General features: G+C 65.1%; 51 protein-coding genes, 1 tRNA gene and 1 pseudogene (1 of these 53 running past the window's edge). 37 read left to right on the top strand and 16 right to left on the bottom strand.

What is annotated here, in order from left to right:
• Positions 1-78: the start of an MBL fold metallo-hydrolase gene (locus tag ACFTOW_RS04570; RefSeq protein ID WP_379913531.1), read on the bottom strand. It extends 786 nt beyond the left edge of the window; 78 of the gene's 864 nt are visible here — the first part of the coding sequence; it begins with the start codon at positions 76-78; its stop codon lies beyond the left edge, outside the window.
• Positions 79-206: 128 nt separating this feature from the next.
• Here ACFTOW_RS04570 and ACFTOW_RS04565 point away from each other — a divergent pair, with 128 nt between their 5' ends.
• The 3 genes from ACFTOW_RS04565 (at position 207) to ACFTOW_RS04555 (ending at position 2,994) form a co-directional block, all read left to right on the top strand.
• Complete coding sequence (locus tag ACFTOW_RS04565; protein WP_379913530.1) at positions 207-533, top strand: TraR/DksA family transcriptional regulator; 327 nt, start codon at positions 207-209, stop codon at positions 531-533.
• A 28-nt stretch (positions 534-561) separates the two neighbouring features.
• On the top strand, positions 562-780 hold the full coding sequence (locus tag ACFTOW_RS04560; protein ID WP_379913529.1) for a hypothetical protein: 219 nt from the start codon (positions 562-564) through the stop codon (positions 778-780).
• Between the two features lie 138 nt (positions 781-918).
• A complete protein-coding gene (locus ACFTOW_RS04555; protein WP_379913528.1) occupies positions 919-2,994 on the top strand; it encodes an enoyl-CoA hydratase-related protein in 2,076 nt (691 codons plus the stop codon).
• Here ACFTOW_RS04555 and ACFTOW_RS04550 read toward each other — a convergent pair.
• Entirely contained in the window at positions 2,991-3,206 is a 216-nt protein-coding gene (locus tag ACFTOW_RS04550; RefSeq protein ID WP_379913527.1) for a hypothetical protein, read from the bottom strand. The genes ACFTOW_RS04555 and ACFTOW_RS04550 overlap by 4 nt on opposite strands.
• 165 nt (positions 3,207-3,371) lie before the next feature.
• Between ACFTOW_RS04550 and ACFTOW_RS04545 the strand changes: the two genes are divergently transcribed.
• Complete coding sequence (locus ACFTOW_RS04545; protein ID WP_379913526.1) at positions 3,372-3,641, top strand: DUF2312 domain-containing protein; 270 nt, start codon at positions 3,372-3,374, stop codon at positions 3,639-3,641.
• A gap of 6 nt (positions 3,642-3,647) precedes the next feature.
• Here ACFTOW_RS04545 and ACFTOW_RS04540 read toward each other — a convergent pair whose 3' ends face one another.
• On the bottom strand, positions 3,648-4,523 hold the full coding sequence (locus tag ACFTOW_RS04540) for a hypothetical protein (protein ID WP_379913524.1): 876 nt from the start codon (positions 4,521-4,523) through the stop codon (positions 3,648-3,650).
• A gap of 88 nt (positions 4,524-4,611) precedes the next feature.
• Here ACFTOW_RS04540 and ACFTOW_RS04535 point away from each other — a divergent pair, with 88 nt between their 5' ends.
• The 12 genes from ACFTOW_RS04535 (at position 4,612) to ACFTOW_RS04480 (ending at position 18,440) form a co-directional block, all read left to right on the top strand.
• Entirely contained in the window at positions 4,612-6,270 is a 1,659-nt protein-coding gene (locus ACFTOW_RS04535; protein ID WP_379913522.1) for an ABC transporter permease, read from the top strand.
• A 49-nt stretch (positions 6,271-6,319) separates the two neighbouring features.
• A tRNA-Thr gene (locus ACFTOW_RS04530) sits at positions 6,320-6,395 on the top strand.
• 142 nt (positions 6,396-6,537) lie between these two features.
• Positions 6,538-7,308 (top strand): MipA/OmpV family protein, encoded by a 771-nt coding sequence (locus tag ACFTOW_RS04525; protein WP_379913520.1) that lies wholly within the window; start codon positions 6,538-6,540, stop codon positions 7,306-7,308.
• A gap of 42 nt (positions 7,309-7,350) precedes the next feature.
• Positions 7,351-8,007, top strand: a complete 657-nt coding sequence (locus tag ACFTOW_RS04520; protein WP_379913518.1) for a pyroglutamyl-peptidase I — start codon at positions 7,351-7,353, stop codon at positions 8,005-8,007.
• Positions 8,008-8,286: 279 nt separating this feature from the next.
• Positions 8,287-9,942, top strand: a complete 1,656-nt coding sequence (locus ACFTOW_RS04515; protein WP_379913515.1) for a flotillin family protein — start codon at positions 8,287-8,289, stop codon at positions 9,940-9,942.
• 56 nt (positions 9,943-9,998) lie between these two features.
• Positions 9,999-11,246 carry an urea ABC transporter substrate-binding protein gene (locus ACFTOW_RS04510; RefSeq protein ID WP_379913513.1) on the top strand — a complete coding sequence of 416 codons (1,248 nt, stop codon included), beginning with the start codon at positions 9,999-10,001 and terminating at the stop codon, positions 11,244-11,246.
• Between the two features lie 128 nt (positions 11,247-11,374).
• Positions 11,375-12,235, top strand: a complete 861-nt coding sequence (locus tag ACFTOW_RS04505; protein WP_379913549.1) for a branched-chain amino acid ABC transporter permease — start codon at positions 11,375-11,377, stop codon at positions 12,233-12,235.
• Positions 12,232-13,275, top strand: a complete 1,044-nt coding sequence (locus ACFTOW_RS04500; protein ID WP_379913511.1) for a branched-chain amino acid ABC transporter permease — start codon at positions 12,232-12,234, stop codon at positions 13,273-13,275. The genes ACFTOW_RS04505 and ACFTOW_RS04500 overlap by 4 nt, the downstream gene beginning before the upstream one ends.
• The gene (locus ACFTOW_RS04495; protein WP_379913508.1) at positions 13,272-14,000 is read left to right on the top strand and encodes an ATP-binding cassette domain-containing protein; all 729 of its coding nucleotides are present in this window, start codon (positions 13,272-13,274) and stop codon (positions 13,998-14,000) included. The genes ACFTOW_RS04500 and ACFTOW_RS04495 overlap by 4 nt, the downstream gene beginning before the upstream one ends.
• Positions 13,997-16,396: an amidase gene (locus tag ACFTOW_RS04490; RefSeq protein WP_379913506.1), complete on the top strand. Its 2,400-nt coding sequence runs from the start codon at positions 13,997-13,999 to the stop codon at positions 16,394-16,396. The genes ACFTOW_RS04495 and ACFTOW_RS04490 overlap by 4 nt, the downstream gene beginning before the upstream one ends.
• Before the next feature lie 15 nt (positions 16,397-16,411).
• Positions 16,412-18,124 (top strand): AMP-binding protein, encoded by a 1,713-nt coding sequence (locus ACFTOW_RS04485; RefSeq protein WP_379913504.1) that lies wholly within the window; start codon positions 16,412-16,414, stop codon positions 18,122-18,124.
• Between the two features lie 19 nt (positions 18,125-18,143).
• Positions 18,144-18,440, top strand: coding sequence for a putative quinol monooxygenase (locus ACFTOW_RS04480; protein ID WP_379913502.1), 297 nt, complete (start codon positions 18,144-18,146; stop codon positions 18,438-18,440).
• On the opposite strand, the gene ACFTOW_RS04475 is transcribed toward ACFTOW_RS04480, so the two are convergent.
• From ACFTOW_RS04475 to ACFTOW_RS04465, 3 genes are all read right to left on the bottom strand, one after another.
• Entirely contained in the window at positions 18,441-19,202 is a 762-nt protein-coding gene (locus ACFTOW_RS04475; RefSeq protein WP_379913499.1) for an SDR family NAD(P)-dependent oxidoreductase, read from the bottom strand.
• A 4-nt stretch (positions 19,203-19,206) separates the two neighbouring features.
• A complete protein-coding gene (locus tag ACFTOW_RS04470) occupies positions 19,207-20,202 on the bottom strand; it encodes an acetamidase/formamidase family protein (protein WP_379913497.1) in 996 nt (331 codons plus the stop codon).
• 140 nt (positions 20,203-20,342) lie between these two features.
• Complete coding sequence (locus ACFTOW_RS04465) at positions 20,343-20,795, bottom strand: MarR family winged helix-turn-helix transcriptional regulator (RefSeq protein WP_379913495.1); 453 nt, start codon at positions 20,793-20,795, stop codon at positions 20,343-20,345.
• Between the two features lie 64 nt (positions 20,796-20,859).
• On the opposite strand from ACFTOW_RS04465, the gene ACFTOW_RS04460 reads away from it, so the two are divergent.
• The 3 genes from ACFTOW_RS04460 (at position 20,860) to ACFTOW_RS04450 (ending at position 22,865) form a co-directional block, all read left to right on the top strand.
• A complete protein-coding gene (locus ACFTOW_RS04460; RefSeq protein WP_379913493.1) occupies positions 20,860-21,261 on the top strand; it encodes a VOC family protein in 402 nt (133 codons plus the stop codon).
• A gap of 129 nt (positions 21,262-21,390) precedes the next feature.
• On the top strand, positions 21,391-22,104 hold the full coding sequence (locus ACFTOW_RS04455) for a DUF1428 domain-containing protein (protein ID WP_379913491.1): 714 nt from the start codon (positions 21,391-21,393) through the stop codon (positions 22,102-22,104).
• Between the two features lie 200 nt (positions 22,105-22,304).
• On the top strand, positions 22,305-22,865 hold the full coding sequence (locus ACFTOW_RS04450; protein WP_379913489.1) for a hypothetical protein: 561 nt from the start codon (positions 22,305-22,307) through the stop codon (positions 22,863-22,865).
• 14 nt (positions 22,866-22,879) lie between these two features.
• Here ACFTOW_RS04450 and ACFTOW_RS04445 read toward each other — a convergent pair whose 3' ends face one another.
• Entirely contained in the window at positions 22,880-23,878 is a 999-nt protein-coding gene (locus ACFTOW_RS04445; RefSeq protein WP_379913487.1) for a glycosyl hydrolase family 8, read from the bottom strand.
• A gap of 78 nt (positions 23,879-23,956) precedes the next feature.
• Between ACFTOW_RS04445 and ACFTOW_RS04440 the strand changes: the two genes are divergently transcribed.
• Positions 23,957-25,066 (top strand): cache domain-containing protein, encoded by a 1,110-nt coding sequence (locus tag ACFTOW_RS04440; RefSeq protein WP_379913485.1) that lies wholly within the window; start codon positions 23,957-23,959, stop codon positions 25,064-25,066.
• Here ACFTOW_RS04440 and ACFTOW_RS04435 read toward each other — a convergent pair.
• Positions 24,949-27,048 carry a glycosyltransferase gene (locus ACFTOW_RS04435; RefSeq protein ID WP_379913483.1) on the bottom strand — a complete coding sequence of 700 codons (2,100 nt, stop codon included), beginning with the start codon at positions 27,046-27,048 and terminating at the stop codon, positions 24,949-24,951. The genes ACFTOW_RS04440 and ACFTOW_RS04435 overlap by 118 nt on opposite strands.
• Positions 27,048-28,100: an HlyD family efflux transporter periplasmic adaptor subunit gene (locus tag ACFTOW_RS04430; RefSeq protein ID WP_379913481.1), complete on the bottom strand. Its 1,053-nt coding sequence runs from the start codon at positions 28,098-28,100 to the stop codon at positions 27,048-27,050. Before ACFTOW_RS04430 ends, ACFTOW_RS04435 begins: the two co-directional genes overlap by 1 nt.
• A gap of 254 nt (positions 28,101-28,354) precedes the next feature.
• On the opposite strand from ACFTOW_RS04430, the gene ACFTOW_RS04425 reads away from it, so the two are divergent.
• Both ACFTOW_RS04425 and ACFTOW_RS04420 read left to right on the top strand, forming a co-directional pair.
• Positions 28,355-28,762 carry a DoxX family protein gene (locus tag ACFTOW_RS04425; protein ID WP_379913479.1) on the top strand — a complete coding sequence of 136 codons (408 nt, stop codon included), beginning with the start codon at positions 28,355-28,357 and terminating at the stop codon, positions 28,760-28,762.
• Between the two features lie 146 nt (positions 28,763-28,908).
• Entirely contained in the window at positions 28,909-30,108 is a 1,200-nt protein-coding gene (locus ACFTOW_RS04420; protein ID WP_379913477.1) for an aminomethyltransferase family protein, read from the top strand.
• Here ACFTOW_RS04420 and ACFTOW_RS04415 read toward each other — a convergent pair.
• Positions 30,044-33,130 carry an efflux RND transporter permease subunit gene (locus ACFTOW_RS04415; RefSeq protein WP_379913475.1) on the bottom strand — a complete coding sequence of 1,029 codons (3,087 nt, stop codon included), beginning with the start codon at positions 33,128-33,130 and terminating at the stop codon, positions 30,044-30,046. The two genes, ACFTOW_RS04420 and ACFTOW_RS04415, sit on opposite strands and share 65 nt — an antisense overlap.
• The gene (locus ACFTOW_RS04410) at positions 33,127-34,248 is read right to left on the bottom strand and encodes an efflux RND transporter periplasmic adaptor subunit (protein ID WP_379913473.1); all 1,122 of its coding nucleotides are present in this window, start codon (positions 34,246-34,248) and stop codon (positions 33,127-33,129) included. The genes ACFTOW_RS04415 and ACFTOW_RS04410 overlap by 4 nt, the downstream gene beginning before the upstream one ends.
• Before the next feature lie 266 nt (positions 34,249-34,514).
• On the opposite strand from ACFTOW_RS04410, the gene ACFTOW_RS04405 reads away from it, so the two are divergent.
• The 5 genes from ACFTOW_RS04405 (at position 34,515) to ACFTOW_RS04385 (ending at position 40,057) form a co-directional block, all read left to right on the top strand.
• Positions 34,515-36,089: an ABC transporter substrate-binding protein gene (locus ACFTOW_RS04405; protein WP_379913471.1), complete on the top strand. Its 1,575-nt coding sequence runs from the start codon at positions 34,515-34,517 to the stop codon at positions 36,087-36,089.
• Positions 36,090-36,176: 87 nt separating this feature from the next.
• Positions 36,177-37,160, top strand: coding sequence for an ABC transporter permease (locus ACFTOW_RS04400; RefSeq protein WP_379913469.1), 984 nt, complete (start codon positions 36,177-36,179; stop codon positions 37,158-37,160).
• Position 37,161: 1 nt separating this feature from the next.
• On the top strand, positions 37,162-38,103 hold the full coding sequence (locus tag ACFTOW_RS04395) for an ABC transporter permease (RefSeq protein ID WP_379913466.1): 942 nt from the start codon (positions 37,162-37,164) through the stop codon (positions 38,101-38,103).
• A complete protein-coding gene (locus ACFTOW_RS04390) occupies positions 38,100-39,095 on the top strand; it encodes an ABC transporter ATP-binding protein (RefSeq protein ID WP_379913464.1) in 996 nt (331 codons plus the stop codon). Before ACFTOW_RS04395 ends, ACFTOW_RS04390 begins: the two co-directional genes overlap by 4 nt.
• Entirely contained in the window at positions 39,092-40,057 is a 966-nt protein-coding gene (locus ACFTOW_RS04385) for an ABC transporter ATP-binding protein (protein ID WP_379913462.1), read from the top strand. Before ACFTOW_RS04390 ends, ACFTOW_RS04385 begins: the two co-directional genes overlap by 4 nt.
• A 120-nt stretch (positions 40,058-40,177) precedes the next feature.
• Here ACFTOW_RS04385 and ACFTOW_RS04380 read toward each other — a convergent pair whose 3' ends face one another.
• The 3 genes from ACFTOW_RS04380 to ACFTOW_RS04370 all read right to left on the bottom strand — a co-directional run bounded on the left by ACFTOW_RS04380 (position 40,178) and on the right by ACFTOW_RS04370 (position 43,454).
• Complete coding sequence (locus ACFTOW_RS04380) at positions 40,178-41,425, bottom strand: aminotransferase class V-fold PLP-dependent enzyme (protein ID WP_379913460.1); 1,248 nt, start codon at positions 41,423-41,425, stop codon at positions 40,178-40,180.
• 137 nt (positions 41,426-41,562) lie between these two features.
• Positions 41,563-42,324 carry an RlmE family RNA methyltransferase gene (locus ACFTOW_RS04375; protein ID WP_379913458.1) on the bottom strand — a complete coding sequence of 254 codons (762 nt, stop codon included), beginning with the start codon at positions 42,322-42,324 and terminating at the stop codon, positions 41,563-41,565.
• 17 nt (positions 42,325-42,341) lie between these two features.
• Positions 42,342-43,454 carry a Ppx/GppA phosphatase family protein gene (locus ACFTOW_RS04370; protein ID WP_379913456.1) on the bottom strand — a complete coding sequence of 371 codons (1,113 nt, stop codon included), beginning with the start codon at positions 43,452-43,454 and terminating at the stop codon, positions 42,342-42,344.
• 244 nt (positions 43,455-43,698) lie between these two features.
• Between ACFTOW_RS04370 and ACFTOW_RS04365 the strand changes: the two genes are divergently transcribed.
• From ACFTOW_RS04365 to ACFTOW_RS04350, 4 genes are all read left to right on the top strand, one after another.
• Positions 43,699-43,995, top strand: coding sequence for a virulence factor (locus tag ACFTOW_RS04365; RefSeq protein ID WP_379913454.1), 297 nt, complete (start codon positions 43,699-43,701; stop codon positions 43,993-43,995).
• Between the two features lie 26 nt (positions 43,996-44,021).
• Positions 44,022-44,948 carry a methylenetetrahydrofolate reductase gene (locus tag ACFTOW_RS04360; RefSeq protein WP_379913548.1) on the top strand — a complete coding sequence of 309 codons (927 nt, stop codon included), beginning with the start codon at positions 44,022-44,024 and terminating at the stop codon, positions 44,946-44,948.
• A gap of 9 nt (positions 44,949-44,957) precedes the next feature.
• Positions 44,958-46,028 (top strand): methyltetrahydrofolate cobalamin methyltransferase, encoded by a 1,071-nt coding sequence (locus ACFTOW_RS04355; protein WP_379913452.1) that lies wholly within the window; start codon positions 44,958-44,960, stop codon positions 46,026-46,028.
• Positions 46,029-46,109: 81 nt separating this feature from the next.
• Positions 46,110-46,994: a glucokinase gene (locus tag ACFTOW_RS04350; RefSeq protein WP_379913450.1), complete on the top strand. Its 885-nt coding sequence runs from the start codon at positions 46,110-46,112 to the stop codon at positions 46,992-46,994.
• Here ACFTOW_RS04350 and ACFTOW_RS04345 read toward each other — a convergent pair.
• Positions 46,991-47,599, bottom strand: a complete 609-nt coding sequence (locus tag ACFTOW_RS04345; protein ID WP_379913448.1) for a LuxR C-terminal-related transcriptional regulator — start codon at positions 47,597-47,599, stop codon at positions 46,991-46,993. The genes ACFTOW_RS04350 and ACFTOW_RS04345 overlap by 4 nt on opposite strands.
• 143 nt (positions 47,600-47,742) lie before the next feature.
• On the opposite strand from ACFTOW_RS04345, the gene ACFTOW_RS04340 reads away from it, so the two are divergent.
• From ACFTOW_RS04340 to ugpC, 6 genes and pseudogenes are all read left to right on the top strand, one after another.
• On the top strand, positions 47,743-48,267 hold the full coding sequence (locus ACFTOW_RS04340; protein ID WP_379913446.1) for a putative pterin-binding protein: 525 nt from the start codon (positions 47,743-47,745) through the stop codon (positions 48,265-48,267).
• Between the two features lie 27 nt (positions 48,268-48,294).
• The gene (locus tag ACFTOW_RS04335) at positions 48,295-50,814 is read left to right on the top strand and encodes an ATP-binding protein (RefSeq protein WP_379913444.1); all 2,520 of its coding nucleotides are present in this window, start codon (positions 48,295-48,297) and stop codon (positions 50,812-50,814) included.
• Positions 50,815-51,124: 310 nt separating this feature from the next.
• Positions 51,125-52,423, top strand: a pseudogene (ugpB, locus tag ACFTOW_RS04330) (sn-glycerol-3-phosphate ABC transporter substrate-binding protein UgpB); the annotation flags it as partial.
• Positions 52,424-52,475: 52 nt separating this feature from the next.
• The gene (gene ugpA, locus ACFTOW_RS04325) at positions 52,476-53,363 is read left to right on the top strand and encodes a sn-glycerol-3-phosphate ABC transporter permease UgpA (RefSeq protein WP_379913442.1); all 888 of its coding nucleotides are present in this window, start codon (positions 52,476-52,478) and stop codon (positions 53,361-53,363) included.
• A 12-nt stretch (positions 53,364-53,375) separates the two neighbouring features.
• Positions 53,376-54,224 carry a sn-glycerol-3-phosphate ABC transporter permease UgpE gene (ugpE, locus tag ACFTOW_RS04320; protein ID WP_379913440.1) on the top strand — a complete coding sequence of 283 codons (849 nt, stop codon included), beginning with the start codon at positions 53,376-53,378 and terminating at the stop codon, positions 54,222-54,224.
• 2 nt (positions 54,225-54,226) lie between these two features.
• Positions 54,227-55,297 carry a sn-glycerol-3-phosphate ABC transporter ATP-binding protein UgpC gene (ugpC, locus tag ACFTOW_RS04315; protein ID WP_379913438.1) on the top strand — a complete coding sequence of 357 codons (1,071 nt, stop codon included), beginning with the start codon at positions 54,227-54,229 and terminating at the stop codon, positions 55,295-55,297.
• Between the two features lie 24 nt (positions 55,298-55,321).
• Here ugpC and ACFTOW_RS04310 read toward each other — a convergent pair whose 3' ends face one another.
• Positions 55,322-56,134, bottom strand: a complete 813-nt coding sequence (locus tag ACFTOW_RS04310) for an AbrB family transcriptional regulator (RefSeq protein ID WP_379913436.1) — start codon at positions 56,132-56,134, stop codon at positions 55,322-55,324.
• Between the last annotated feature and the right edge of the window lie 82 nt (positions 56,135-56,216).

The following is a 56,216-nucleotide window of genomic DNA, read 5'->3' as shown; positions in this document are numbered from 1 at the left end:
GCTGCCGCCGGGGTCCTTGACCACGTAGGAGATGGTGTTCGTGGCGTCGTCGAAAAAGGCGGTGACTTGTGGTATCATTGGGGCATCCTCCGTTTAGGTAGACATATACTATAAACCGAATGTGTTTCAAGAGGGCTTGACCTGAATCAAGGTTGAACGCCCGCACCCGTGCGATGATCCGTGGATCAAAAAAGGGAGGAACGCGCATGGCAACCTTGAAGGATCGTCGTCAGGTCTTGATGGCGCGACTGGGCGAACTCGACGCGCGGCTGCATGGGATCGAATCCGAACTCGACACCGAGCGGTCCAAGGATTGGGACGATGCCGCGATCGAACGCGAGGGCGACGAGGTGCTGGAGCATCTGGGGCAGGCGGGACAGGACGAGATCCGCCGCATCCGCGCGGCCCTGCAACGCATCCGCGACGGCGAATACGGGTTCTGTGGCCGGTGCGGAGAGGAGATATCGGCAGAGCGGCTGGATGTGGTGCCCGACACGCCGCTGTGTCGCAACTGCGCTGCCGCCGTCGGGTGACGGCGGTATCTGGGAGAGGAGGCAAATCATGGTGCGTGATACACGTTTGGTGCCGATGATCGAGGAACTGGAGCAGGCGGTTGCCGTGTGCTCGGACGAGATGCGCGACGAGGTTCAGGCCCGCCTGCATGTCATGATGGCCAAGTTGCGCGCCGAGGGCACGCCTGTGCCCCAGCGGCTGCGCGATCTGGACCAGATACTGACCGATGCTGCCGCCGAGGACCGTTTCGACAACATGCCGATCTGAAACCGGCATGATCTGGCAGCGATCCGCGCAACACCTTGTATAAACGTCCTTCCGCGCGGCTAGGGCTTGCGTTTCTGGCTTGGCTTTCGTCAATATGATGTCAAGGCAGCACAGGCAGCCCGCCTGCGGGAGGTGTGAGTGAGTGACAGTTCTGATTTCGTGCGGATCGACCGGCAGGGCGAATTGGCGGTCGTGTCGCTGACCAATCCTCCGGTCAACATGCTGTCAATGCCGCTGCGAGCGGCGCTGATGCGCGCGCTGGACCGCGTGGCGCAGGATGACGAGTTGCGCGTCGTTGTGCTGACGGGGCAGGGTGGGCATTTCTGCGGCGGTCTGGACCTGCGCGAGCTTTCTGCGCCTTTGGCGGCGCCCACGCCCGGCGATCTGGCCAACCGGATCGAGGGGCTGGGCAAGCCCGTGGTTGCGGCGCTGTGCGGGGCGGCGACCGGCGCGGGGCTGGAACTGGCGCTGGCGGCGACCGCCCGGGTGGCGCAGGCGGGCACGCAGATCGCGCTGGGCGATCTGTCGCTTGGTCTCACGCCGGGGGCGGGCGGGTCACAGCGCCTGCCGCGGCTGGTGGGGGCCGGTGCGGCGCTGGATCTGTTGTTGTCGGCGCGGCAACTGCCCGCCGCAACGGTGCCCGCGCTGTTTGACGCGCTGGACGTGCCGGATGCCGTGGCGGCGGCGGTCACGCTGGCCCGTGATCTGGCGGATGCCAGGCGCCTGCCCACCCGCGACCTGACCGACGGCTTTGACGATCCCATGGCCTATCAGGCCGAGATCGCCAAGCGGCGTGAGGACGTGGCCGCAAACCCCGTTCCCGCCAGCCGCGACGTGGTGGCCGCGGTCGAGGCGGCGCTGCTGCTGCCGTTCGAGGCCGGCCTGGCGCTGGAAGAGCAGGTGTTCGAGGATGCCCGCCAGTCCAAACAGTCGCGTGCGCTGATCCATATCCAGCGCGCCGAACGCCGCGCGGCCAATATCCCCGAGGCGCGCCCCGGTGCTGCGCGCCCGATCGACCGGGTCGGGATCGTGGGCGGTGGCCCCACGGCCTGTGCCATCGCGCGATTGTTCCTTGGGGCAGGCCTGCCCGTGGTGCAGTTCGAACGCACGGACGAGGCACTGGATGCCGCGCGCCAGCGCATTGCCGACATGGATGCCCGCGCGCCCGATGCCCTGACCAGATGGCAGGGCAGCAAGTCGCTGGCCGATCTGGGGCAGGCGGGGCTGATCATCGAGGCGGTGGCCGAGGTGCCCCGCACCAAGGCGCAGGTCTTTGCCGCGCTGTCGGCGGTGGCGGGGCCGGGCACCATTCTGGCCTCGCAATCGGGGTTGCTGCCCATTGATCCGATGGCGCAGGCCAGCACTGTTCCTGCCCGCGTTCTGGGGCTGCATTTTCATGCACCCATCGGCCCGGCCCGTCTGGTCGAGGTGATCCCGGGGCACCAGACCGAAGGCTGGGCCGTGGCCAGCGTGGCGCATCTGGTGCGCGGCCGGCTGGGGCGCGTGGCGCTGCGCGCGGGCACGGGGGGCGGCACGCTGGGCGAACGGATACTGGCCGCCGGGCGCGACGCAGGGCTGGCGATGCTGGCGCAGGGCGTGCCGATCGAGCGCATCGACCGCGTGATGGCGCAATGGGGCCTGCCGCAGGGTATTTTCCGCCAGATCGACATGATCGGCACGCAGGTCGTGCTGACGCGCGGACGGTTGATGGCGCGCGATGCGGATTTCGCCGCGCTGCATCTGGAGGCGCTGGACCGGCTGGTGACGGCGGGCCGCATGGGCCGGGCCGAGGGGGTGGGGTTTTATCGCTGGGGTGCGCAGGGGCGTTTGCAGGTGGATGACGGGCTTATGGAGCTGTTGTTCGACACCCTGCCGCCGCCGCTGGCCCTGTCAGAAGACGAGATCCGCCTGTGCGTGATCGCCGCCATGGCCAATGCCGGGGCGCGCATGCTGCGGGCGGATGTGGCGCTGCGCCCGTCGGACATCGATCTGGGCTGCGTGCTGGGCGTGCATTTTCCGCGCTGGCGCGGTGGTCCGATGAAGGCCGCCGATCTGGCCGGGCTGTTCGAGGTCCAGCGCGCCCTGACCCGGCTGATGCCCGAGGACGCGGCGCTGTATACCCCCGATCCGGGCTTTGCGGCGCTGGTCAGGAACGGCGAAACCTTCGATGCGCTGAACAAGGTCGGCAAGCACCGGCGCCGGATACCGGGTTAACCCAGCGAAATGCCGACCATAACCATCATCAGCCCCAGCACCGACAGCAGCAGCGCGCCCATGTTCAGAGGCACCACCTTTTGCACTGCGGCGCGCAGGTCTTCGTCGCTGAGATTGGCACGCTTGGCGCGGGCGACCCGCAGGATCGACCAGATCAGTCCCACAAGGCCCAGAACCGACACGCCCGCCCCGACCCAGACAAGGATTTCCATGCTGTGTTCCCTTTGCATGTTCGTTGCGCGCGACCTAGCGCATCGGGCGGGCGCGCGCAACAAACCCGCTGCGCGCCCACGCGCAACGCATCCCCCTTGCGGGGGCGGGGGCCGGGCGCTAGGACAGGGGCCTGAGGCATCAAGAACACGGGCAGGACAGACGCGATGATCGATGAGAACGACAAACCGGGCGACGCCACCTACCGCGTGACCGCAGATGAGCTGCGCCAGTTCATCGAGCGGTTCGAGCGGCTGGAGATGGAAAAGAAGGACATCGCCGACCAGCAGAAAGAGGTCATGGCCGAGGCAAAATCGCGGGGCTACGACACCAAGGTCCTGCGCAAGGTCATTGCCCTGCGCAAGCGTGAGCCCGATGACATCGCCGAGGAAGAGGCGGTGCTGGAGATGTACAAGACCGCCCTTGGCATGGGCTGAAGCGGATCAGGGCGAAAGCAGGGTCACGCCCTGCATCCGCCCGATGCGGAACACGTCCTCGTCATAGCTTTCGCTCAGCTCGGTGACCAGCTCATCGGTCCAGCCGGGCAGGTCAAGCTCTTCCTCGATCTCTTCCTCGATCGCGAACTTGTCCAGAAAGGCGGAAATCACCCGCCGTTTCTGGATCTCGTTCATGTTGGGATGCTCTTTGAGATAGGCGCGAAAGCGTTTCATCCCGGCCTTGGACATGATCTCGGACAGCAGGTCGAACCCGCCGACGATCTTTTCATTGTGCTCCAGCGCGGCGATTTCGCGGATCAGTTGCGCCCAGATCAGGGGCGTATCCTCGTTGCACCAGACGGTGACGGGAATCTGCGGCACATGGGCGCGGATGCGCGCGATCAGTTCCGACCAGAGCAGGTCGCGCGGGTCGGTCCCGTCGATGAAATCGGCAAAGGTGGTATCGGGGCTGGCGGCAAACACCGCAGGCAGAAACGTGGCCGGATCGCGGATGGCCAGGAACAGCTCGACCTGATCGCCGTCGAACAGGTCGCAGGTCTGGGCCAGCTTGATCTCGGCCCGGGGGTAGAACACACCCTTGCCCACGGCCAGTTTGGGCACGCAAAAGAAGTTGTCGTTGGACAGCAGCACACGCTCGGGCTGGTCCTCCTCGAGGATCGAATCCAGAAGGATGTTGCGCGCATCGGGGGCCAGGTGCCCCTGCGCCATGGCGTGCAGCGTGTCGCGGATCAGGCGGCGATAGCGCGACGGCCCCGGCACGGCGATGCCGCGTTGACGAAAATCGTCGCGGTTGCGCAAAAGGCATTTGATCAGGCGGTCCTCGTCGGTGTTATGAGCGCCTGCATGGAGGATAACCTGCATCGGGTTTTCCGGTATTGTGTGAACCTGTCAGGCGGGCAATATACGCCTTTTTCTGGACAGTTAAACCGGTTTCGGGCAAGGGGAGCGCATGACCGACACAAGCATCAACCAGACACGCGCGCGGCGCGGGCTGCCCGGTGGCGGGCTGTGGTCGCTGGGCGCGGTGGTGATCGCCGCCGTGGTGCTGGCGCCGATCCTGTCGGTGCTGGTGATTGCGCTGACCCCGTCGGAAAACATCTGGCCGCATCTGATCGCCACCACCTTGCCGCGCTACCTGACCAACACCGCCGTGCTGATGCTGTCGGTGGGGGTGTTGTCGGGCATGGTGGGCACGGGGGCGGCGTGGCTGATCTCGCGCTACCGGTTTCCGTTCTCGGGCTGGCTGGAATGGCTGTTGCTGCTGCCGCTGGCGATCCCGGCCTATGTCGGGGCCTATGCGCTGGTCGATCTGCTGGAGTATGCCGGGCCGGTGCAGACGGCGATGCGAGATGTGTTCGGCTGGCAGAACTCGCGCGATTACTGGTTTCCGGAGATCCGCTCGATGGGGGCGGCGATCATCGTCCTGACCGCGGCGCTGTATCCTTACGTCTACCTGCTGACCCGCGCGGCGCTGCGCGAACAATCGGGCGCCAGCGAGGAAGTGGCGATGAGCCTGGGCGCAGGGCCGCTGACCCGGTTCGCCCGTGTCGGTCTGCCGCTGGCCCGCCCGGCCATCGCGGCGGGCGTGGCGATCGTGATGATGGAAACGGTCAACGATTTCGGCACGGTGGATTACTTTGCCGTGCAGACCCTGACCATGGGCATCTTCAGCGTCTGGCTGGACGGCAACAACGCGGGCGGGGCGGCACAGATCGCCACCGTGGTGCTGGTGCTGGTGATAGCGCTGGTCACGCTGGAGAAATACAGCCGTCGCCGGCTGCGGTTCTTCAACATGTCGGGCCGTCACCGCCCGGTGCCGAAACAGGCCCTGCGCGGCTGGCGGGCCTGGCTGACATTCGCGCTGTGTTTCCTGCCCTTCGGCATCGGCTTTGTTCTGCCTGCCAGCGTGATCGGCCATCACGCGCTGGCCAACACAGATCGCTGGACCGATCCCGAATTGCTGCGCGCGCTGTGGAACACGGTCACCGTGGCGGGCGCCGCGGCGATCGTCACCGTTCTGGCAGGGGTGTTCATGGTCTACGGCGTGCGATTGTCCGGCCGGACCCTGCCGCGCAACCTGCAACCGCTGACCACCATCGGCTATGCCGCACCGGGCGCGGTGCTGGCGGTGGGTATCCTGATCCCGCTGGCCGTGATCGACCACACGCTGGCCGACGGGGTCGAGGCGATGACAGGCATCGACATCGGGCTGGTGCTGACGGGGTCGTCCTTTGCGCTGGTGCTGGCCTATTCGGTGCGGTTCTTTGCGATTGCGCAAGGGGCGGCCGATGCGGCGATGGGGCGGGTTTCGCCCAGCCTGCCAATGGCTGCGCGCAGCCTTGGGCGCACGCAAGGCCAGGTGCTGGGGCAGATCTATTACCCTCTGATCCGTGCCTCTGTCGGCTCGGCGCTGTTGCTGGTGTTCGTGGATTGCGTCAAGGAACTGCCTGCCACGCTGCTGCTGCGGCCCTTCAACTTCAACACGCTGGCCACGCGGGTGCATGACCAGGCCAGCCTCGAGAACCTGGGCGATGCCGCCCCGGCGGCAATGCTGGTGATCGCCGTTGGTCTTGCGGCTGTGGGCATGCTTGCGCGGGCAAACAGGTGATCATTCCCTCTTGCACGGGCCGGGTGGTTTGCGTATCCACCTGCGCAGTGCCCCTATAGCTCAGCTGGTAGAGCAACTGATTTGTAATCAGTAGGTCCGCGGTTCGAGTCCGTGTGGGGGCACCACTTCATCAAATAGCCCCTTGGGAACGCTTCAGCCTGGTGGATAACACGCACGCGTTGCGCATCGGGATCAAGTGTTCTGGTGCCGGGTCGCTTCTATGCTATGTGTCTCGATGACACTATTTGATCCTGAAAGGCCAAGTTCATGCGTTTGTCTGCCGTTTTTGCCCTGTCCGTCGCCGCGTCCCTTGGGGCGGCCTTGCCCGTGGTCGCGCAGGAGCGGTCGTTCAACTTTGCCCTGCGCGGCGGTGTCGGGGCCGGGCCTGCCTATCCCGGGTCGGACGAGATCGAGGCGATGCCCGATCTGGGCTTTACCTTCGGCAGCCTGAACTGGGGCAGTGCCAGTTTTGGCGATGGCATCGGCAACATCCCCCGCAACGGTCTGGCCTTTCGCGGTGCGTTCAAGTTCATCGGCTCGCGTGATGTGGCCGACAACCCCGAGCTTGCCGGGCTTGAGGACATTGACGCCGCGGTCGAGCTGGGTTTCGGCGTGATCTACCGCGAAACCAACTGGCAGGCCTTCGGCGACGTGCGGCAGGGGTTCGGGGGGCATGACGGCGTGACCGCCACCTTGGGGGCGGACGCGATCTTTCGGCCCACGGACCGCTGGACCCTGACTGCGGGCCCCCGGGTGAACCTGGGCAACAGCACCTATGCCAGCACCTATTTCGGCGTGAGCCCGACCGAGGCCGCCGCCTCGGCCTTCGGGGCGTTCGACGCCGATGGCGGTGCCCTGGGCGCAGGTGTCGAGTTTGGCGCGATCTACCGGATCGACGACCGCTGGGCCATCGAAGGGCTGCTGACCTACAGCAAGCTTTTGAACGATGCGGCAGACAGCCCGATCACGCAGGCCGGATCCGAGGACCAATGGGCCGTCCGCGTGGGCCTGAGCCGGGCGTTCACCCTGCGGTTCTGATCGACGGCCAGCCCGCCGGGACAACCTGTAGGGAGAGTGCGGATGATCCTTGTGACGGGGTTTCAGGGCTATGGCGGACGCAGCGACAATCCGTCCGAGCAGGTGGCGCGGGCTCTGGACGGGGACCGGATCGGCGGTGCGCTGATCCGCAGCCATGTCCTGCCCGTCGATTTTGCTGCGATGTGCCGCCGGATGCCAGCCCTGATCGACGAGCTGCGCCCAAGAATCATCATCTCGCTGGGCTTGTGGCCGGGCGAGGCGATGGTGCGGATCGAGCGGGTGGCGGCCAACTGGTCGTGGTTCGAACTGCCCGATGCCACCGGACACCGCCAGAACGGCAAGGTGATCGGGGACGGCCCGGATGGGTATCTGTCCACTCTGCCCGCCGACGCGATGCAGGCGGCGATTCGTGCGGCGGGTCTGCCCTGCCGGCAGTCGGGCAGCGCGGGCACATACCTGTGCAACGCCACATCCTACATCACGCTGCATCATTGCGCGCAGCATCATCCGGACACGATGGCGGGATTTGTGCATCTGCCCTATCTGCCCGCGCAGGTGGCAGAGTTGCTGGATCAGGTGGCGGCAGAGGGCGCGCTCGAGATGCACCAGCGCGCCGATTATGCCTCGATGAATCAGGAGGATATGATCACGGCGCTGCGGATCGGCATCGAGACAGCGTGGACGGTCGCGCAGGGCTGACTCTTGGCCGAAATTCATCTTTTGCCTGCTTTTGCAGAATTGCATCCCGTGGCTGTGCAATTTTGCAGCACGGAAAAAACGATGCCCGAACTGGCATCATGCGTCTCAAAATTCTGGACTTAAATCAGCCTGTCAGGACGATTGACGGAATTTCGAATCGCCGCTTACCTTGGGTAAGGATCGCGAATGCATGGCACCCTGCCGCCGCCTGCGATTCCCGCAAAAACAATAAAGCCGTCCGGTTGCCACGACCGACCCGGCCCACTGGGAGCGTTTGTCATGACGGTGTTTGTCACTCTGGTCATCCTGCTTGTCGTCGCCGTTCTGCTGATCCTTTTCCTGAACCGGTACTACCGCAAGGCCACCCGCGAGATCAGCCTTGTGCGCACCGGGGCCGGGGGGCAGCGGGTCGTGCTGGACGGCGGCTGTATCGCGCTGCCGTTCCTGCACAAGGTGTCCGAGGTGAACATGCGCACCTCGAAGCTGGAGATCGAACGGCTGGGGCCGAAATCGATCATCACCAAGGATCGTCTGAGGGTCGACATAGGGGCCGAATTCTATGTCCGTGTCCGGGCCACCGCCGAAGGTGTCGCCACGGCCGCGCAGGCGCTGGCGGGCAAGTCCTTTCGCTCGGCCGATCTGGCTGAAACGCTGGAGGGCAAGCTGGTCGACGCCATGCTGTCGGTCGCCGCGCGCTATACGATGGACGAGTTGCAGGACAATCGCGCGGGCTATGCGCGCGAGGTGTCGGATGTGCTGACCGACAATCTGGCGCAAAACGGCCTGCTGCTGGAATCCGTCTCGCTGAGCCGGATCGACCAGACGCCGTTTCATGCGCTGGACGAGAACAACGCCTTCAACGCGCTGGGGATGCGCCGCCTGGCTGAGATCATCGCGGTCAACAAGAAGGAACGCGCCGCGATCGAGGCCGATGCCGAGGTGGCCGTGCGCCAAAGCCATCTGGACGCCACCAAGCGCAAGCTGACCATCAGCCGTGAGGAAGAAGAGGCGATGATCACCCAGCAGCGCGAGATCGAGATCGCGCGGTCCCGCTCGATGGCGGAAACGGCGGAAGAGCAGGCCAATTCGGAAAAACGCCGCGAGGCCGCCCGGATCGCCCGCGAACGCGAAGTGCGCCTGACCGAGATCAGCAAGGACCGCGAATTGCGTGAACAGACGCTGGCCTCGGACCTGTCCACCGCGCTGGCCAAGACCGACAACGCCGTGCGGCTGGCCGCCAAGCGGGTCGAGGAAGCCCATGCCGAGGCCGAGGCGATTGCCGCCACCGCCGCCGGGGCCGAGGCCGAGGAAAAGGTGCGCACCATCCGCGAGCAGGCCGCTGCCGATCGCGAAAAGGTTCTGGCCCTGATCCGCGCCGCCGAACAGGCCGAGGTCGATGACACGCGTGTCCGGTCCGAGGTGGGCACCCTGCTGGCCATGGCCGAGGCCGAGGCCAAGGCGATGCTGGAACGCGCCGAGGCGCAGAAGGCCCGTCTGCTGGCCGAGGCCGAGGGCCGCAGCGCCGTCATCAGCGCCGAGAACAGCCAGAGCATCGAACTGATGGCGATGAAGCTGGACGAGGCGCGCATCACGACCCTGCCCGACGTGGTCGAGCGCATGCTCAAGCCCGCCGAAAAGATCGAAAGCATCCGCATCAACCACATCACCGGGATGGGCCGCGCCGGTGGTCCGGGTGGCGAGGCCGGATCGGGCGGCGAGGGCGGCACGGTCAACCAGCTGGTCGATGGCGTGCTGTCTATGGCGCTGCAACTGCCCGCGGTCCAGCGCCTTGGCGAAGAGGTCGGCATGAATATCGGTGACGGGGTGCGCGGTGTCACCGCACAGCTTGACCGTCGCAGCAGCGGCCCCGGCTCTGATACAAAAACGGGCCGCGACACAAAAACGGACGGAAAAACGTCCGAATCCAAGGACTGATGCGGTTTGCCTGCTCAGGGCACCGCACATGTCACAACCCACCAGGAGAGACTGCCATGACTTTTTCGCGTAGAAGCTTCCTTGCCGGATCGTCCGCGCTGGCCCTGACATCGGCCCCGATCATCGGGCGCGCGCAGGGCAGCGACAAGATCATCTTTGCCTCGATCCTTGACCTGTCGGGGGGGCTGGACATCTACGGCACCGCGATGGCCGACGCCACCAGCCTTGCCATCGACGACATCAATGCCGCCGGGGGCCTGCTGGGCCGCGAGGTCGAGCTGAAGATGTATGACGCCCAGTCCACCATCCAGTTCTACACCCAGTATGCCACGCAGGCCGCCGCAGGCGACCGCGCCGCGACCGTGCATGGCGGCATCACCTCGGCCAGCCGCGAGGCGATCCGCCCGACGCTGGCGCGTTTCAAGACGCTGTATTTCTACAACACCCAGTACGAAGGCGGGGTTTGCGATTTCAACAACTTCAACACCGGCTCCACCCCCGCGCAGACGGTGGCCAAGGTCGTGCCCTACGCGATGAACAAATGGGGCAAGAAGGCCTATATCATCGCCGCCGACTACAACTATGGCCAGATCATCGCCCAGTGGGTCGAGCGGTTCGTCAAGGAAAACGGCGGCGAGACGCTGGAGGTCGAGTTCTTCCCGCTGGATGTCACCAACTTTGGCCCGACCATCAACAAGATCCAGCAGGCCAAGCCCGATCTGGTGTTCTCGGGTCTGGTCGGCGGCGCGCATGTGTCGTTCTACCGTCAATATGCGGCGGCGGGCATGAACGCGGAAATCCCCATCGCCTCGACCACCTTTGGCATCGGCAACGAGCACAAGCTGATCTCGGCGGAAGAGGGCAACGGGCTGCTGGCGGCCTATTCCTATTTCGAGGGCGTGCAGAACCCCGAGAACGAGGCGTTCCTCGCGCGCATGGATGCCAAGTTCGGTGACAACCGCGCCACCATGAACGAGTTGACGGTGCGCTCCTACGAGGGGGCGATGCTGTGGGCCGAGGCGGTCAAGATGGCCGGCAGTATCGAGCATGCCGAGGTGACGGCGGCGCTGAAATCCGGCCTGACCTATGTTGGCCCGTCCGGTCCGATCACCATCGACCCGCAGACCAACCACGCGATCCAGAACGTTGTGCTGGGCGAATTGCAGGATCAGGAGTTCAACATCGTCGAAAGCTACGAGGCGCAGCCGCCGACCGACACGCAGCTTGTCTGCGACCTGGTGGCAAACCCGGATCAGTCGGTGTTCTACTTTGAAAACGGTCTTGCCGCCGCCGGGATCGAGTGACCGGCCTGCCGTCCTGAACGATACGCGCCCGGGGTCATGTGATCCCGGCGCACCCCTGAAGTATACCGCGGCCGCGTGCCCTCCGCACCACCGCGATCCAGACAGAGACGGAGAGCCCCTTGGATCTCGTGGCTGCGATCGGCCTGCAACTGGCCTATGTCATCGCGAACCTGGCCCTGATCAGCCTTGGTCTTGCGATCATCTTTGGCATGATGCGGGTGATCAACCTTGCGCATGGCGAATTTCTGATGCTGGGCGGCTACACGGTCGTCGTGGCGACCAATGCCGGGGTGAATATCTGGGTTGCGATGCTGATCCTTGCGCCGCTGGTCGTGGGCATCATCGGCGTGATCGTCGAACGGCTGCTGATCCGCTGGCTCTATGGCCGGATGGTCGACACGCTGCTGGCCACCTGGGGGCTGTCGCTGCTGCTGGTGGGGATTGTCACCTCGATCTTTGGCGCGTCGACCGCCACCACCGTCTCGCCGCCGCTTGGCGTCCTGCGGTTCGGTGACTATTCCGCCTCGGGGTATGAGCTGTTCCTGATCGGGATCACCATCGCGCTGCTGTTCGCGGTCTGGCTGACGCTGCGCTTTACCAAGCTGGGCCTGCTGGCGCGCGGCACGATGCAGAATGCCGAAATGGCCTCGTCGCTGGGCGTGTCCACCAGCCGCATCTACATGATCACCTTTGGTCTGGGGGCCGCTGTATCCGGCCTTGCAGGCGGGTTGCTGGCACCGATGACCGGGGTGCTGCCCACGATCGGGGCCACGTATATCGCCAAGGCCTTCATCACCGTCATCTCGGGCGGATCGGCCATCCTTGCGGGCACTGCCGCGGGGTCGGTGCTGCTGGGCGGGCTGAACGGCATATTCTCGTTCATCGCGGGATCGACCTTTGGCGAGATCGCGCTGCTGCTGGCCGCCATCGTGTTGCTGCGCCTGATGCCGCGCGGGATCACCGGCCGCTTTTTCCGGAAATCGCTATGAACGGCGGCATGTTGCGCCAGATGCGCCCCACCTTTGTTTATGCCCTGCTGGGCGTGGTGTTCATGTTCGCCGCACCCCAGGTGCTGCAACTGTTCACCATCATCAACCTGACAACGGCCATAGCACTTGCGGTGCTGGCGCTCAGCCTCGCGCTGGTCTGGGGCTATGGCGGTATCCTGTGCTTTGGTCAGGTCGCGTTCTTCGGGTTGGGGGCCTATGTCTACACGATCTCGGCCATCAATTTCGGTGGCTCGACCTGGGCGATCCTGATGGCGGTGCTGGTCACCTCGGCCTTTGCCGCCGCGCTGGGGTATTTCATCTTTTTCGGGCGGGTGTCGGATGTATATCTGGGCGTGATCACCCTGACCGTGACGCTGATCTTCTTTTCGCTGATCCGCCGCACCTCGGGGCCGGAGTACAAGATCGGCAATGCGCTGCTGGGCGGATTCAACGGGGTGTCATCACCGCCCATCAACCTGCCGTGGGACGCGCGCAGCTTTCTGTTCCCCGAGCATGTGTTCTACGTCGCGATGGCCGCGCTGATCCTGTGTTACCTTTTCACCGGCTGGCTGGTGAACACCAAGTTCGGGCGCGTCTGCGTCGCCATCCGTGAAAACGAGCTGCGTGCGGAACTGCTGGGCTATGACTCGCGCCTTTACAAGCTGGGCATCTTCACCATCGGGGCAGGCATCGCCGCCATCGGGGGCGTGCTGTTCTGCAACGGGGTGGGGCGGATCACGCCGGATGTGTTCAGCCTGTACAACGCTGCGCTGACGATCATCTGGGTGATCGTCGGCGGGCGCGGCACGCTGATCGGTCCGATCGGGGCGACCTTTGCGCTGTTCTACCTGACTTCGGCCCTGGGCGGGCAAAGCCTGTTCAACAACAACCTGGTGCTGGGCGCGATCCTGATCGTGTTCGTGCTGCTGGTGCCCAAGGGCGTCGCGCCCACGGTGATCGACTGGGTAAACGCGCGCCGCAAAAAAAACCCGACGCGCACGCGCCGCCGTCGGGCCGCCAGAGCGGAGGGCACGGAATGAGCCGCCAACGCGGAGATGTGGTTGTCGAAACCCGGGGCCTGTGCATGCATTTCGGCGGCGTGCGGGCGGTGGATCAGGTGGATTTCACCCTGTTCGACCGCGAATTGCGCTGCCTGATCGGGCCGAACGGGGCGGGCAAGTCGACATTCTTCAAATGCCTCACCGGGCAGCTGACCCCCACGGCGGGCGAGGTGATGATCCGGGGACAGGCCATGACCGGGGCCGAGCCGTTTCAGGTCGCCAGCCTGGGCGTGGGCATCAAGACGCAGGTGCCAAACGTCTTTGACGGTCTGAGCGCCGAGGAAAACATCTGGGTGTCTGCCCGCCGCTGGCATGACGACCGCCGCGCGCGCAGCGTCACCGCCGAAACGATCGAGCGGCTGCGCCTGGGCGACATCCGCCGGATGCAACTGGGCCGTCTGGCCCACGGGCAGCGCCAGTGGGTCGAACTTGGCATGGTCGTCGCGGCGGAACCGTGGCTGGTGCTGCTGGATGAACCCGCTGCCGGCATGACGCACGAGGAAACGTTCCGCACCGCCGAGCTGATCGAAGAGATCAACAAGACCTCGGCCCTGATCGTGGTGGAGCATGACATGCAGTTCATCCGCATGATTTCGCAGACAGTCACGCTGTTCCACGAAGGCGGCATCCTGATGGAGGACACGATGGACGCCATTTCGGCGGACAAGCGCGCGCGCGAAGTTTACCTGGGGCATCGCGCATGAGCACGCTTTTGAAAGTATCGGGCCTGCGCGCGGGCTATGGCCGGGTGCCGGTGCTGCACGGGATCGACCTGAGCGTCTCCGAGGGCGAGATCCTGGGCGTGCTGGGCCACAACGGCATGGGAAAATCGACCCTGTTGAAAACCCTGATGGGCATTATCCCGGCATCTGGCGGCAGCATGATGTTCGACGGGCAGGACATGGGTCGGCTGCGGTCATCGGGCCGGGCGCAGCTTGGCGTCGGCTATGTGCCGCAGGGCAGGGGGATCTTTCCCACCCTCAGCGTGCGTGACAATCTGCGCATGGGTGTCGCCGCGCATGATCTGGACGAGGACGCGGCGATCGACCGCGTGATGGCGGATTTCCCGCGTCTGGAACGCCTGCTGGATCGTGACGGCGGGGCGCTGTCGGGCGGCGAGCAGCAGTTGCTGGCGCTGGCCCGTTGTCTGGTGTCCGAGCCTGACCTGATCCTGCTGGACGAGCCGACCGAGGGCATCCAGCCCTCGATCATCGACGAGATCATCGACCTGCTGAAAGAGCTGAACCGCCGCGAGGGCGTCAGCATCGTGCTGGTCGAACAGAGCCTTGATTTCATCACCGCGCTGTCGGATCGCGTGCTGCTGATCCAGAAGGGCCGCATCATGGGCGAGGTGTCGGGCTCCGAGGCCGCAGACCCCGCCCTGATCGAGGAATTCACCGGCTTTGGTGCGGGCAGTGGTGGCGCGGCGAAGCCGATGCCAAATGTCGTGGCCGCGCTCAAGACCGACAGGCCACCGGCCGCCCAGGCCGCCCCCAGGGCCCCGGCCAGTGCCGCAAACGGCCCCATGCCGAAACAAGACCCAAGGTCCGCCGCACCGGCACCGTTGCAAGAAAGGATGTCCTACATGACCGTCCAGCGCCCCACCCATTCGCAGATGAAAGACATCGTTTCCGAGCTGGGCATGAACATGTCCGACGCCCGCGTGCAGGAGTTTCTGGACGTGATGCAGGGCACGCTGGATGCCTATGACATCGTGGATTCACTGCCCGACTACCTGCCGCCGGTGCTCTATCCGCGCACCTCGGGTCACCGGCCCACGACCGAAGAAAACCCGATGAACGCCTGGTATGTGAAAACCGAAATCAAGGGCGCGCCGCGCGGCCCGCTGCTGGGGCGGACCGTTGCGCTCAAGGACAACGTCTGCCTTGCCGGTGTGCCGATGATGAACGGCGCGGCCACGCTCAAGGGGTATACCCCCGATCTGGATGCCACGGTCGTCACCCGGCTGCTGGATGCGGGGGCCACCATCGTGGGCAAGGCGCATTGCGAGTACTTCTGCCTGTCCGGCGGCAGCCACACCAATGCCACCGGGCCAGTGCACAACCCGCACAAGCACGGGTTTTCGGCGGGCGGCTCATCCTCGGGGTCGGGCGCGCTGGTGGGGGCGGGGCTGGTGGATATGGCCATCGGTGGCGATCAGGGCGGCTCGATCCGCATGCCGGCCTCGTTCTGTGGCGTCTACGGGATGAAGGGCACGCATGGGCTTGTGCCCTATTCCGGCATCATGCCGATCGAGAACACCATCGACCACGCGGGCCCGATGACCCAGACCGTGATGGACAACGCCCTGATGCTTGAGGTGATTGCGGGCGCCGACGGGCTGGATCCGCGCCAGTATGATGTGGTGACCGACAAATACACCGCTGCGGTCAACCGGGGTGTTTCGGGCCTGCGGATCGGGGTGGTCAAGGAGGGTTTCGGCCATCCGCAATCCGAGGCGGATGTCGATGCTTCGGTGCGGGCGGGGGCCGAGATGTTCCGCCGTCTGGGGGCCGCCGTCGATGACATCTCGATCCCCTGGCACCTGCACGGCCCGGCGATCTGGACCCCCATCGGGCTTGAGGGGCTGACCAACCAGATGATGCTGGGCAACGGCTTTGGCACCGGGTGGGAGGGGCTGTATACAACGTCGTTGCTGGATCATCATTCCAACTGGCGCAGCCGCGCGGACGAGTTGTCGGATACGCTCAAGATCTCGATGTTCGTTGGGCAGTATCACCTGAAACACACGCGCGGGCGGTATTACGCCAAGGCGCAGAACCTGGCCCGGCAACTGCGCGAGGAATACAACAAGGTGCTGGCATCCTATGACCTGCTGCTGATGCCCACCACCCCGATGAAGGCCACGCCGCTGCCGCCCGCCGACAGCCCACTTGCGCTGTGGACGCAGCGCGCGTTCGAGATGCTGCCCAACACATCGCCCTTTGACGTGACGGGCCATCCGGCCATGTCGATCCCCTGCGGGATGTCCGACGGCCTGCCCATCGGTTTGCAACTGATCGGACGGCGGTATGACGAAAGCACGATCTACCGGGCGGCGGGCGCGTTCGAACAGGCAGGCGACTGGCGGACGATGTAGGGAAGGCGAGGGGGCATGTCGGCAAGGATCACATCGCGGCCGGGCATCCGCCCCGCAAACGGGCTGTCGCACGTGGCGGGATCCACCGACCGTCCGTTGATTGATGCGACGATCCCGGGTTTTCTGGCCGAAGTTGTCCGCCGTCACGGCACGCGCACGGCGGCAGTGTTCCGGCAGACCGGCGATCGATGGAGCTATGCCGAGTTTGCCCGCCTGATCGACCGGTTGGCGGCGGGGCTGCTGTCGATCGGGGTCTACAAGGGCGACCGCGTGGGCATCTGGGCGCCCAACCGGCCCGAATGGCTGCTGGCGCAGTTTGCCACGGCCCGGATCGGCGCGATCCTTGTGAACATCAACCCGGCCTATCGCACGTCCGAGCTGGACTATGCGCTGAACAAGGTCGGTGTCTCGGCGCTGATCGTCGCGCCACAGTTCAAATCGTCGGACTACATGGCGATGCTGACCGAACTGGCCCCCGAAATGGCGACCTGCCCGCCGGGCCGGTTGCGTGCCGCGCGCCTGCCGTCGCTGCGCGCGGTGGTGCAGCTTGGGCCAAACCCGCGCGCCGGGGCGCTGGCATTCGAAGACCTGATGGAGCGGGGCAACCGCGCGGTGCGCACCCGGCTGGACGCGATCAGTGCCAGCCTGCACCCCGATGATGCAATCAACATCCAGTTTACCAGCGGCACCACGGGCGCCCCCAAGGGAGCCACCCTCAGCCACCGCAACATCGTGAACAATGCGATTTCGACCGCCCGTTGCATGCGCCTGCAACCGGGCGAGGGGCTGTGCATCCCGGTGCCGTTCTATCACTGTTTCGGCATGGTGCTGGGCAATCTGGCGGCCTGTGCCTATGGCGCGCGCATAGTCATCCCCGGCGAGGCCTTCGATGCCCGCGACACCCTTGCCGCCATCGACGCCGAGGGTTGCGCCGCCCTGCATGGCGTGCCGACGATGTTTCAGGCGATGCTGGATCACCCGGAATTTCAAAGCTTCGACATGCGCTCCTTGCGCACCGGCATCATGGCGGGCGCACCGTGCCCCGAACCGCTGATGCGCCGGGTGATCGAAAGGATGCACTGCGACCAGATCACCATCGGCTATGGCATGACGGAAACCAGCCCGATCTCGTTCCAGTCGGCGGTGGATGATCCGGTGGACCGGCGCGTGTCGACCGTCGGGCGCATCCAGCCCCATGTCGAATGCAAGGTTGTCGATGACCAGGGGCGCACCCTGCCGGTTGGTCAGCAGGGCGAATTGCTGACACGCGGTTATCTGGTGATGAAAGGCTACTGGAACGACCCCGACCGCACCGCCGAGGCCCTGCGTGGTGGATGGATGCACACCGGCGACCTGGCCACCATTGATGCGCAGGGCTATTGCCGGATCACGGGCCGGTCCAAGGATATGCTGATCCGGGGTGGCGAGAATATCTATCCCGCCGAGGTTGAGGAATTCCTGACCACCCACCCCGACATCGCGCAGGCGCAGGTCTTTGGCCTGCCCGATCCGAAATACGGAGAGGAGGTGGCGATGTGGGCGATCCTGCGGCCCGGAGCGCAGATGACGGCCGACGCCTTGCGCGACTGGTGCAAGGGCAAGATCGCCCATTACAAGATACCGCGCCACATCCGTTTCGTGGCCGAGATGCCGATGACCGCCACCGGCAAGCCGCAGAAATTCGTGATGCGCGAGGCGATGATGACCGACCTGGGGCTGACGGAATGAACCGGAAAGGACGCTGCCGATGTTCACCCTGACTGCGATCCTGCGTGCCAAACCGGGGCAGGAAGAGGCCGTGAAGGCGGCACTGCTCAAGGTCGGGGCGTATGTGCGCGCGCATGAACCCGAGACCATCGGCTTCTTTGTCACCCGATCCGCCGACGATCCTTGCGTCTTTGTCACGCACGAGCGGTTCACCGACCGTGCCGCGATGGACCGCCATAACAACGGGGCCGGATCACAAGGCTTCTTTGCCGAGGCGGGTGATCTGCTGGATGGCACTGCCACCGTGGTGACAGGGCCGGAAGCATTCGAGCTCTAGTTAAAGCTGCACGCCCTTGGTCAGCGCGCCGTCGATCACCAGATTGGTGCCGCTGGTGAAACCGGATGCGGGCGAGGACAGGAACACCACGCCGCGCGCGATTTCGTCGGGCCGGGCCATGCGGCCCATCGGGTTCATCGCCAGCGCCTCGCGGAACAGATCGGGGTTGTTCTGTTCGATCGACTGCCAGATGCCGCCTTCGAAATAGGTGTTGCCCGGCGACACGGTGTTGGCGCGGATGCCCTTGGGGGCCAGCTTCATCGCAAGCCCTTGCGCATAATGCACCAGCGCCGCCTTGAACGCGCCATAGGCCGGCCCTGTGAAATCGACCTCGCGCCCCGACACGGACGAGATCAGCGTGATCGCGGCGGCATCGGATTTTTCCAGCCACGGCATGGCGGCATTCACCAGCCGGACGGAATGCATCATGTCCGTCTCGTATCCGGCCTGCCATGCGGCTTCATCATCCGCAACGGCCAGCGCGGACACGTTGGCCACCACGATGTCGATGCCGCCCAAGGCGGCGGCGCTGTCCTGCACCCATGATTTCAGCGCATGGGCGTTGGACACATCCACCGCCCGGCCAAAGACCGATGCGCCCTTGTCCTTCAATGCTTCGGTCGTGGCGGTCACGCCTTTCGCGTCGCGTGCACAGACCGAGACCGCCGCGCCTTCGCTGGCGAAAATCTCGGCACAGTGCAGGCCGATCCCCTTGGTGCCGCCGGTGACCAGCACGCGCAGGCCCTTCAATCCCAGATCCATCTTTTCAGTCTCCCGTTCCGCCGAGGTAGGTCTTGAGCATCGAGGCGCCCAGCGAATACTTGGGGTCCACCATGTTGCCCACGCGCATCTTTCCGGCCTGCGTGGCCAGGAAATAGGCCTCGGACTCCTCGAACCCGTAATCCTCGACCATCCAGCGGATCAGGTCGCGGTAAGCCATGCGTGCGGCGTCTTCCATCGGGCGGGCGCTGCCGACGGACATGATGAAATCCTCGGTCTCCAGCCGCACGCTGGGGATTGCCCAATCCTTGATCAGGTCGATCTGCACCGTCACCGTGGCCGGTATCTCCACCGCCACGCCGCACAGCTCGCCATCGCCCTGCCGCCCGTGGCAATCGCCGATATAGAAATACGCCTCGTCCCGCTGCACCGGGAAATAGATCACCGCGCCGGGGGCCACATCGGGCAGGTCCATGTTGCCGCCGTAGAAATCCGGCACAAGCGACGAGATCGCCTCGATCTCGGGGCTGACGCCCATGGTGCCCACAAAGGGCTCGTAGGGCAGGGTGATCCGGTCCGAGAATTTCACGCCATCGGGGGTCACCTCCATCTTCTTGACGCGTTCGGTGATGGGGGCGTTCAGATGCGTCAGGCTGCTTGCGACAAGCCCGCCGAAATCGGGAATCAGCGCCGTGGTGCCCGCAGGCTGCGGCCCGCGTGGCAGCAGGCTTTTGATATGCACCGCCAGCACATCGCCCTTTTTCGCGCCGGTCACGGCGATGGGGCCGTTCTGCGGGTTCACGAAAGGCATGTTCAGCACTTTGGATGGCAGGTCGTCCTCGGTCTTGACCGCGCCGCCGAAGGCATCCAGCGTTTCCACCGCGACCACGTCGCCTGGGGCGATCGTCATCACGGGGCTGGCGTAGGGGCCATAGACATAGTGGAACTGCCCTTGCGCGTCTTCCGTCAGTTGATGATGTGCCCCTTCACGGGCCTGCGCGACGCCGCGCCGGCCCATGACCGAGGATGCAAGCCATGTCATTCCAGTGCCCCTTTCCAAGTCGTTGATTTCGGGAAATTCTAGGGTTTCCCTGCCCCTTGGCAAGCCGGATGACAGGGCGCGGCGCGGTTTGCACGATGAAATTGCGGACAACCTGTTAATTGGGCGATCCGGTGCGCGGCCTAGCTGATCTGCGCCAGCGCATGGTGCAGCGCCGCTGATGTGCCGTCGTCCAGCCCTGCATCAAGTTCCGCATGGGTGGCACGCCAGACGTCGACCGCGTCGCGCATCAACGCCACGCCCTCGGGCGTGATGCGCAGCCGACGCGCGCGGCGGTCAGCGGAATCAGGCTCGACCGTCAGAAGACCGCGGCGGGCCAGCGGCTTGACCGCCGCGGTCAGCGTCGAGGGGTCCATGCCAAGAAAGGGTGCCAGCCGGCCGATGGGCGGCGGTTCGGGCTGGTTCAGTGCGACCATCAGCGAAAACTGACCATTTGTCAGACCAAAGGGGCGCAGCGCGGTGTCAAAACGACGGGCCAGCCTGCGCGCCGCCCTTTGCGTCGCAAGACACAGGCAGGTGTCGCGGATGTGCAGAACGGTTTCGAGGGGCAGAATATCGGTGGTTGCGTCAGTCATGTTATTTTGATATCAAACTAAAGTGCCGGGCACAACTGACCACACAGAAACAAAGGCTGAAAAGATGTCAGAAACGAACCCCATGCAGGGCGTGATACCCTATCTGGCCATGGCAGGGCGGACCGGCGAGGCGTGTGATTTCTATGCCCGCGCCTTTGGCGCTTCGGATATCGACCGCCTGCCCATGCCCGAGGATGCGCCGGGGCTGATGCATGCTCAGATCGTGATCAACGGGGGCTGCCTGATGATGACGGATCATGGTGGGGACGGAACGGCCCCTTCGACCAGTTTCGGACATCTGCAACTGGTGGTGGGCGATGGTCGCACATGGTGGGACCGTGCGGTTGCGGCGGGCTGCACCGTGCTCGCCCCTTACCAGCGGCAGTTCTGGGGCGACGACTGGGGCCTGCTGCAAGATCCCTTCGGGTTCAAATGGGGACTCCTTCAGACCGGCCAGCAGACCTGACCGTTTGGGGCCGAACCCAGTGCTGCGGTGCTGTGGCCGCCATTCACACCAGCCAGCGCCCCCCCTTTGCCGGGCAAGACGCCGGTACACCAAGACAGAACGCAAACAGTTGACCCAGGAGAACCCATAATGACCTGCATCACGGGATTTATCGGCGCTGTGCCGACCATCAATCGCGACGCCTTTGTCGACCATTCCCGCCTTGCGGCTGACGTCTTTCGCGGCCATGGGCTGGCAAGCGCGGTCGAAGGCTGGGGCGACGACGTGCCGAACGGCGAGGTCACGTCGCTGCCCGGGGCGGTACAGGCAAGGCCGGATGAAACGGTTGTCTTTTCGTGGTATCGCTGGCCCTCGAAATCCGCACAGGACGAGGGCCTGCGCCGGGGCATGGAAGATCCGCGCCTTGGCCCCGATCAGAACCCGATGCCCTTTGACGGTCAGCGCGCCATTTTCGGGACTTTCGAACCGCTGTTCGAGATCGGAGCACAGCAACCGGGCGGGTATTTCGACGGCTTCGTGATCCCCGTGCCCAAAACCGCGCGCGACGCGTTTCATGCCTTTGCCCGCGCCTGCGATCCGATCTTTGCCGAACATGGAGCGGTCTGGATCATGGAGGCGTGGGAACTCGACGTGCCCGATGGCAAGCTCACCGATTTCCGCCGTGCCGTGGCCGCGAAACCGGACGAGGCCATCGTGTTTTCCTGGGCGCAATGGCCGGACAAGGCGACGCGCGATGCCGGCAATGCCCGCGTGATGAACGACCCCAGGCTGGACGGCGACGGCTGCCCGTTCGATGGATCTCGGATCATCTATGGCGGCTTCTCGCCTGTGCTACAGGTCTGATATCAAGGCTGTTCTGCGCGCATTTTTCGATTCACGATCAACCCCGCAGGCTGCACCACAGGCTCTGTGCAACCGATTTTCGTGCAAGGGTTGTTCGTGGCGGTCACATGCGACACACTTGCGGGATGATGTCTTCACCCGGCGGAAACGCCAAACCTGCGGTCGCAAGTCCGCGCCCGTCAGCCTCCTTCGGTCTGGCCTTGATCTGCGCAGTCTCCCTTGGCTGCGGGTCCGCCCGCGCAGACGGAACCTTTGCGCAATTCGATCTGGGCGATGATACCGGGTCGGCGGTGCTGAGTGTCGAGCGGGATCTGCTGACATTCGGAGCGACGTACAATGCCTATGACGGTGGGCAATCCTTTGGTGTCAGTGCGATGTACCGGCTGGCCGCAACATCGCAGGGGGCCGCAACAAACCTGAAACTCGGGCCGTCCTTCGGAGTTGTCGATGAGGATGGCGAGGATGCCGAAACGCAGGCCGGCCTGCGGATGGTCGCCGACAGATATGTCCCGATGGAGTTCGGCGGGCTGTACTTTCAGGCCGAGGTCAACTCGATCGACCGGGCGTGGTTTCTGCTGGGGCAGGTCACACTGGCTGAACCGCAACTGGCTTTCGAGCTGTCGCGCGGTGGCAGCGAGTCCTACTCGGAAACCACACTGGCTGTCTCGCGGCGGCTGGGTGACGGGCCGGTCAGCCTGCGGGCGGGCTATCGGTTTGAAGACGAGAGCGTCTTTGCCGGGATATCCATCAACACGTTCTGAGAGCACGCCTGCGATCAGGCAAGTGTGATCTGCCGCTGCGCAAGGGCGGCAAGCAGATGCAGGGTGGCGGGATAGTAGGGCTGGGACGCGCTGAACTTTGTGATCGCCGCATCCGGACCTGCAAGCGCCGAATTGCGGATCAGGTGGGACACCGCCGCATAGCCCGGGGCATCGCTGCGTTCCAACACGTCCAGCGTTTCAGGATCAGCGCGCACCGGGGTTTCCGCCTGCCCGTCGGTCAGCAGGGCGCGCGTTCTTGTTACCGCCGGATGGGCCAAGCGACCCGACCAGACCAGATAGAGCGCGACCCGCAACGCATCATACCCATATTGCGGCCCATACCCGGACGCCGGGGCCCAGCCGTTGTCGTCAAGGGTGATCCAGTCCGGCACCAGACCGGCCCTGGCCACGCGCGCGATCAGCGCCTCTCCGTCGTCGGCGACCTGGCCCAGCCGGGGCAGGTCGAACGCGGCGCCAAGCGCATGCAGGGCAAGCGGCATGATGTAGGACAGGTTTACGATTTCGTGGTCGGTCGCGGAAAACTTCTCGGCTGCGGGACGCAGAAGTAAACCGCCGCCCGGTGCGGGCTTCACCAGAATCCTGTCAATCGCATGCGCCAGTTCGCCGGATCGCCGGGCATAGGCTTCAACGCCGAACCGCCGCGCCGCCACCAGCAGCGCCCAGGCATAGAACAGATCACCGTCGCTTGCGTTGTTATAGTCGGCAATTGCGTCTGCGGGACGCCAGCGCCAGCTTAGCAGCGGGTCCTGACGAACGGCCAGATGCCGCTCGGTCCAGTCGAACATCCGCGAAAAGCTGTCCGCGTCGCCATGGCTTGCCGCAAGCAGCATGGCCCAACCCTGACCCTCGGAATGGCTGGACTTGTCCTGCAAGGCATCCACCACGCGCCCCTCGGGCCTCAGAAAGGCGGCTTTCCAGCGGTGCCAGTCCGAACCGGGCACAGCGCCATCTGATGCAAGCGATGCGCCTGCAAAGCCCGCCGATGGTATCATTGCCAGTACAAGCCGTCGGTGCATCCGATTTCCAATGCCGGGTAGGAACAACCTAAGATTGGTGATATGGGTCTTTTCATGCGAAATGAAACCCCGACAGTGGCCTCCCGCGATATCTCGGCGGTAACCTTGCCACGCGCCGTGTTCGGCCTTGTGATTGCGGGCATCGTGATTTTCACCCTCGCCGCCGTGGTGATCGTGCGAGACCGGGTGCGCGAGTTTCAGAACGCCACGCTGGAGCAGGCGGTCACGCTGCGAACGGATGCCGCCGGGCTGGCCTTTGCGCGCGCGCTGGATCAGGACTGGCAGCTTTTGCAGGCAATCGCGGGTGATATGGCGGCGTTGGACCGCGACCAGCTCCGCGCCGTTCTGAATGCTGCCGCGGGCACCGAAGAGCGGGTGTCATGGGCGGGCTTTGCCGCGCCCGACGGAACCGTGGTCGCGGCATCGGACGGGCTGCTTGAAGGCGGCGATGTATCCGCGCGGCCATGGTTTCGTCGCGGGCTTCAGGGGCCATTTGCCGGGGATGTGCATGACGCGCTGCTGCTGGCAGAGGCTATTCCAGAGGGGCCTTACGGGCCGGCGCGGTTTCTGGACATGGCCGCGCCCGTCGTCAACCAGGGCAGCAGGACCGAGGGCGTTTTGGGCTTTCACATCAACGCGGGCTGGGCCAGGGATTTCCTGACGGAGTTTGCAAGAACGGCCCAGATCGATCTTTTGCTGGTCAATCCCGAAGGTGACGTGGTCGTCGCTACCGGCGAGGACATACCCGAACGGCTTGACCTGCCCAGCCTGCGGGCGGCGGCGGCGGGGATCGCTGCGGCAGGCCGCGAGACATGGCCGGACGGCACCGCCTATTTCACCACCGTCCTGCCGTCGGTGACGCATGGGGGGTTGCCCTCGTTCGGCTGGCGGCTTGTCGGGCGGATGGAAATTCAGGGCTTTGCCCTGACGCCGGGTGCCGAACTTGTCCATGTCTCGGCACTGGCGGTGCTGCTGGGCGGGGCGCTGTATCTGGTTCTGGCGCTTGTCTTTGTGCGCGTCTACCTGAGCCCGCTGACCGGGCTGGTTCACACCGCCGGGCGGATGGCCGAGGGGCAGGAGGCGTATCCCGACGAGGTACGCGCCCCCGCCGAGGCGCAGCGCCTGTCTGCCGCGCTGGCCCGGCTTGAAGCGACGCGCAACTGATCTCCGGCCCCGCGGTTGAAGCTGAGCCGTCGCGCCAGATCACGCACCACCGGTCCCAGCCGCACCACATCGATATTGGGTGCGTCGCCTTCGGTATAGAACCGGCGCAGCAGCGCGTCGTTGGTCTCGGAATCGGGGCGCAGCAGCACGCGCACGCCATCTGCGACAGGCGCGATGACCGTCGCCTCGATGTCGCCTACGCCGGGAATGCGCAGAATGCCGCTGGTGCCCTCGGCCCAGATTCGTCCCCGGATGCGCGCCGTGTCCAGCGCAAGCGATGCGATCCAGACACGGCGCGGCCTGTCACCCTCGGCGGCAAAGATCGCGCGCACGGGCTGATCGGCGATGTGGCGTTCCTTGCGGGGCAGCTCGACGCAGGCGATCAGGATAAAGGCCAGCGCGAAGATGTTGTAGATCGTCCAGAACAGCACCACCGATTTGCCGTCTCCGGCGTCGTAATAGGCAAAGCGGTCCCAGATGATCCCGATGACAAGCCCGGCGATCGTCAGCACCAGCAGCACGATGTAGGGTGCCATCAACTGCCATTGCACCTGAATGCGGCTGCGGTCACCGCCCTTGGCGGTCACGCTGAACGGATGGCCCTTGGGCCGCAGCAGCCCGGTGACCGCCGCGCGCGTGATCTGGATCGCGCCCAGATGCTGGCTTACATCCTTGAGCAAGGGCACCAGCGTTCCGGGGGCAAGGATGTTGTAGGTCATGACCGTCCAGATGAAATAGACGCCAAAATAGGCAAGCACGTCGGGCACCTGCGCATCGACGACGGTGATGTTGAAGAACCAGTAGAGCAGCGGATAGACAAAGGCCGCGGTGCGGAACGGAAAGGTCGTGAGCCAGTACAGCGCCGAGTCGATCACGCTCCAGCGGTCACGCAGGCGCAGGGCGTTCTGACCGAACGGACCATAGCGGCTGCGCGCGATCTGCATCAGGCCGAGGCACCAGCGCGCCCGTTGCGTGACGTATTCCTTCAGGCCCTCGGGTGCCAGCCCTTCGGTCAGCGGTTCGTTCAGGTAGTGCGTCTGCCAGCCGTTCTCCTGCAACGCCAGTGTCAGAAGGAAATCCTCGGTGATGCTGTCGGTCGGCAAGCCGCCCAGCTCTGCCACGGCGTCCCAGCGCGCCACGGAGGACGTGCCACAGCAGATCGCCATGCCCCAGGCGTCGCGGGCGGGCTGCATGTGGTCAAAGAAAAAGCGCTGCTCGTCCGGGTAGGATCGGGCCAGACCCAGGTTGTGCTGCATCGGGTCGGCGTTGAAGAAATGCTGCGGCGTCTGCACAAGCCCGGTTTTCGGGTCGTGAAACAGCGCCAGCGCGCGGCGCAGAAAATTCCGGTGCGGCACGAAATCGGCATCGAGCACGGCAAAGAACGCGGGCGGGCCTTCGGCGTCCAGCATCTGCAATGCGTGATTGATGTTGCCGGCCTTGGCCCCCTTGTTGTCAGGTCGGGTGACATAGCGCGCGCCGCGCTTTTCGCAGAAGCTGCGCAGCCAGTCGCGCTTGCCGTCATCCAGCACCAGCACTTCGGCGTTGGGATAGTCGATCGCCAGCGCCCCGACGATGCTGCGTTCAAGAACGTCGAGGTCTTCGTTGTAGGTCGCGATCAGAACCGCGACGCGCGGGGCAGGGTCGGGGGCCCACCATGCCTCGTTCGCGGTGGCCTCGGCGCTGCGGTCGCGGATACGCGACATCAGCAGGTTGGCGCTGATCGAGCTGGCAAGCGCCGCGATTTCCAGCGCGAACAGCGATCCGCTGGCAAGAAAATCCACGGTCAGCCCGACAGGGGCCAGCGTCTCGGTCGCCCGCCACCAGCCATAGCGCATTGCCAGAACGATCGTCACCGCCATCAGCAGGCTGCGGTGCAGGGTGTTCTTGCGATCCACAAGCGATGGCAGGATCATCGCCAGCCCGGCCACAAGCAGCATCTGCACGGCACCGGACTGGGTTTCGCTGAGCCAGACAGGGGGCATCAGAACCAGGACCGCAGCCAGTCCAGGGGACGCTCTTCGAAAAAGACACGGCCGGTGCGCCCCACGGGGCAAGACAGCGCAGGATCGGAATGCAGCCCTGGAACCGCAAGCGCCACATCGAACCGTTCAAGGTGCTGCGCGCCAGGCGCGACGGCAAGATCACGGTAGATCGCGGATGCGCCCGAACCGGCCAGACGCGCCACCGTGCCGACATATGTGTCGCCGCTGCCCGAAAGGCGAAACCGCCCGGCGTCGCCGACGCGCAACCGGTTGTAGACATTCTCGGTCACCGACAGCGTGACGATCAGGGCGTCGCAATCCACCATCCGCAGGATCGCCGCGCCGCGCTGCAGACGCGCGCCATCCGATCCGGGGATGTCCCAGACGCGTCCGTTCGCCGTCGCCTCGATCTCGGCCTCGGTCAGGCGATTGACGGAAAACCGCTCGTCATCCAGTCGGTTCGTGATGGCCGCAAGACGGGTTTGCGCCGCCTGCAGATCGGCCCGCAGTCCGTCGATGACCGTGGCAAGTTCCACCCGCCGCTGCTCGGCGTTGGGTGCATCATTGTATCCGCCGCCCAGAAAGACACCGCCGCGCGCGGCGGCAATCGCGTTGTCCAGCACATCCACCTCTTCGCGCGCGCGGCTTTGCTCGGTGTTCGCCGGATCGCCGGCAAGCGTGTCGCCATCAGCGGGCGTCTCGACACCCAGCAGCGCGAGCCGGTCGCGTGCGTGGTCAAGGCGAAGCTCCAGTTCTGCGATCTGGCGGTCGGTAAAGGTGCGGCTGCGCGCTTCTAGCGTCGCGGCAACCTCTTGGGTCGAGGCAAGCAGGGCCTCAAGGCGCGCCACTTCGGCCGTGGCGAAGGCATGTTCCATTTCAAGGTCGTTCAGGCGTACCGCATCCACCAGCGGGTCACTGACCGAGGCCAGCACCTCGTCCTGTGCCACGGTTGCGCCAAGTTGCCGGTCGGGCAGGGTGATCTGGCCGGCAATCGGCGTTCTTAACGTCACGATGGGGGCGTTCACCACCGCGTTCGCAGATGCCCCTGCCATTTGTTCACCCACTAGGACCCAGATCGCCCACAACACAATCACCGCACCGCCAACGAGTCGTGCAAGTCGCATGAATCTCCTCCAATCCTGCGGAGGATGGTGTCATAGGGGCGTTCGGATTGCCACCTGCGCCCCGGAATGCGCGGGCCCGACCGTCCGGCGCTGCGCTGGACACGTCCCTGATAGTCAACGACTGTAAAGAGGGCGGCGGCGGCCCCGCGCGGGAAAGCCCCTGAAGTCGAGCGGAGAGTCCTATGTCTGCAAACGGTGTGACCGATGCGGCCCTGTTGGCGGCAAGATGCCTGATCGGCCTGTTGTTCGTGGCCGGGGCGGTGCAGAAAATCGTGTCGCCCGGTGATGCGCAGGCCCTGCTGGAGATGCAAGGCCTGCCTGCAGTGCTGGTCTGGCCTGCGTTCGCGTTCAACGCGGCGGCGGGTTTGTTGCTGATCGCGGGGGTGTGGGTCAGACCCGTTGCGGTGGTGCTTGCGGTCTATTGCGGTGTGACGAGCTTTTTCCATCTGATCCCGTCGGACCCCTGGCAGATGTCGATCTTTGCCAAGAACTGGTCGATCGCGGGCGGCTGTCTGGCGCTGGCGGTGGCGGGATCGGGGCGGCTTGCGCTGCGCCCTGATACCAGCCAAGGTCAGGCACGCCGATCGTGATCAATTGGCCAGCAGACACGCTGCTGCCTGTCTAATCCGAACCGGTGATGCGATACAGGCGCCACAGCAAGGGCCATCCCGTTCGCCAAGGCGATCCCGGTCGATGGCGCGTGCCGTGACGCAACTGACCCCAACGGAGGCAAACCATGCCATTTGAAATCCACATTGGCCCGAACAACCGGAAATCGGCCTTTTTTGACGCCACGGTGGCCGATGGGGTGCGGTCTTTCTCGGTCTACAACCACATGTACATTCCGGGGCATTTCGGCGATCCGCAGGGCGAATACGAACGGCTGATGACCGGTGTTGCCATGTGGGACGTGGCCGCCGAGCGGCAGGTGGCGCTGGAAGGGCCGGATGCGGCGCGGCTGGCGCGGTATCTGACGCCGCGCAATCTGGACAAGCTGCTGGCGGGGCAGGCGCGCTATGTGCCGATCTGCGATCACGATGGCTGTCTGATCAACGATCCGGTGTTGCTGAAACTGGCAGAGGACAGGTTCTGGCTGTCGGTGGCCGACAGTGACCTGCATCTCTGGGCCGGGGCCATCGCGCGCGAGCGGGGCTGGAATGTGCGGGTATCGGAACCGGATGTCTCGCCCCTTGCCATTCAGGGACCGCTGGCCGAAGATGTGGCAGTGGCGCTGTTCGGCGCGCAGGTGCGCGACCTGAAGCAGTTTCGCTTTGTCGAAACCGATCTGGCGGGGATTCCCTTGGTGCTGATGCGCTCGGGCTGGTCGCGGCAGGGCGGGTTCGAGCTGTTCCTGACAGACGGCACCCGGGGCACCGAGCTGTGGCAGGCGGTCAGGCGCGCGGGCGCGCCCTTTGGCATCGGCCCCGGCGCGCCGAACGATATCGAGCGGCTGGAAAGCGGCCTGATCTCGTATGGTGCGGATATGCGCAGGCAGGTGATCCCGGCCAACCCGTTCGAAATGGGCTTTGGCGCCATGGTCGATCTGGACAGCGGGCAAGAGTTCGTGGGCCGCACGGCGCTGCTGGACATCCGGGCGCGGGGTGTTGCGCGCCGCCGCACCGGCGTGGTGATCGCGGGCGATCCGGTGGCCGCGTCGCAGCATCCGCTGCCGCTGCTGCAGGACGGGCGCGCGGTGGGCGTGGTCAGCGAGATCGCCCATTCCCCCCCGGCTGGCGCGCAACATCGGCGTGGGGCTGGTGGAGTCCGGCTTGGGCGACAGCGCCGACGGGTTGATGATCGACATGGCCGGCGGCCTGCGACCGGTGCATCTGTCACCGCTGCCTTTCGCCTGACGGGCGCATTGCCCCGAGTCACTCGGCCGGGGTGGCCATCTCGCGCGCAAGTTCTTGTTCCACCGCGCCGCGCGGGCGGCTGAACCGCGCCAGAAGGTCATACAGGACCGGCGTGACCACCAGCATCATCACGGCCGACATCGACAGACCGGCGATGATCACCGCGCCGATTGCGCTGCGACTTTCGGCACCCGCACCGCTGGCCAGCAGCAGCGGCAGCGCGCCCAGCACGGTCGAGATCACCGTCATCGTGATCGGGCGCAGGCGCAGCGTGGCGGCCTGAATGGCCGCGTCGCGCACCGATTTGCCCTCGTCCCGCAACTGGTTGGCGAACTCGACGATCAGAATGCCGTTCTTGGCCACCAGCCCGATCAGCAGGATGATCCCGATCTGGCTGTAGACATTCAGCGAAAGCCCCCCCAGCGCCATGGCATAGACCGCCCCCGCCACCGCCGTCGGCACGGTCAGCAGGATGATCACCGGGTGAATGAAGCTTTCGAACTGTGCCGCCAGCACCAGGAACACGATCAGCAGCGCCATGGCAAAGACGATCAGCACGCCAGACGATGTGTCCTTGAATGTGGCGGATTGCCCTTCGAACCCAAGCTTGCCCTCGGGCGGGATGATGTCATTCGCAACCTCTTCGATCAGGTCCAGGACCGAGCCAAGATCGGCCCCCGGTGCCAGCGAGCCCGACAGCTCGATCGACGGCAACCTGTCGAACCGGCGCAGCGACGGGGCGGCGGCGTTTTCGCGCACACTGACCAGCGCGCCCAAAGGCACCAGCGTCTGCCCGTCGCCCGACCGGATGTAGAGGTTGTCGATATCCGACGGGCTGGCGCGGTCGCGCGCCTCGGCCTGCATGATCACGGGGTATTCCCGGCCACGGCTGACAAAGGTCGTCACCTCGCGCGAGGCCAGCATGGTCTGCATCGTGGTGGCGATCACCTCGACCGGGATGCCCAGATCGTCGGCGCGGGCACGGTCCACGCTGACATCCAGTTGCGGCAGGTTCTGTTCATAGTTGATCTCGGCATTGGCCAGCCCTTCGATCTCGCCCGCGCGGTCCAGAAGGGTGGTGGCCCATTCCTTGACGCTGTCGAAATCCGGGCCGCTGACCACCACGCGCACCGGGGTCGAACTGCCGCGCAGGCCCAGACCGGCGGGGGTGATCGGAAAGCCGCGCGCGATGGTCAACTGCCCGATCTGAGGCATCAGCGACGAGGCGACCTCGGCCGCGGTCATCTCGCGCTCGTCCCACGGGGCAAGGCGGAACACCACGAAGGACCGAAAGGCGCGGTTGCCAAAGCCGGTGAAGGTGAACACCGATTCGACCACGCCCTGTTCTCGCAGCGGTGCCAGCATGTCCTCGACCTGGCGGGCGGCCTGATCGGTATATTCCAGCGTGCTGCCCTGCGGCGCGGTCAGCGGCACGAAGCCGACGCCGCGATCCTCGCGCGGGGCCAGTTCGCGGGGCAGATCGGCATAGAACAGACCGGCGCCCCCGGTGATCACGCCCGCAACGACCAGCACGACCAGCGGCATGCGCATGGCCCGGGTCAGGATCGCGGCATAGGCCTTTTGCACCGCGCCACGCGGTTCGCCATCATCGACCTGCACAGCCCCGGTGCCGGGCTTGAGGATCTTCGACGCCAGCGCCGGGCAGGCGGTCAGCGCCACGAAGGTGGAAATCGCCACCGTCCCCGCCATCACCCAGCCGAACTCGACGAACAATCGCCCGACCTGACCGGGCATGAACGACAGCGGCACGAACACCGCGATCAGCGTGGCTGATGTGGCGATCACCGCGAATGTCACCTGTTTCGATCCGCGCAGGGCGGCGACCACGGGTTTCTCGCCGTTCTCGATCCGGCGCTGGATGTTTTCCAGCACCACGATGGCGTCATCCACCACCAGACCGATCGCCAGCAGCAGCGCCAGCAGGGTCAGCGTATTGAGCGAAAAGCCCCAGGCGGCGAACAGGACGAACGCGCCCAGCAGCGACACCGGAATGGTGATCGCCGGGATCAGCGTGGCGCGCGGTGAGCGCAGGAACAGCAGGATCACCATGACCACAAGGCCCAGCGAAATGAACAGCGATGTGACCACCTCGCGGATCGAGGCCCCGACGAACAACGCATCATCCGATCCCACCTCGATCGACATACCCTCGGGCAGGGTGGGGCGCAGGTTGTCGATCTCGGCCCGCACGGCGTTCGATATCTGCAAGGTGTTTGACTGGCTCTGGCGCTGGATGGCGATGCCCACGGCGTCGCGCCCGTCGCTGCGCGCAATGGTCGAGTCGTTGGCCACGCCCGGCTCCACCCGGGCCACATCGCCCAGACGCACGGGGTAGCCGCCGACGCGGGCGATCACCACGTCGCGGAAATCATCCAGGCTTTGCAGTCGGCTGTTCAGCCGCACGGACATCTGGCGATTGACCGAGGTGACCTCGCCCGCAGGCAGTTCGACATTGTTGCGCAGCAAGGCCTCCTGCACGTCGGCCACGGTCAGCTTGCGTGCGGCCAGCGCGCGCCGGTCCAGCCAGATGCGCACGGCAAAGGCGCGCTCGCCATAGATGTTCAGGTTGGCCACACCGTCCAGCGTGGCCAGCCGGTCGGCGATGAACCGGTCCAGATAATCGGTGATTTCCGCCGTTGTCATTCGGTCCGACACCACGGCCAGCCGCATAACCGGGTCGGCGTCTGCGTCGCTTTTCTCGACCTCGGGCTGGTCGGCGGCGTCGGGCAGGCTGTCGCGGACCCGGCCCACCGCGTCGCGCACGTCGTTGGCCGCCACGTCGATGTCGCGCCCGCTGCCGAACTCGATGGTCACGCGCGACCGGCCCTGACGGCTTTCGGAACTGATCGAGCGGATTCCGGCGATCGCGGCAACCGCCCCTTCGATGGTTTCGGTGATGTCGGTGTCGATCACCTCGGGGGCGGCCCCGCGATAGGTGGTGGTGATGGTGACGACGGCATTGTCCACATCGGGCAGTTCACGCACGGGAATGTCGCGCAAAGCGACCAGCCCGAACACGATCAGCAACAGGCTGGCCACCGTCGCCAGAACCGGGCGGCGGACCGAGATGTCGGACAGGGTCATGCGTCTTCCTCGGGCTGGGCGCGGCTGGCGTCGGCGGCGGCTGTCCCGGCTTCGTCGGCGTTCAGGATGTTGACCTGCCCGCCGTCCTGCACACTGTGCAACCCACGGATCACCACGGTTTCGCCGGTATCTATCCCGTCAAGGATCGCCACCACACCCTCGCGGCGCGGCCCGGTCTGCACCGGAATGCGCCGCGCGGTGCCGTCGCGCACGGCAAACACGTATGTTTCGGCGGCCTGGAACACGATCGCCTCTTCCGGGACGGTCACGTGGTTGGGCTGCGACAGTGTCAGGTCCAGCTGCATGAACATGCCGGCGGGCAGGGTGCCATCCGGATTGGGCACACGGGCACGGGCGCGAAACGACCGGCTGACCGGATCGATCCGGCTGTCGACCGCATCGACCACGCCGGTGAACTGACGCCCGGGAAAGGCCGCGCTGGTGGCGGTGACGCCCTGACCTATGCTGACGCGCGAGAAAAACGTCTCGGACAGGCCGAAATCGATCTCGACCTCGGACAGGTCATCCAGCCAGGTGACGCGGGTGCCGGCGCTGACGCGCGCGCCCAGATCGACCTCGGCCAGACCCACCGTCCCGGCAAAGGGCGCGCGGATCGTGCGCTCGGCCAGGCGCTGCTCGACACGGTCGACCTGTGCGCGGGCCTCGGCCAGCCGAGCCTGCGCGTCATCCAGCGTCGAGGCAGCGACGGCATTTGTTTCGCGCAACTGTATGGCACGCTCCAGCGTGCGTTCGCGTTCGGTCAGTTGGGCGCGTGCCTCATCCACGTCGGCGCGGGCGATGGCGCTGTCGAGCCGCACCAGCACGTCGCCGGCATTCACCTGCTGACCGGGCCTTACCAGCAACTCCTCGACGCGGCCACTGATTTCGGGGACGATTTCAATGGTTTGCCGTGCGCGCGTTGTGCCAACGGCTTCGATGATCTCGGGCATGTCGCGGGTCTGCGCAATGGCGACCTCGACCGTGGCGGGGCGTGCGCCGCGCTGGTTCTGGGCGGCGGCTGCCTCTTGCGGGGCGAAGTTCTCAAGATAGGCCTGATACCCGCCATAGGCTGCCCCGCCCAACAGGACCAATACCAACAACTGCTTGAAGAATGACATAAGTATGGTCCCCGCTGGCACTGCACCCCGATGCGCGCCCGTCTAAACAGTATAGCAGATTGACCCGATGGCAACTGTGCACCCACGCAGGCGTGATCACACTGTGCGAACAGGGTTTCAGGTGCCGTCAGGTTGGGCGGTTGACGTCGGGTCGATGCGTGGTTGCACCATGGGTGGTTGCCAGAGTGGTTGAAGGTGCCGCAAACTTGTCTATTCTCGCGCCATCGCGTCGCACGAGTATATTGACGCAAAACGGGGAGCAAATCATGAAAAAGACTGCACTTTTGACAGCCGCACTGCTGGCCGGCACCGCGATCGGCGCATCGGCTGAAACTCTTCGCTGGGCGCGCGCGGGCGATTCGCTGACGCTGGATCCCCATGCCCAGAACGAAGGTCCGACCCACACGCTGGCCCACCAGATATATGAGCCGCTGATCATCCGCGACATGACCGGCGCGTTTCAGGCGGCATTGGCCACCGACTGGGCCCCGAAAGAGGATGATCCCAATGTCTGGGTGTTCAACCTGCGCCAGGGTGTGACATTCCACGATGGTGCGGACTTTACCGCCGAGGACGTGGTGTTCTCGATCAACCGTGCCAAGTCCGACGATTCCGACATGAAGGAACTGCTCACCTCGATCACCGAGGTGCGCGCGGTGGATGATCACACGGTCGAATTTGTCACTGACGGACCCAACCCGATCTTGCCCTCGAACCTGACCAACCTGTTCATGATGGACAAGGACTGGGCCGAGGCCAACAACGCGGTCAAGGTGCAGGACGTGGAAGGCGGCGAGCAGACCTTCGCCACCACCAACACCAACGGCACCGGCCCCTACGTGCTGGTCAGCCGCGAGCCTGACGTGCGCACTGTTCTGACCCTGAACGAAGACTACTGGGGCATGGACGAGTTTCCGTTGGACGTGACCGAGATCACCTATACCCCGATCCAGAACGCCGCCACCCGCGTGGCTGCCTTGCTGTCGGGCGAGGTCGATTTCATCCAGGACGTGCCTGTGCAGGATCTGACCCGCGTGGGCAACACCGACGGGCTGGTGGTCAAGACCGCGCCGCAGAACCGCACGATCTTTTTCGGCATGAACGTCGGGGCCGACGATCTTGAGAACGACAATGTCGAAGGCGCCAACCCGCTGGCCGATGTGCGCGTGCGTCAGGCGATGAACATGGCGATCAACCGCGAAGCCATCCAGCAGGTCGTGATGCGTGGCCAGTCTGCCCCCGCAGGCATGATCGCGCCGCCCTTCGTCAACGGCTGGACAGAAGAGATGGATGCGATCAGCACCGACATCGAAGGCGCCAAGGCCCTGATGGAAGAGGCCGGATACGAGGACGGCTTCTCGATCCAGCTGGATTGCCCGAACGACCGCTACGTCAACGACGAGTCGATCTGTCAGGCCGCGGTCGGCATGATGGCGCAGATCGGTGTCACGGTGAACCTGGACGCCAAGCCCAAGGCGCAGCACTTTCCGCTGATCACCAACGACGAGACCGATTTCTTCATGCTGGGCTGGGGCGTTCCCACCTACGATTCCGCCTATGTGTTCAACTTCCTTGTGCACACGCGCGGGTCCGAGCGTGGCAGCTGGAATGCGACCGGCTACTCGAACGAAGAAATCGACGCGATGATCCAGTCGCTGGAATCCGAGACCGATCTGGACAAGCGCAACGCCACGATCCAGACGATCTGGGACGAGGTGCAGGAGCAGACGCTGTATCTGCCGATCCACCATCAGGTTCTGAACTGGGGCATGGCCGAAAAGGTCGGCACCGAGGTCAGCCCCGAGGATGATCCCAAGATCAAGTTCTTCTCGATGAACTGATCCGCACCGGGCGGGTGCATCAACCCGCCCTTGTCTGGCCGCGCCCGTATCCCCGGGCGCGGCTTTCCGCTTTGAACGGAGCGCAAGATGCTCGCCTATATCATCCGTCGCGTGTTGCAGTCGGTGCTGGTGCTGCTGGTCGTGGGGCTTGTGGCCTTTGCCATGTTCCGCTTTGTCGGCGACCCGGTGGACGCCATGCTGGGGCAGGAGCGCACCCAGGCCGATATCGAACGCCTGCGCGATCAGCTTGGGCTGGATCAGCCCTTTGTCGTGCAATACTGGCGCTTTCTGGAGCAGGCCGCACAGGGCAATTTCGGGCTGAGCTATCGCCAGGGTCGCCCGGTATCGGACATTCTGATGGAGCGTCTGCCCGCCACGCTGGAACTGGCCTTCGTGTCCGGGTTGATGGCCTTGGCCGGGGGCATCGGGCTGGGCATCTTTACCGCGATCCGAAGGCGGGGCATCCCCGCCAACGTGGTCATGACGGTGTCATTGATCGGTGTTTCGCTGCCGACCTTTCTGATCGGCATCCTGCTGATCTATGTGTTTTCGGTCGAACTGGGCTGGCTGCCCAGTTTCGGGCGGGGCGAGGTGACGCGCGTGGGCGGCTGGACCACCGGGTTTCTGACCGAAAGCGGGATAAAGGCGCTGATCCTGCCCGCAATCACGCTGGGCCTGTATCAGATGACCCTGATCATGCGGCTTGTGCGCACCGAGATGCTCGAGGTGCTGCGCATGGACTACATCCGCTTTGCCCGCGCACGCGGCATCCGCGAACGCTCGGTCAACTTCCGCCACGCCCTGAAGAACACGCTGGTGCCGGTGGTCACGGTGATGGGTCTGCAAGTGGGCAGCATCATCGCCTTTGCCATCATCACCGAGACGGTGTTCCAGTGGCCGGGCGTCGGCCTGCTGTTCATCAACGCGATCCAGTTCGTCGATATCCCGGTGATGGCCGCGTATCTGATGATGATCTCGGTGATGTTCGTGGGCATCAACCTGATCGTCGACATGCTGTATTTCGCGATCGACCCGCGCCTGCGCGTCGACCGCACTGCCGGGGGACACTGAGATGGCCGATATTTCCGATGAGATCCGGCCCTCGCGCCTGCGTCGGGGCTGGGACAGCGATCTGGCGTGGTCGTTCCGCCGCAATCCGGTGGCGATGGTGTCGACGGCGGTGGTGCTTATCCTGATGCTGGGCGCGCTGTTCGCGCCGCTGATCGCGCCGCATGACCCGTTCAACCCCGGCTCGCTGAACCTGATGAACGGGTTCACGCCGCCGGGCACGGCCAATGCCTTTACCGGCGAAGTGTTCCTGATGGGCACGGATGATCAGGGGCGCGACGTGTTCTCGACAATCCTTTACGGCATGCGGATCTCGCTGTTCGTGGGCTTTGCCGCTGTCGGGCTGGCGCTGGTGCTGGGCGTGACGCTGGGTCTGCTGGCGGGCTATCTGGGCGGCTGGACCGAGACGATCATCATGCGCACCGCCGATGTGCAGCTGACCTTTCCCGCGATCCTTGTGGCGATGCTGATCTTTGGCGTCGCAAAAGGCATCACCCCGCCGGAATACCGCGATCAGGTGGCGATCTGGGTGCTGATCCTGGCCATTGGGCTGTCGGATTGGGTGCAGTTCGCCCGCGTTGTCCGTGGTGCCACGCTGGTGGAAAAGTCGCGCGAATACGTGCAGGCCGCGCGGCTGATCGGGCGGTCGCCGTTCTCGATCATGCTGCGCCACATCTTGCCCAACGTGCTGAACCCGGTGCTGGTGATCGCCACGATCTCGCTGGCGCTGGCCATCATCGCCGAAGCCACGCTGAGCTTTCTGGGCGTCGGCGCGCCCCCCACCAAACCCAGCCTTGGCACCCTGATCCGCATCGGGCAGGAGTTCATGTTCTCGGGCGAGTGGTGGATCCTGCTGTTCCCCGCCGTCACCCTGCTGGCGTTGGCCCTGTCGATCAACCTGCTGGGCGACTGGCTGCGTGACGCCCTGAATCCGAGGCTGAGATGACCGATACTCCCGTTCTATCCGTGCGCAACATGGTCGTGGAAATCCCCACGCGCCAGGGCTTGCTGCGCCCTGTGGACAACGTCAGCTATGACATCCAGGCTGGTGAAATCCTTGGAGTTGTCGGCGAATCCGGTGCCGGCAAGTCGATGACCGGCAATGCGGTCGTTGGCCTGCTGGACCCGCCCGCACGCGTCACATCGGGCGAGATCCTTCTGTCGGGCCAGCCCATCCATGCGCTCAAGGGCGATGCGTTGCGCCGTTTGCGGGGCAAGAAGATGGGCATGATCTTTCAGGATCCTCTGACCTCGCTCAACCCGCTGCTGACCATAGGCGAGCAACTGTCCGAGACGATTGCCGAGCATCTGGACGTGTCGCAATCCGAGGCGACCGAACGCGCGATTGCCGCGCTGGAAGAGGTGGGGATACCCGCCGCGCGCAGCAGGATCGGCAGCTATCCCCATGAATTTTCAGGCGGAATGCGGCAGCGCGTGGTGATCGCGCTGGCGCTGTGTGCCGAACCCGATCTGGTGATCGCGGACGAGCCGACGACCGCGCTGGACGTGTCGGTGCAGGCGCAGATCATATCCTTGCTGAAACGGCTGTGCCGCGAACGCGGCGTGGCGGTGATGCTGGTGACCCATGACATGGGCGTGATCGCCGAGGCGGCGGACCGCGTGGCGGTGATGTATGCCGGGCGTCTGGCCGAACTGGGCCCGGTGCGCGAGGTGCTGACCGCCGCGCGGCATCCGTATACCGCCGGACTGATGGCCTCGACCCCGCTGGCCAGCCAGGGGCGGTCGCGGCTGAAACAGATCCCCGGGTCGATGCCGCGGCTGGGCAACCTGCCCACGGGCTGTGCCTTTCACCCGCGCTGTGACTATGCGCAGGGGCCATGCCGCGCTGATCCCGGGCCCACGCTGGACACCTGCGACGGTCGCGCAGCCTGCTGGTATCCGCTTGGCGCAACACAGAAAAAAGAGGCCGAGGCATGAGCGCATTGATCAAGGTCGCGCACCTGACACGGGTGTTCGACGTGTCCAAACCCTGGCTGAACCGGGTGATCGAACGATCGCCCAAGGCGCTGCTGACCGCCGTGTCGGATGTCAGCTTCGAGATCCCCGAGAAAAGCGTCTATGCGCTGGTCGGGGAAAGCGGCTCGGGCAAGTCCACGATTGGCAAGATCATGGTTGGTCTGGTGCCGCCCAGCAGTGGCAGCGTCGAGGTACAAGGCGTTGATCTGGCAACGGAAAAGGACGCCGCCAAGGTCGAGGCCGTGCGCGCCGAGATCCAGATGATCTTTCAGGACCCCTATGCCTCGCTGAACCCGCGCTGGCGGGTGCGGGATATCATCGCCGAACCCGTGGCGGTGAAGGGTGGCGATACAACTGGCTTGGCGGAAAAACTGTTGGAGCAGGTGGGGTTATCGGGCAAGGATGCCGGGAAATACCCGCATGAATTCTCGGGCGGGCAGCGGCAGCGGATATGTATTGCCCGCGCGCTGGCGTCCGAGCCCAAGATCATCGTCTGCGACGAACCGACCTCGGCGCTGGATGTGTCGGTGCAGGCGCAGGTTCTGAACCTGATGACGGACCTGCGCGAAGAATTCGGCCTGACTTATCTATTCATCAGCCATGACCTGACAGTCGTGCAGCATATGGCTGATATCATTGGGGTTTTGTATCTTGGCCGGCTGGTCGAGGAAGCCCCCCGCGACGTGCTGTTTTCTGACCCCAAGCATCCCTATACCAAGATGCTGTTCGCCGCCGCGCCGCGTATGGACGGGTTTGGCCGCGAGGTTGAGCCGCCCAAGGGCGAGATCCCGGATGCGATCAACCCGCCAAGCGGGTGCGCCTATCATCCGCGCTGTCCGATCGCCGTGGCGCGGTGCAGCACCGAGCGGCCCGAGATGCGCAGGATCGGCCAGACGCGCGTAGCCTGTCATCTGGCCGAATAGGGCGGTTTTGGCGATGTGATTGCCATGCACCGGCTATGCACACGCCATGCCTATCCGGGTGCGTGTGATTTCAGGCGGCAAGGCCGGGGGGATACCCGGCCTTTGGCGTTCTTGGTGGCTTCAGTCGCGGGTAATCTCGGCCATGGCATCCAGCATCCGGGTGACCTCGTCCATGCTGTTGTAATGGGCCAGCGACACGCGCACGCAATCGGGGCGGCCCAGCGGGTCAAGTATGTTGCCCGAGTAGTGATCGGCCTTGCGGATGTGCACGCGCACGCCGCGATCCTCCAGCCCGGACACGATATCGGCCGAGGGCATGTCGTCGATCCAGAATCCTACCAGACCTTCGCGGGCCGGATTGTCGGGACCGCCAAGGATGTGCAGCCCGGGCAGGCTAGCCAGACCGGCGTGGTTGCCGGTGCCGTGGATCATCGCATCGCAGAGCGCGGTTTCGTGGTCGTGGATGGCCTTTGCCGCTGCGGTCAGCCGCGCGCGCGGGGCCTCGGCGTCGCTGACCTGCGTGCCCAGCCAGTCAAGATACTGCACCACATCTGACAGGGTGGCATAGGCGCCGGTGTCGCGGGTGCCAAGCTCCCAGTTTTCCGCCGGGCCGCCGATCAGCGCCTCGTGGGGCAGGGCGCCCAGCCGGTCCGAGATCCAGGCCACGCCATAGCCGTGGCGCGAGAACATCTTGTAGGGCGAGACCGCGTAGCCGTCGATGCCCGCCGCCGACAGGTCGATCCCGCCGTGCGCGGCATGCTGGATGCCATCGACGATGATCAGGCAGTCGGGCGCAACGGCGCGGATCTCGGCGGCGATGGCGTCGATGTCCACGCCCATGCCGGTGACCGGGCTGGTGTGGATGATCGTGGCGACGGCCAGATCGGGGCGCAGATGCGGGCGGTAGTGATCGGCGGTGACGGTGCCGGTGGCGTCGTCATGGGGCACGGCGATATAGTCGCGCCCGGCGCGTTCGGCCCACAGCCGCGCCGCGCTGCGCGAGGCGGGGTGTTCCAGCGTGGTGCCGATGACCGGGCCGGGGCCGGTGCCCATACAGGCGGTGCGGATCATCCGATACAGCATCTCGGTGCCGCTTTCGCCCAGCACGACCTGCCCGCCGGGGGCGTTCAGCAGCAGCGCGGTATCGGCACGGGCCTTGGCGATCACCTGCATCAGATGGGCGCTGGCGGCGTTGTTGCGGCCCTGATTGTCGGGGATGGCGGCGAAATTCGCCGTGGTATCGACCACCGATTTCAGGGTCAGCGCGCCGCCTGCGTTTTCAAAGAACAAGCGCGGGCCGGTGATGGGGCAGGCATCGACATGGGCGAAACGGTCACGGATGGAAGTCAGCAGATCGGGGGTGAACATGGACGGGCCTTTCGGGTGTTGTGCGATGCAGCGCGACGACTTTGGCGCGGTGATGGGGAATGTGCAATCCCCGGGGGCCACACCGGACGTGCCGGGCGCGTTGCTGTGCCCGCGCCTTGGTGTTGTGGCTGTGCGGGTCAGCCGCGAAAGCCGGTTGCGACCACGAATTTCTCGGAACTGTCAGCGCGGCTGGCGGGGGGTTTGACGTTCACGACCTTGGTGAACTTCTGTTTCAGCAGCTTTTGCAGATCGCCCTCGGCCCCGCCGGCCAGAACCTTGGCGACGAATGTGCCGCCCGGTTCCAGCACGTCGAAGGCGAAATAGGCCGCCGCCTCGCACAGCGAGATGATGCGCAGGTGGTCGGTCTGCTTGTGCCCCGAGCTTGAGGCGGCCATGTCCGACATCACCACGTCGGCCTTGCCGCCCAGCCATTCCTTGACCTGCGCGTCGGCCCCGTCATCCATGAAATCAAGCTGATAGATCTCGGCGCCGGGGATGCCTTCGATCTCTTGCAGGTCGATGCCCAGGATGCGGCCCTGCGCCTTGCCGGATTTTTCCCCCAGCGCGTTGATGCGCGGGATCGCGACCTGAATCCAGCCGCCGGGCGCGCAGCCCAGATCGACCACGCGGGCGCCGGGCACCAGAAAGCGGTAACGGTCGTCCAGCTCCATGATCTTGAAGGCGGCGCGGCCGCGATAGCCTTCCTTGCGGGCGCGGGCGACGTAGGGGTCGTTGAGCTGGCGTTGCAGCCAGCGGGTCGAGGACAGCTTGCGCCCGCGTGCGGTTTTCACCTGCACCTTGAGGTCACGCTGCCCGCGCCCGGATGTGTTCTTGCCCGTGGGGGTCTTGCCTGCTGGGGTCTTGCCCGTGGGGCCCTTGCCGGTCGGTGTCTTAGCCATTGGTTCCATTCCGCCTTTCAGAAAGGCCCGTCTTCGAGAACGCCATCAGCGCTCATCTGTGCGTAAAGCAGCCCCTCGCGCAGGCCACGGTCGGCCACTGACAGCCGGTCGGTGGGCCAGCAGCGCAAGAGCGCCTGAAGGATCGCGGCCCCTGACATGATCAGCGCGTGCCGGTCCTGTCCGATGCGCGGGTCGGTGCGCCGGCCCTCGGGGCCAAGCGAGAGGTAGTCGCGGATCACCAGGTCGATCTGGTCGGAGGTCATGCGCAGCCCGTCCACCTTGGTCCGGTCATAGCGTTTGAGGCCCAGATGGCTGGCGGCCACGGTGGTGACCGTGCCTGATGTGCCGACGATCTGAAAGCCCTCGCGCTTTTGCTCGTCCTTGTAGGGGGCGAATTCGGCGAGGTTTTCCTCGAAGAACCAGCTCATCAGGGCAAAGCGCGCGGCGTCGTCCTCGACATCGTTGAACTGGTCGCGAAGGGTGGCGACGCCCAGCGGCACGCTGATCCAGTCGACCACCTTGGCGGCGGGAAACGGGCTGTCGGTGGGGTGGAACCCCGCGTGCAGCCGCATGATCGCGCGCGGGCGTTCGCGATAGGGCACGGACGACAGGTCGATCCACACCAGTTCGGTCGAGCCGCCGCCGATGTCCACCACCAGCAACTGTTCGGTGCGGGTGCTGACCAGTGGCGCGCAGGAGATGACGGCCAGCCGCGCCTCTTCCTCGGGCTGGATGATTTCCAGTTTCAGGCCGGTTTCGCGCTGCACCTCGCGGATGAATTCGCCCGCGTTCTTGGCGCGGCGGCAGGCCTCGGTGGCGACAAGGCGCATGTGGCGGACCTTGTGGCGTTTCAGCTTTTGCTGACAGATGCGCAGCGCCTGCACCGTGCGCCGCATCGACGCCCGGCCCAGTCGGCCCGTCTGTTCCAGACCGGCGCCCAGTTGCACCGACTTGGAAAAGCTGTCCACGACATGAAACTGACTGCCCTTGGGTTGGGCAATCAGCATGCGACAGCTATTGGTGCCCAGATCCAGCGCGGCATAAAGCTCGGCCGGGTCGGGCATTTGCGGCGCGGGGGTTGCCACCGGTTTCGGGAACGCGCCCGCACCTTTGGGACGCTTGGGCGTCATTACTCACGCCCTCCATTTCGAGTTATCCCCAAACTAGTCGCTTGGCCCCCCCGGCGCAAGCGCGTGGTTTGCGCGGCTCATAAAGATGTTGGCGATAATGATGGGGCGGGGCTGTGGCCTGTGCGGGCGGATGCGGCTAAACCCAAATGGTCGCAGGCGGGGCCGGGAATGTCGAAAAACGCACCTATGCGGGCCCCGCGCTGCCCTACAACCGGAACCACGGATTATGAGGGGACTCAACGTCATGCCTGAAGTCACGATCGTCTACTGGCGGGATATCCCGGCGCAGGTCATCGTCGGCAAGGGCCGTCGCGGGTCGAAGCGGCAGCTTGCCGAACGGTTCGAACAGGCCATCGACCGCGCCGCGATGAAATCGGGCGCGGCAGAGACCGATGATTACCTGGCCGAATGGCGCAAGGCTGCCCCCTATACCGTCGAAGGCGACCCGATGGAGGTCGCCCAGGCCGAGGCCGCAAGGCTGGAGGCGGAATACGATCAGGACCGGATCAAGGCGCTGATCGCCAATGATGGATGGGCTTGACCCCGATGGGGCTGTTGGAGACTGCGATGGCGCTGCTGAATTTCAAGAGACGTGACGACGCCGTGAAGCCTGCCAACAGGCAGGTCGAGGCGTTCCTGCAAGGCTATTCGATCGAGGTGATGCCGCGCACCGCCGAAAAGGTCGAGGATTTCCGCGATCTGCTGCCCCAGGGCACGCGCGTCTACATCGCCCATATCGACGGCACCCCGATCGAGGACATGGTGGCGACCGCGCGGCGTCTGGCGCGCGATGGGTTCAACGTGATGCCGCATTTCCCGGCGCGCATCATCAAGGACCGCGCGACGCTGGCCAACTGGATCGCCATGTATCGCGGCGAGGCCGATGTGCGGCAGGCGCTGCTGCTGGCGGGCGGCGTGGCGCAGCCGGTGGGCGCGTTCCACAGTTCGATGCAGCTGCTGGACACCGGGCTGTTCGGCGATTTCGAGCGGCTGCACGTGGCGGGCCACCCCGAGGGCAACCGCGATATCGACACGGATGGCGGTGACGCGCTGGTGATGGAGGCGCTGCGCTGGAAACAGGGGTTTTCCGAACGCACGGATGCGCAAATGGCTCTGGCCACGCAGTTTGCCTTCGAGGCCGGGCCGATTATCGCCTGGGCCGATGCGATCAGGGCGGCGGGGATTGACCTGCCGGTGCATATCGGCATCGCCGGGCCGGCCAAGTTGCAGACGCTGATCAAGTTCGCGATTGCCTGCGGGGTTGGACCTTCGCTCAAAGTGTTGCAAAAGCGGGCGATGGATGTCTCGAAACTGCTGCTGCCGTATGAGCCGACCGACGTGATCGCCGCGCTGGCCGCGCACAAGGCGGCCAACCCGGATTTCAACATCGAAGCCGTGCATTTCTTTCCGCTGGGCGGGATCAAGACCAACGCCCAATGGGCCATCGACAATGGCGGTACGGCAGGCGTGCCCGCCAATCAAACCACAGGATAACCACAGAAAATGACCCGCACCATCGTCGAGTCCAAGACCAAGACCGCCATCATCGGCTTTGACCAGCCGTTCTGCGTGATCGGTGAACGCATCAACCCCACCGGCCGCAAGAAGCTGGCCGCCGAGCTGGAGCAGGACGATTTTTCCACGGTCGAGGCGGATGCGATCGCGCAGGTGGCCGCCGGGGCGACGGTGCTGGACATCAACTCGGGCGCGGTGTTTTCCAACAGGATGGCCGAGGACCCGCGTTACGCCGACAACAACTTTGTCGAGCCGCCGCTGATGCGCGAGCTGATCGCGCGGGTGCAGGCGATTGTCGATGTGCCGCTGTGCATCGACAGCTCGGTGCCCGGCGCGTTGCAGGCGGGGCTTGAGATGTGCGAAGGGCGGCCCCTGCTGAACTCGGTGACCGGCGAGGAAGAGCGGCTGGAGCAGGTGCTGCCGCTGGTCAAGAAATACAACGTGCCGGTGGTGGCGATTTCCAACGACGATACCGGGATTTCCGAAGACCCCGATGTGCGCTTTGCCGTGGCCAAGAAGATCGTGGAACGTGCGGCGGATTTCGGGATTCCGGCGCATGATATCGTGGTCGATCCGCTGGTGATGCCGATCGGTGCCATGGGCACCGCCGGATTGCAGGTGTTCACGCTGGTGCGCCGCCTGCGCGAGGAGCTGGGGGTGAACACCACCTGCGGCGCGTCCAACATCAGTTTCGGTCTGCCCAACCGGCACGGGATCAACAATGCCTTTCTGCCGATGGCGATGACGGCTGGGATGACCAGTGCGATCATGAACCCGGTGGCCCTGCCGGTGACGCAGGCGGCGATTGCCGCCAAGCGCGCCGAGGTCGAGGCGGCGGGCATCGCGCTGCCCGAGGGGATGGATGACGAGACATTCGTGACCCTGTTCGGTCTGGGCAGCATGAAGCCGCGCCCGGGCAAGGAGATGGAGGCGATCCGCGCCGCCAATTTCCTGACCAACAACGACCCTTCGGGGGGCGAGTGGATCAGGTTCAACAAGGCGCCGGGCGATGCCGGTGGCCGGGGTGGCCGTGGTGGTGGCCGCCGTCGCCGGGGGTGATCCGGTGCTGACCTGCGCTTGCGGCCCGGGCTGTGCCTTGGGCCGTCTTGCTTTGGTGCGCGTTGGTAATGCGGGTCTGGCATGGATCTGATCGGCGATATCGGCGGCACTGCGTCGCGGCTGGCGCTGGCCGACAAGGGCGTGATCGTGCCCGGCACCCTGTGGCTGGCCCCGGAAGGTGGCGATGATTTCGGCGCGGTTCTGCGCGCGTTTTTGGCAACGGTGCCGGGGGTGCATGTGCGCGCGGTATCCATCGCCGGGGCCGGGGCGCTGCGTGGCGAGGTGCTGCCGCTGACCAACCGGGGGCTGGTGCTGGACCCGGGCCAGATCCGTGGCGTCCTGGGTGATGTGCCGGTGCGGCTGTTCAATGACATGGTGGGGCAGGGGCATGGGCTGGCCCATGTGCCGCAGGATGGCCTGCGCCCCTTGGCCGGGCCGGTGCAGGCAGCGGGCGTACGGCTGGTGGTCAATATCGGCACCGGGCTGAACGCCTGTGCGGTGCATGATCTGCCCGGTGGCACTTTCGTGCCGGTGGCCGAGGCGGGCAACGTGACCCTGCCGCAGGTCAGCGACGGGTTGCGCGCGCTGGCACAGGCGAAGGGTGGCGAGGTGGTGGCCGAGGACGTGATCTCGGGGCGTGCGCTGCCGTGGCTGGCGCGCGTGCTGTGCGATGTGCAGGCGACCGGGGCCGAGGCGCTGGACCGTGCCGAGGTGCGCGAAGTGCTGGCGCAGGCGCTGGCGGGTTATCTGCGCGACATGGTTCTGACGCATATGGCGACGGGGGGCGTGTACCTGACCGGAGGTGTGTCGAGTGCGCTGGCCGAGCGGCTGGACTGGCGCGCGCTGCATGGCGATATGGTGGGCCAGCGCGCCTATACCGACCTGCTGGCGGGTGTGCCGGTCACGCTGGTCACTGATCCGCTGATAACGCTGCGCGGCGCGGCGGCGCTGGCGGCGCGGCTTTAGGAAAGATCGAGGTCGCGCGCCAGCATGGCGGCGTGGGTGCGGTTGCGCGCCTGCAGCTTGCGGCAGATGGTCTTGACATGCAGCTTGATCGTGACTTCCTGAATCTCGAGGTCGCGGGCGATTTCCTTGTTCGACTTGCCCGCCATCACGCCGCGCAGCACGTCCATCTCGCGCGGGGTGATGTGCACCGGGGCAGGTCGGGGCTGCTCGCTGTCCAGAAATTCCTGCGGGCGATAGATTTCGCCGGCGATCATCTGGCGCACCGCCGCGATCATCTCCTCGGGGTCGATGGATTTCGGCACGAAGCCCCGCGCGCCTGCTGTCAGCGCGCGGCGGGCGATGTCGGGCGGGGCGGTGCCGGACAGGATCGCCACCGGATTCGGGGCGTTGGCCTTGATCGCCTGCGTCAGCCCCGAGGGCATGCTCATCCCCGGCATGGTGTAGTCGAGCAGGACCAGATCGAAGGGTCCATCGCGCGCGATGATGCCGAGTGCCTCGGGCAATGTCGCCGCCTCGATGATGCGGTTGCCCGTGATCTCGACCAGGTAAGAGGCGAGGGCCGCGCGCACGAGGCCGTGGTCATCTGCTATCAGCACTCTTGCCATGACCCGGTCCGGCTTCCTCTACGTTAACCCTATTCCTCTGCATAGGTATCTGAATCCGTCAAACTTGTCTCTTGATAAGTTGAGTAGAAAAAACGCGCATGGGAGGCGCGAACATACGAATGCGGATGGCAGGCATCCTTGTGATGACGGTGATTTTGGCGGCGGCGGTGATCTGGGTGAGTCTGCCCGATGCGTCGAAACGGGAGGTACCACCGGACGTGGCCTGTGACCTGCCAGAACCGAAGGGGCCTGTGTTGCTGGAAATATCGGTACGGGGCGGTCAGGACGGGCAGGGCCACCACATCGCGATGGATCGCGCCGCGCTGGACGCCCTGCCGCAGGAAGGGTTCCGCACCCGGACACTGTGGACCGACGGCGAGCAGGTGTTCCGGGGCGTGCGGCTGAAGACGATGATGCGCTGTCTGGGAATAGAGGATGGCACCCTGACCCTGCACGCCAGGAACGCCTATGTGATCGAGATCGCGGCGCGCGACGTGCGCAGCGACGGGGCGCTGATCGCGACACAGCGCAACGGTGCGGCGATGTCGGTGCGCGACAAGGGGCCGCTTTGGCTGGTGTACCCGTATGACGGCAACCCGGCCTTTCGCACCGAATCGATCTATGCGCAAAGCATTTGGCAACTGGACCGGATCGAGATCGCGCCGTAACCTGACGGCAGGGAATTGGGGGCCGAGATGGCGAATTTGCGTGCACGGCTGTGGCGGTGGCGCCTTGATTGGCTGCCGGTCTCGGCCCTTGTGCTGGGCATCGGCCTGTCGCTGCTGCTGTCGGTGAACCTGACCATGCGCGTCGTGCCCGAGCTGCGCGCCCTGGCCACCAGCGGCGATGACAACATCACGTGGATCGTCTCCCAGACCGAGGTCGAGATCCTTGAGCTTCAGCGCGTGGTGCTGAGTGCGCGGGCCGGGCAATCGACCCCGGATGACATCCGCTTTGCCTTTGACGTGCTGTACAGCCGGCTGGAAATCCTGCGCGACGCGCCCTTGTATCGCGCGCAGGTGCGGGCGGCCGAATCGACTGCGGTCGTGGAGGCGTTGGGAACGCGCATGGATGGACTGCTGCCGGTGATCGACGGCAGCGACGCCGAACTGATGGCGGCGACCGACCGGATGATGGACCTGTTGCCGGATCTGCGCGCCGACGTGCACGCCATTGCCTCGCGCGTCACGCACGGGGTGGCGATGCAGCAAGAGGCGCTGCGCAACGATGTGTTCATGGCGCTGCGCAACCTTGCCGTGGTGGCGGTGCTGCTGATGGGGTTCATGGCGGGGCTGACGCTGATCGTGTGGCGGCAGTTTCGCATGTCGCGCGCGCAGGCGAACGAGTTGCGGCAGACCACAACCCGGCTGTCCACCATCGTCACAACCTCGCAGGATGCCATCGTGGTGACCGATGGTGCCAACCGTATCACCGAGTTCAACGCCGCTGCGGAAGGGCTGTTCGGTCTGTCGCGCAGCGCGGCTCTGGGCCAGCCGATCGAGGATCTGGCGGATGTGTCGACGCTGGACGCGGCCGAGCGGCGCAGCCGCGTGAAGGGCCGGTGCAGCGACAGCCGCATCGTGCCGCTGGAGGCATCGCTGGGCGAGGAGCAGACGCTGCTGGGGGTCGTGCGGGTGTATGTGTTCCGCGATATCTCGCACCGGCTGGCGAACGAGCGCGATCTGAAGGACAGCCGCGACCGGGCGCTGGCGGGCGAGCGGGCCAAGGCGCGGTTCATGGCGGTCATGAGCCACGAGATGCGCACGCCGCTGAATGGCATCCTTGGGGTGATCGACCTGCTGCGCGCCGAGGCTGACGGGGCGGGGCGGGGCCGGATGTCCGACTATCTGGATATACTGGAAGGGTCGGGCGAAACCCTGCTGGGCCATGTGAACGAGGTGCTGGATTTCACCGAGATAGAATCGTCCGACGTCGTGCTGCGCCAGGAGGCGGTGGATCTGGAGGCGCTGAGCCGGGGCGTCATACGCGGGTTTGCCCCGGCGGCAAAGGCGCGGGGGGTGCAGTTGCATCACATGGTGCATCTGCCTGCGGGGGCGCGCGTTCAGGGCGATCCTGTGCGGCTGCGCCAGATCCTGACCAACCTGCTGGACAACGCGCTGAAACACACGCCCGACGGCAGCGTGACGCTGGAGATATCGGCCGGGGGCATGGGCGTGGTCCCGGTGGTGGAAATCCAGGTCACCGATACCGGCATCGGAATCGCCCCCGAAGGGCAGGACCGGATCTTTGACGATTTCGTGCGGCTGGAGCCGGCTGACGGCATGGTGCGCGAGGGCACGGGGCTGGGCCTTGGGATCACCCGGCGGCTGGTCGAGGCCATGGGCGGCGAGATCGGCGTCGAAAGCGAACCCGGGTCGGGCAGCGTGTTCTGGGTGCGCCTGCCGTTGCCCGTGTTGCGCGGGGCGCAAGGCGAGGCGTTTCAAGGGCCTGACAAGGGGCCGGATGGCGCGGCGGACCGTGCGGCCCGGGTGCTGGTGGTCGAGGACAACCCGGTGAACCGCTTTATCCTGCGCGAGATGCTGGAAAAGGATGGCCATATCGTGGACGAGGCCGCAGATGGTGCGCAGGGCGTGGCGGCGGCCCAGGCCGCTGCCTATGACCTGATCCTGATGGATATCTCGATGCCGGTGATGGACGGGGCCGAAGCGGCCCGCGCGATCCGGCAGACCGGTGCCCCCAATGCAACCACGCGAATCGTGGCGCTGACCGCGCATATCCATGCCGCCGATGATCCCGACACGGCGGCGGCGGGGTTTGACCAGGTGGTGACCAAGCCGGTGACCTGGGCGGGGCTGCGCGCCTTGTTGCGCGGCCAGTCCGTTGATGGGCCCATGCGCCCGGTAGAGGACGGGCAGGGGCTGCCGGTGCTTGATCCGGCGGGGATGGACGGCTTGGCGCGCACGCTGGACGGACCGGCCCGCGCGGCCTTTGTCGCGGGCTTTCGCAAGGAGGCCGAGGCGTTGGTGGGGATATTGCAGAAGGGCACCGCGCCCCCGGAGCTGTTGCGTCGCCATGCCCATGCGCTTGCAGGGGCTGCGGCGATTGCGGGCGCGAAACGGTTGCACGCACGTCTGTCCGACCTTGAAGCCGCGCTGATGCAAGGCGATGCGGCCCCGCCGCCGACCGGCGATCTGCCCTCGCTGATGCATGCTACCTGCGCCGCGCTGGAGGTCGCGCAGGCCGGTCGGACGTGATTGCCGGAGTGTGGCCGGGTTGCGGGCGCGGTGCTTGCGCGCCAGCGGGGTTTGTGGTGGCTGTCTGTTTTTACCTTGAAATTCCAATGGATTGATCTGCCACGCCCAAGATGCGCATCGCGCGGGTCTGCCCCCTGCTGAAATTCTGACCTTTTGGTTGATTTTCCCTTGGGTCATGTCGCGCAGGCGGGCTGTTGTAACATATGTGTCACAAAAGACGGATAGACGGCGGTCTGAGGGGTAGCCGTGAGGGCTGCCCATCGTTTCCTGACCGAACCAAGCGCCGGGCTTCCGGCCGGAGGAGAAACACATGAAGATTCGCCAGATTGCGGCGGCAAGTGCCGTCAGCGTCCTTGCGCTGAGCGCGCATGCCAATGCCCAGACCCAGATCGACTGGTGGCACGCCATGGGCGGTGAGCTGGGCCAGATCCTTGAAGGGATCGTCGCCGATTTCAACGCTTCGCAGTCCGATTACGAAGTTCTGCCGTCCTATCGTGGCAGCTATACCGAAACGATGACCGGCGCGATCGCCGCGTTCCGCGCGGGCGAGCAGCCCAACATCGTGCAGGTGTTCGAGGTCGGCACCGGCACCATGATGGCCGCCGAAGGCGCCATCGTGCCCGTCTACCAGCTGATGGAACAGACCGGCGCGGATTTCGATCCCGATGCCTTCCTGCCCGCCGTTGTCGGCTATTACGCCGATCCCGAGGGCAACATGCTGTCGATGCCCTTCAACTCGTCGACGCCGATCATGTACTACAACAAGGCCGTCTTTGAAGAAGCCGGTCTGGACCCCGAAGTCGCCCCCGAAACCTGGGCCGATGTCGAGGCGTTCTCGCGTCAGATCATGGAATCGGGCGCGGCTGAATGTGGCTTCACCACCGGCTGGGTCAGCTGGGCGCAGCTGGAAAACTTCTCGGCCTGGCACAACCAGCCGATCGGCACGCTGCAGAACGGCTTTGGCGGGCTGGAGACCGAGCTGACCGTGAATGGCGCGGTTCAGGTGCGTCACTGGGACAACCTGGCAAGCTGGCAGCAGGACGGCGTGTTCCGCTATGGCGGCCCGGGTGGTGGTGCAGATGCCCCGCCGGCGTTCTACGCGCAGGAATGTGCGATGTACATGAACTCGTCCGCGTCGCGTGCGGGTGTGCTGGCAAACACCGATTTCGAAGTCGGCTTTGGCATGCTGCCCTACTATGACGATGTCGAGGGTGCACCGCAGAACTCGATCATCGGCGGCGCGACCCTGTGGGTTCTGTCGGGTGCCTCGGACGAGGAGCTGGAAGGTGTTGCCGCGTTCTTCAACTACCTGTCCTCGGCCGAGGTTCAGGCCGCATGGCACCAGCAGACCGGCTATCTGCCGATCACACAGGCAGCCTATGACCTGGGCAAGGAGCAGGGCTATTACGAGGCCACTCCCGGTGCCGAGGTGTCGATCCAGCAGATGACGCTGAACGAGCCGACCGAGAACTCGCGCGGGCTGCGCTTTGGCAACTACGTCCAGATCCGCACCGTGATCGACGAAGAGTTCCAGCGCCTTCTGGCCGGTGATGTGGACGCACAGGGCGCACTTGACGCCGTGGTCGAGCGTGGCAACGCGCTGATCCGCGACTTCNGCGCCGCGCATGTCGCGGCGCGGGCTTTTTCATCGCGGGGGACCGATGCAGACGAAACGCACGATATTCGGCGGCAAGGGCCTGCCTTACCTGCTGCTTGCGCCGCAGCTGATCATCACGGGCATCTTCTTTCTCTGGCCTGCGGCACAGGCGGTGCGGCAGTCCTTCCTGCGCGAAGATGCCTTTGGCATGTCCTCGACCTTTGTCGGGATGCGCAACTACACCCGGCTGTTCGACAATCCCGAATACGTCAACGCGATGAAGGTGACGGTCGTCTTTTCGATCTCGACCGTGATACTGGCGCTTGTGACCTCGCTTGTCCTTGCGCTGGCGGTCGACCGGATGATCCGCAGCAGTCGCGGATATACCACGCTGCTGGTCTGGCCCTATGCGGTGGCCCCCGCCGTGGCCGGTATCCTGTGGTGGTTCATCTTCAACCCCACCATCGGCATCATGCCCTATATCCTTGAAAACCTGTTCGGCTATGACTGGAACCATTCGCTGTCGCGCAATGACGCGATGGTGCTTGTGGTGATCGCCGCCGCGTGGAAGCAGATCAGCTACAATTTCCTGTTCTTTGTCGCGGGGCTGCAATCCATTCCCAACAGCCTGCGCGAGGCCGCGGCCATCGACGGTGCCGGACCGTTCAAGCGGTTCTGGAGCATCACGCTGCCTCTGCTGTCGCCCACGACCTTCTTCCTGCTGGTCGTCAACATCGTCTACACCCTGTTCGAGACATTTGCCGTGATCGACGCCACCACCGAGGGCGGACCGGCGCAGGCCACCAACATCCTTGTCTACAAGGTGTACAAGGACGGGTTTGTCGGGCTGAATTTCGGGTCTTCGGCGGCGCAGTCGGTGATCCTGATGGTGCTTGTCATCGCCCTGACTGTCATCCAGTTCCGCTTTGTGGAACGTCGTGTGAACTACTGAGGAGGCAGGATCATGGTCGAAAATCAACGCTGGCTAGACTATCTGGCCCATGCCGTCCTGATCCTGGGCGTGCTGATCGTGGCCTTTCCGGTTTACGTGGCGATCATCGCCTCGACGCACGAGCCATCGGCCTTTGTCAGCGGCACCATCCCGCTGTTGCCCGGCGCGAACATCGCCGGAAGCTACACGGGGGTGTTTCAGGGCGGCGTGTCCTCGCAGATGTCGGTGCCCATCGGGGTGATGCTGACGAACTCGATGATCATGGCGCTGGCGATTGCCTTCGGCAAGATCGCGATCTCGATCCTGTCGGCCTTTGCCATCGTGTATTTCAAGTTTCCGTTCCGGGTGCTGGCCTTCTGGATGATCTTCATCACGCTGATGCTGCCGGTCGAGGTGCGCATCGTGCCCACGTTCGAGGTGATCTCGAACCTGAACCTGCTGAACTCGTACACCGGTCTGACCGTGCCGCTGATGGCCTCGGCCACCGCGACCTTTCTGTTCCGTCAGGTGTTCCTGACCATCCCCGACGAGTTGACGGAGGCCGCCCGGATCGACGGGGCAGGGCCGATGAAGTTCTTCAAGGACATCCTGCTGCCGATGTCGCAGACCAATATCGCGGCGCTGTTCGTGATCCTTTTCATCTATGGCTGGAACCAGTATCTCTGGCCGATCCTTGTCACCACCGATGACAGCTATCAGACCATCGTCGCAGGCATCAAGCGCATGGCCGACGTCGTCGACAGCGAACCGAACTGGAACTACATCATGTCGGTCACGGTACTGGCGATGCTGCCGCCGGTTCTGGTCGTCATCTTCATGCAACGGCTCTTTGTGAAGGGCCTTGTGGACAGCGAGAAATAATCATGGCCGAGTTGAAACTGAAGAATGTGGGCAAAACCTATGCGGGCGGCGTCAGTGCCGTGGCGGGGGCGTCGGTGGACATCGCGGATGGCGAGTTCATCGTGCTGGTCGGCCCGTCGGGCTGTGGCAAATCCACGATCCTGCGGATGATCGCGGGGCTGGAAACCATTTCCGAGGGCGAGGTCGAGATCGCGGGCCGCGTGGTGAACAAGCTGGAGCCGGCCGAGCGCGACATCGCCATGGTGTTCCAGAACTACGCGCTCTATCCGCATATGTCGGTGCGCAAGAACATGGAATACGGGCTGAAGAACCAGGGCACGCCCCGGGCGGAAATCGACCGTCGCATCGCGTCGGCGGCGGCCACGCTGCAGATCGGGCAGTATCTTGACCGCAAGCCAAGGGCCTTGTCTGGCGGTCAGCGCCAGCGCGTCGCCATGGGCCGCGCGATCGTGCGCGAACCTGCGGTGTTCCTGTTCGACGAGCCGCTGTCGAATCTGGATGCCAAGCTGCGCACGCAGCTGCGCGCCGAGCTGAAGGATCTGCACCGGCGTCTGGGCGCGACATTCGTCTTCGTGACTCATGACCAGGTCGAGGCGATGAGCCTGGCCGACCGGATCGTGATCATGTCCGAAGGCAAGATCGAGCAGATCGGCACGCCGATGGACCTGTATGAAAACCCGGCCAGCCGCTTTGTGGCCGAGTTCATCGGCGCGCCGCCGATGAACGTGTTCGACATCGCCACACCGGCGGGGCAGGCCATGGCTTCGCTGGCGGGTGGCGCACCTGCGAGCGCCGATGCCGTCGGTGTGCGGCCCGAGATGATGCGCATCGGGCGTCAGGGCGTCGAGGCCGAGGTGATGCTGGTGGAGGCGCTGGGGGCCGAAACCCTGATCCACATGCGCATCGGCGCGGATCGTCTGGTGATGCGCGACGGGCACGGCAGCCTTCTGAAGGTCGGGCAGACCCTGACGATCGAGGCCGATGCCGATGCGGTGCAGTTCTTTGACGTCTCGGGCCGCGCCATGGCGCATGGCTCCGTCCGCGCAAGGCCGGTGCCGGTGCAGGCCACCTGAGGCCTGCCCGGTCCGCGCCGGTCGTCAGCGCGGGTGCAGGTTCCAGCGTTTGGCAAGCCGGGCGGTCAGGCCGATGATCGTGCCCGCAAAGGGCAGGATGATGAAGATCCGGATCACGTGAAAGGCGGTGACGATCGCCAGCCCGTCATCCAGAATCTTGGCGGTCAGGGCCATTTCGGTGACGCTGCCGGGGGCGGTGGACAACAGCATGACCTGCCATGACTGGCCGGTGATCCATGCCATCACCAGTGCCATGACGACGCACAGCAGGATCAGCAGGATCGAGGCGAGGATCGCGCCGGGGATGAACCCTCCGGCACGGCGCAGCAGATCGCGGTTGAACACCGCCCCCAGCCAGACGCCCAGAAACACCTGCGCCAGCACCAGCACCGCATAGGGATAGGCGCTGATCGGCAGGCTGAAGGCGGCGGCAAGGGCGGCACCGGCCAGTGATCCAACGAAGAACGGATTGGCCAGCCGCACCGCGCGGGCCACCAGCGCGCCGACGACCCCGCTCAGGCACAGCAGGGCTGCGCCGGGCAGGGTCCATTCCATATCCCGCAGCACCGCGACCGGATCGGTAATGGTGCCATCCAGGGCGACGATGATCGGTGGGATCAGCACGACCAGCAGCATGATGCGCAGCGTTTGCGCAAAGATTACCGGACCGGGCGGCACATCGTGCCTTTCCGCCAGGATCGCGCTTTCGACCGGGCCCATGGGGATCGACGCCAGCGAGGCGGTGATCACATCGACCTTGGCGATCCGCATCAGGAAGGCGGCCACCACAAAGCCCAGCCCGATCGTGGCGATGGCCACGCCGACCATGGGCAGCAACTGCCGCGCGACAAACAGGCTGAGAATCCAGCGTCAATCAGGATGAGAACGCGGGGGTGGGGTCTCGTAGGGAGGGCGTAGC

Origin of the sequence: Lacimonas salitolerans (genome assembly GCF_042677865.1) — a bacterium.
Taxonomy (GTDB): Bacteria; Pseudomonadota; Alphaproteobacteria; order Rhodobacterales; family Rhodobacteraceae; genus Lutimaribacter; species Lutimaribacter salitolerans.
The sequence above is the reverse complement of the archived record's forward strand: the minus strand, read 5'-3'. Positions and strand labels throughout refer to the sequence as shown.

Excerpts from the sequence above, each read along its gene's own strand:
- ACFTOW_RS04565 (WP_379913530.1), top strand. The coding sequence starts at position 207 with ATGGCAACCTTGAAGGATCGTCGTCAGGTCTTGATGGCGCGACTGGGC.
- ACFTOW_RS04560 (WP_379913529.1), top strand. The coding sequence starts at position 562 with ATGGTGCGTGATACACGTTTGGTGCCGATGATCGAGGAACTGGAGCAG.
- ACFTOW_RS04550 (WP_379913527.1), bottom strand. The coding sequence starts at position 3,206 with ATGGAAATCCTTGTCTGGGTCGGGGCGGGCGTGTCGGTTCTGGGCCTT.
- ACFTOW_RS04545 (WP_379913526.1), top strand. The coding sequence starts at position 3,372 with ATGATCGATGAGAACGACAAACCGGGCGACGCCACCTACCGCGTGACC.
- ACFTOW_RS04540 (WP_379913524.1), bottom strand. The coding sequence starts at position 4,523 with ATGCAGGTTATCCTCCATGCAGGCGCTCATAACACCGACGAGGACCGC.
- ACFTOW_RS04535 (WP_379913522.1), top strand. The coding sequence starts at position 4,612 with ATGACCGACACAAGCATCAACCAGACACGCGCGCGGCGCGGGCTGCCC.
- ACFTOW_RS04525 (WP_379913520.1), top strand. The coding sequence starts at position 6,538 with ATGCGTTTGTCTGCCGTTTTTGCCCTGTCCGTCGCCGCGTCCCTTGGG.
- ACFTOW_RS04520 (WP_379913518.1), top strand. The coding sequence starts at position 7,351 with ATGATCCTTGTGACGGGGTTTCAGGGCTATGGCGGACGCAGCGACAAT.
- ACFTOW_RS04515 (WP_379913515.1), top strand. The coding sequence starts at position 8,287 with ATGACGGTGTTTGTCACTCTGGTCATCCTGCTTGTCGTCGCCGTTCTG.
- ACFTOW_RS04510 (WP_379913513.1), top strand. The coding sequence starts at position 9,999 with ATGACTTTTTCGCGTAGAAGCTTCCTTGCCGGATCGTCCGCGCTGGCC.
- ACFTOW_RS04500 (WP_379913511.1), top strand. The coding sequence starts at position 12,232 with ATGAACGGCGGCATGTTGCGCCAGATGCGCCCCACCTTTGTTTATGCC.
- ACFTOW_RS04495 (WP_379913508.1), top strand. The coding sequence starts at position 13,272 with ATGAGCCGCCAACGCGGAGATGTGGTTGTCGAAACCCGGGGCCTGTGC.
- ACFTOW_RS04490 (WP_379913506.1), top strand. The coding sequence starts at position 13,997 with ATGAGCACGCTTTTGAAAGTATCGGGCCTGCGCGCGGGCTATGGCCGG.
- ACFTOW_RS04485 (WP_379913504.1), top strand. The coding sequence starts at position 16,412 with ATGTCGGCAAGGATCACATCGCGGCCGGGCATCCGCCCCGCAAACGGG.
- ACFTOW_RS04480 (WP_379913502.1), top strand. The coding sequence starts at position 18,144 with ATGTTCACCCTGACTGCGATCCTGCGTGCCAAACCGGGGCAGGAAGAG.
- ACFTOW_RS04475 (WP_379913499.1), bottom strand. The coding sequence starts at position 19,202 with ATGGATCTGGGATTGAAGGGCCTGCGCGTGCTGGTCACCGGCGGCACC.
- ACFTOW_RS04470 (WP_379913497.1), bottom strand. The coding sequence starts at position 20,202 with ATGACATGGCTTGCATCCTCGGTCATGGGCCGGCGCGGCGTCGCGCAG.
- ACFTOW_RS04465 (WP_379913495.1), bottom strand. The coding sequence starts at position 20,795 with ATGACTGACGCAACCACCGATATTCTGCCCCTCGAAACCGTTCTGCAC.
- ACFTOW_RS04460 (WP_379913493.1), top strand. The coding sequence starts at position 20,860 with ATGTCAGAAACGAACCCCATGCAGGGCGTGATACCCTATCTGGCCATG.
- ACFTOW_RS04455 (WP_379913491.1), top strand. The coding sequence starts at position 21,391 with ATGACCTGCATCACGGGATTTATCGGCGCTGTGCCGACCATCAATCGC.
- ACFTOW_RS04445 (WP_379913487.1), bottom strand. The coding sequence starts at position 23,878 with ATGATACCATCGGCGGGCTTTGCAGGCGCATCGCTTGCATCAGATGGC.
- ACFTOW_RS04440 (WP_379913485.1), top strand. The coding sequence starts at position 23,957 with ATGCGAAATGAAACCCCGACAGTGGCCTCCCGCGATATCTCGGCGGTA.
- ACFTOW_RS04435 (WP_379913483.1), bottom strand. The coding sequence starts at position 27,048 with ATGCCCCCTGTCTGGCTCAGCGAAACCCAGTCCGGTGCCGTGCAGATG.
- ACFTOW_RS04430 (WP_379913481.1), bottom strand. The coding sequence starts at position 28,100 with ATGGCAGGGGCATCTGCGAACGCGGTGGTGAACGCCCCCATCGTGACG.
- ACFTOW_RS04425 (WP_379913479.1), top strand. The coding sequence starts at position 28,355 with ATGTCTGCAAACGGTGTGACCGATGCGGCCCTGTTGGCGGCAAGATGC.
- ACFTOW_RS04420 (WP_379913477.1), top strand. The coding sequence starts at position 28,909 with ATGCCATTTGAAATCCACATTGGCCCGAACAACCGGAAATCGGCCTTT.
- ACFTOW_RS04415 (WP_379913475.1), bottom strand. The coding sequence starts at position 33,130 with ATGACCCTGTCCGACATCTCGGTCCGCCGCCCGGTTCTGGCGACGGTG.
- ACFTOW_RS04410 (WP_379913473.1), bottom strand. The coding sequence starts at position 34,248 with ATGTCATTCTTCAAGCAGTTGTTGGTATTGGTCCTGTTGGGCGGGGCA.
- ACFTOW_RS04405 (WP_379913471.1), top strand. The coding sequence starts at position 34,515 with ATGAAAAAGACTGCACTTTTGACAGCCGCACTGCTGGCCGGCACCGCG.
- ACFTOW_RS04400 (WP_379913469.1), top strand. The coding sequence starts at position 36,177 with ATGCTCGCCTATATCATCCGTCGCGTGTTGCAGTCGGTGCTGGTGCTG.
- ACFTOW_RS04395 (WP_379913466.1), top strand. The coding sequence starts at position 37,162 with ATGGCCGATATTTCCGATGAGATCCGGCCCTCGCGCCTGCGTCGGGGC.
- ACFTOW_RS04390 (WP_379913464.1), top strand. The coding sequence starts at position 38,100 with ATGACCGATACTCCCGTTCTATCCGTGCGCAACATGGTCGTGGAAATC.
- ACFTOW_RS04385 (WP_379913462.1), top strand. The coding sequence starts at position 39,092 with ATGAGCGCATTGATCAAGGTCGCGCACCTGACACGGGTGTTCGACGTG.
- ACFTOW_RS04380 (WP_379913460.1), bottom strand. The coding sequence starts at position 41,425 with ATGTTCACCCCCGATCTGCTGACTTCCATCCGTGACCGTTTCGCCCAT.
- ACFTOW_RS04375 (WP_379913458.1), bottom strand. The coding sequence starts at position 42,324 with ATGGCTAAGACACCGACCGGCAAGGGCCCCACGGGCAAGACCCCAGCA.
- ACFTOW_RS04370 (WP_379913456.1), bottom strand. The coding sequence starts at position 43,454 with ATGACGCCCAAGCGTCCCAAAGGTGCGGGCGCGTTCCCGAAACCGGTG.
- ACFTOW_RS04365 (WP_379913454.1), top strand. The coding sequence starts at position 43,699 with ATGCCTGAAGTCACGATCGTCTACTGGCGGGATATCCCGGCGCAGGTC.
- ACFTOW_RS04360 (WP_379913548.1), top strand. The coding sequence starts at position 44,022 with ATGGCGCTGCTGAATTTCAAGAGACGTGACGACGCCGTGAAGCCTGCC.
- ACFTOW_RS04355 (WP_379913452.1), top strand. The coding sequence starts at position 44,958 with ATGACCCGCACCATCGTCGAGTCCAAGACCAAGACCGCCATCATCGGC.
- ACFTOW_RS04350 (WP_379913450.1), top strand. The coding sequence starts at position 46,110 with ATGGATCTGATCGGCGATATCGGCGGCACTGCGTCGCGGCTGGCGCTG.
- ACFTOW_RS04345 (WP_379913448.1), bottom strand. The coding sequence starts at position 47,599 with ATGGCAAGAGTGCTGATAGCAGATGACCACGGCCTCGTGCGCGCGGCC.
- ACFTOW_RS04340 (WP_379913446.1), top strand. The coding sequence starts at position 47,743 with ATGACGGTGATTTTGGCGGCGGCGGTGATCTGGGTGAGTCTGCCCGAT.
- ACFTOW_RS04335 (WP_379913444.1), top strand. The coding sequence starts at position 48,295 with ATGGCGAATTTGCGTGCACGGCTGTGGCGGTGGCGCCTTGATTGGCTG.
- ugpA (WP_379913442.1), top strand. The coding sequence starts at position 52,476 with ATGCAGACGAAACGCACGATATTCGGCGGCAAGGGCCTGCCTTACCTG.
- ugpE (WP_379913440.1), top strand. The coding sequence starts at position 53,376 with ATGGTCGAAAATCAACGCTGGCTAGACTATCTGGCCCATGCCGTCCTG.
- ugpC (WP_379913438.1), top strand. The coding sequence starts at position 54,227 with ATGGCCGAGTTGAAACTGAAGAATGTGGGCAAAACCTATGCGGGCGGC.